The sequence below is a fragment of the uncultured Sulfuricurvum sp. genome, assembly GCF_937936435.1.
GTDB lineage: Bacteria > Campylobacterota > Campylobacteria > Campylobacterales > Sulfurimonadaceae > Sulfuricurvum.
This window is the reverse complement of record NZ_CALDDG010000037.1, coordinates 57,672-115,342: the sequence shown is the minus strand read 5'-3', so window position 1 is coordinate 115,342 and position 57,671 is coordinate 57,672. Positions and strand designations below refer to the sequence as shown.

Below are 57,671 nucleotides of genomic sequence, written 5' to 3'. Positions count from 1 at the left end.
ACGTTTTAACGAGATCGCTGTTTTTTACGGAACGGCGCTGTTTTTGGTTTTGGGTATTTTTGCCGTGACGGTATTCGGCGGTGTCCGGCGATGGATTATCAGACCTTTGGAAACGGTGACCTTGGGTGCGCAGAGTAGGGAGATAGAAAAAAATCCGTACGTTATTGATGAAATCGCGATTTTGAACGAGACCATATCCGATTCGTTTCACTCGATGCGGGTCCAACAAGACGAGTTGAGCGATGCATTGGAAAAACTCCGATATTTAGACAGTATTCTTCGTACCGTTGCCGATATCAATCAGTTTTTGATCACGGCAGAGACGGGACGGGACCTTTTGAACCATTCGTGCAAACGGCTGGCGGAACACCCCGGATATGAGTTATGCTGGATGGCGCTAAAAGAGGATGAAAATCTTGTTATTCAGGCCTATTCCTATGACATAACAGGCTATCTGCACCCCGAAATCAAGATATCGTTAAACGATGCGTTTTCCGATCCCTCCGTCAAAGCGGTACGGGAAAATACGACGGTAGTTATCGAACATCTCGAACATGAAAAATCGTTCGGAGCATGGCATTTTATCGCCGAAAAAGGGCAATTCGGATCGATGATTTCGATCCCTATGGTCAGCGGTATCAATAAACCTCCTATTGGAGTGGTGACCCTTTATTCAAAACATTCCGAAGGTTTTGAGACCAAAGAGGTGGCAATGCTCGAAGAGCTGGCGGCCGATATCGGATTTGCCGTTGAATCGTTTCGACAGCGTGAACAGCTCAAATATCATCTAACGACGGATGCGATCAGTAATCTGCCAAACCGTTTTTCTCTAGTCGAAGCGTTGAGCGAAGAGAAAGTATGCGCTTTAGCCATTATCAATATCGACCGTTTCAGTGATATCAACGAAGTATACGGGATAGCGATCGGAGATGCTATTCTGGCAGGATACGGGCATTGGCTGAGCCAAAAAATAGTATCGAAGCCGGAAATTGCTCTGTATAAAATGGGAAGCGACGAATATGGATTGATTCATAAAAATTGTATCGATTTGGATTTTTTTATCACCTTTTTAAAAGAGATTATCGTTTTGACACAAAAAGAGTCTTTTGTGATTGAGGGGATAGAGATCGTTCTCACCGTCACCGTCGGTGTTGCACCGATCAGCGATCGCGTTATGGAACATGCGACTGCAGCGTTAAAACTGGCAAAACGCCAGCGGCATGAGCTGGAGATTTTTTCGGTCTCTTCGAAACATGAACAGGAGATTAATATCGCATGGTATAAGCGGATCAAAGATGCTATCGAAGAGACCCGCATTATCCCTTATTTTCAGCCGATTGTCGATAACGCTACAGGGGAGATCATTAAGTACGAGGCATTGATCCGACTGATCGAGCATGACGGAACGGTCGTCTCTCCGTATGCCTTTTTAGAAATTGCCAAAAAAACGAAACTTTATCCGGAATTGACCAAAATGATGGTTGACAGGGTGATCGAGACGTTTAAAACATCTTCCGTTCCGGTGAGTCTTAATCTTTCGACACAAGATCTCATCAATCCGGAATTATCCGATTATCTGGAAGATGCTATCGTGGAGCATCGGATGGGAAAATTGATGATTTTTGAGATTTTAGAGAGTGAAGGGATCGAGAATTACTCGGATGTCAGTGCGTTTATCGATCGTTTTAAGGCGATCGGATGCCGTTTTGCGATTGATGATTTCGGTTCGGGGTATTCGAATTTCGATCATTTACTGAAGTTGAATATCGATACGCTGAAAATCGACGGGACATTGATCAAAAATCTTCCGCACGATCGCAATGCTCAAATTTTCGTCAAACATATTTGTGAATTTGCACATGAAATGGGGATGAGTGTCGTTGCCGAATTCGTTGCCAACGAGGCGATCTATCATCAGGTCAAAGAGATCGGTATCGATGCGTCGCAGGGGTATTATTTTTATGAACCTGCACCGTCATTAATCTGTTAGCGGGAGGAGCCATGGGAAGCAACTATATCGGACGTCAACCTATTGTCAATCAGCGTGGAGGACTGATCGCGTATGATCTGTTTCACTCTCCGAAACACGGGAACGAATTTGCGACGGAGCTTTTGGTCAACAGTCTGCACGGCACTTTCGGCCTTGACCGTATACTCGGCAAACGGATCGGATTCGTCCGTGCCGATCATCGATTCATCCGCGATGAACTTGTTAATCTGCTTCCGAAAGAGAAGGTGGTATATGTTCTGTTGGAAGAGACTGACGTTAACGAAACTCTAAATGAAAAAATTCAAAAGTTTTCAGCACTCGGATATGAATTCGGTTTGAACGATTTTGCGTTTACCCCTGAGAATATGGAGAAGTTTGCTCCTGTTTTTCCTCATATAAAATATGTCAAAGTCGATATTTCCCGTAGTGGACGGATCAAACGCAGCGATGTAGAGGCGTTTCAGCGGCAAGGCATAAAAGTAGTCGGTTCGAAAATCGAATCGCATGATATCCATGCCGAATGCGTCGCCAAAGGGTTCGATTATTTTCAGGGTTTTTTCATCTCCAAACCCAAAATTTTAGAGAACGCCTCGTTTGCTTTGAATCACGAAGCCGTCATATCTTTGTGGAATATGCTTCAGCGCGACGTCTCTATCGATGAATTGGTGAAAGCCTTTGAACTTAACCACACCGTCAGTCTCAAGCTGCTGCGGTTTATGAACTCGGCGGTATTTTCTCTGCGTAATCCTGTCTCTTCTATCCGCCACGTTTTGACTCTTTTGGGACGTGAACCTCTTGCAAACTGGGTTATGCTGCTGATGTACTCCGAAGCACAGGAGTCGGATCAGAATACGGCTCCGCTTCTCTTAATGGTGGTGAACCGAACGGAGTTGATGGTAAAACTGCTCGAGCTTGTAGTTCCGAAGGCGACGAAGTCTCAGCATGCGACCGCGTATTTCGTCGGAATGCTCTCTTTGATCCATCTTTTGTTCAATATTCCCCATCGCGAAGCGCTGCGGCGGTTGAACGTCGCTCCTGAAATCGAGAGAGCCTGTTTCGAAGGGGACGGTTTTTACGGAGAGCTTTTGACAATGGTACGTTCGATCGAAATACTTGACAGCGACGCGATCGAAGCATTTTTATCCCGTCATGATCTCGTGTATGCTCAGTTGGAGCCGATCATCGCCGCGGCAATGGAAAAGGTTAATCAATTCGATGCCGCAATGGGCTGATAATTAGTATTTTGTCTTGAGATAGCGCCATAAGGGGTTCATTTTTCGGTGAATCCACAGAGCGCTCAAACCCCCGATCAAGCTTCCGATCAGAACATCGCTAAGATAATGGGCACTGAGTACAACTCTGCTCGATACGACTAGGGCAGCCAATGCGAAAAAGAGGTAGCGGTACTTCGGATACAGAAGGCTCAGTGCAACGAAAAATGAAAAAGCGGTGGCACTGTGACCTGAGGGAAACGAGTTGAACGACGAGCCTGTTTTGAACCAGACGAACTCGTATTGATCGTATAAAAAAAGCATTTTCGGACGCATTCGCGCGACAATCACTTTGATGATATCGACAAGGATGCCGCTGAATGCGACGACGCTGAAAAGATAGAGCAGTTTGCGTGCTATCAGTGTATTAAATTTTCGGTAGATGAGGTAAAAAATCGCCAACGGTATCAGCGTGTATTTTGAATCTCCTATCTGGGTTAGGAGGAAAAAGAGTTTTTTGACCCATAAAGAGTGTATCTGATGGCAGTACAACGCCAAGCTTTTATCCAGATACAGATACGACAAGAAGGCGCTGAAGCATAAAAACAAAGAGAGTGAAATTACCAGTTCTCTTTCGATAATCAGGGTCGTTTTCATCGTTCTCCCCGATAATTGCGGCATAGGGTGTAGGTGAACGTATCGACGATCCCCCCTTCCAGGGTTATGACGGAGTTTCCTAATGGGACATATTCCGTACACACTACCGCAGATGCGGCATCAGCGGTAAAGTGCGATGTAATGATAAGCAGATCGTATCCAACGGGGCTTTCTGCTTCCCAAAGGGAAAACTGGCGGTTTTTCGTATCCAGCGTAAAGACCTTTTCCCCATAAGGACGCGTGTAATAAAGGATACGGCTTCCGTACGTCCAGTTGGTAACGGCGAGCGCTTTTTTGGTGCTCGGAATCCCACGAAATAAAGCATCCGCTTCTCCGGCAATGCGATCGTAGCCGTAGATATCGCGAAACGGCGATTTGTAATCGGGAAAGTGTCCCCATTTAAAAACGAGTTCGGCATGAATCAGAAGTGAAAGCAGAGCTGAAAAAAGGATAACCCCTTTTACCGTTTTATCCCATCCGCGCCGTAACAGCATAACGGTTCCAAGCGGAATAAAGAGAAGATAAAAAAGGGCAGGCCAATGAGGAAGAACCGGCTTCAAAAAGGAAGAGACGAGGAAAAAGAGAGCGATCGTCGTTCCGATCCACAATGCAAGACGGACGGTATCGTCCGAGGAACGAAATGCGCCTATCCATCCGAACAATGCGATGACATATAACAGCGGGTTATAGGCTCCGATCTGCCCCGCAAGGGATTTAAAAAACGGTTTTAGAGCGATTGCCGTCCCTCCGGCGACGTGTTCGGATTGGTAGAGAAAGCTGATCCAGTCATGCTGCTGATTCCAGAGGATAACAGGGGAAATCATGATGAGGGCAAGCGACACGCTGAGTAAAGTACGCGGATTGGCAAAAAGATCGAATCGGCGTTTAGCTAAAAAATATCCCAATATTGCCGGGATGAAAAGGATCGCCGTATATTTGCTCAACCCGAGTGCCCCTAATAGGATACCGAGAAGGACAAAGTCCCGGGCTTTTCCCGTACGCTCAATTCGTAATACACTCTCCATCAGCGGGAACAGGAGTGCCATCAGAAGATTCTCCGGCAACAGCATCAATCCCAACGCACCGAACATAAATGAGGCGTTCAGGGCGGTGATTCCCCATAGGGCTTGGTGATGATCGGCACCCGCACTTAGGAGGAAACGGTACGCTCCTACGGAAGTGACAATCATCAGTGCGATTGCGGGAATACGGGAAAAAAACTCTCCCCCTTTCGTGCAAAAGAGGATAAATGCATGTATCCATCCGACCAGCGGAGGGTGATCGACATACGACCAGTCGAGATGGTAGCCGTAGAGGAGGTAGTGTGCTTCATCCACCCCGAAGCCGAAAAACGGCGCGACGGCAAGGCGGACGAGTGTAAACGCTCCCAATACCCAGAACAGTTGTCGGTATTGGCTATGAATAAGTTTCATCTGCAAAACCTGCTGTTCTCTAACGAGGGTTTTAGAATCTTATATACGTGCTCAACCGAGATGGCCTGCATGCAGAGATTATCATCACAGGGAGTTTTTCGATGATTGGTCGCGGCAACGCAGGGCGAACAGGCCAGTCCGGCATAGATCGGAGTAGTGATACCTAACGAACCGTAGAGTTTCGGGGTTTCCGGACCGAAAAGAACAAAAGATGGCATCGACGTAACGGCGGAGAAGTGTCCGGGCCCTGAATCGTTCGTGACCATAAACTCGCTGATTTCATAGAGTGCCGTCAGCTCGGAAAAAGCGGTTTGTCCCGCCAGATTGACGATTCGCTCATGCTTAAGAGCATCCGGAATCGCCTGAAGTCCCTCTTTTTCAGCGGGTGCTCCGGTCAGGGCGATAACGGTATCGGGATAATCGGTAAGTATCCGGCGGGAGAGTTCGATATAGTTGGCTTTGTCCCATCGGCGCAGCGGCATTAGATCGCTTGCATTGGCATTGAGCAGTACCAACCGCTTTGTCTCAGGGGCGTATGCGGGGCACAATGCGGCAATTTTAGACGCGATAGTGCTCTTTTGCGACTCGGTGACGTCGACACGGCGCAGGAGGATCTCCTCATCGCTAATGATACTTTTGGAAAAAGGGAGTTCTTTTGTATCGCTGAGCACGGCATTGGCGAGAGCGATAAAATTTTTGGCGATATGGAGATGGGGATTATAGGCAACTTTATGGGTTAGCATCGTACCGCGATAAAGCCCCTCGTTGTAAAAAGGGTGAAAGCCGATACGGTTTACCGCACCGCAAAGTCCGCTAAGCAGAGCCGTAAAGCGGGAGAAAAGCTCTAAATCGATAACGGTATCGATCTTTTTGCGTCGGCTCCAGAGTAAAAAGGAGAGGGTATCGCCCGCCAAAGCAAAAAGAGAATGTTCGCGAATGGTAAAGATGTTCTCTTCGGGTACTGTACGGAGAAGATCGAGGCTCGGTTTGTTTTTTGCAAAAATGACGAAATGAAGATTGGCATTCAATTCCCGTTTGAGTTTTTGCATCGCGGGGTCGACTAGAATAGTACTCCCCATTTCGGAGAGTTCGATCAGGAGAATGTTTTTAGGCTTGGTCGGATACGTGAAGAAATTCAGTGTTTTTGAAATAAACGAACCGATAAAACAGAGCGGTATCCCTGCCCAATAGTCGATATTGCGCATCGTATCAACGTGCATCGTAAACCTCGGAAGATAAAGTGTTTAATAAAAGTTTCATACCAGTTTTTTCCCCGAAAGCCAGATAAATAACCCCGGAAGACTGGCGATGATCAGCATGAGCCCGTAGAGGATGGAAACGGAGAGGATCGTCTCTTTGGAAGCGCCGATCAGCATAAATATCCCGATCATCGCACTTTCTCTAACCCCCCATCCCGCCAGCGAGATCGGCACGATAGTGAGTAAAAAGACAGGCGGAACGGCGACGAAAAAAAGTTCGATGCTTAAATCCATTCCTACGGAACGGGCAATTTCATACAATGCGACGATAGAGAGAAAATGGATGATTACAGAGAGTGTCAGCTGGGTTAAGATCGCTTTTTTACCTCGATATACCTGCCGAAAGCGAGAGGATAGCTCGGAGAGAAGATTGGTGATACGGTAAGCGGATAAAAAAGAGAATTTATGCAGTACGATGAGCAAGGCGAATCCGGCGATCCCTCCGAGCGCTATCATATTGATGAGTCCGAACAGCCATGAGGGAAGCAATGCACCGCTGTAGAGGTTTGCTCCGAGATTAAGTAAGAGGAGTCCGACGAGTCCGACGATCCGATCGATAAAAATACCGTAGAACGCCTCTTTTTTTCGGTAGCCCATAGAACCGAATTCTAAAACCCGTACCGCATCCCCGCCGATACTTCCGGGAAGTGCCTGATTGAAAAAAGCCCCCTTGTAATAGCTCGCGAGATAGACACGGTAACTCTCATGGAACTGTAGCGAGTCCATAATCAGCGACCAACGGTACGCGGCTAAAAAAGTACTTAGGGTTTGAATCGCTATGGCCGTCACTATCGCACCCGCACTTGCACTCAGGAGAGTTTGCATGACCGTTTCGAGATGGACCATCTGAGACGTGATCGCCAAAAGGCCGATTGTTATGATCCATTTTAAAAGGGTGGTGTTCATTCTTTCCCTTGCGGTGCGACATACTTTGGTGGTGCGAAGAATAGCGATGCAAGATTACAGAGTTACTACAAAACGGATACAGGAGCGTTATCAAAAAGAGATAATTTTTTATAATATCTATAAGGGCGTCGGATGAAAAAATGGCATTTTTGTAGTCAAACCGTAATCCTATAGCAGTACAACTTCGGAGAAAAATTGATTTTGAGGAGTTCGTCGTGCCTTCCATCACACCGACATCGGTACAGAAACATCTTTCACCTTCGGATTTTATCGTCTCAAAAACAGATGCGCTCGGCAACATTATTTACGGGAATCAGATATTTATCGATATCTCCGGATATGACGAACATGAACTGATGGGGGCCTCTCATTCGATTTTACGTCATCCGGATATGCCTTCGGTCGTTTTCAAGCTGCTCTGGGAGCGGATCGCTAAAAAAGAGGAGATATTCGCGTATGTTAAGAACCTTTGTAAAGACGGTTCGTCGTACTGGGTCTTTGCGAATGTTACCGCGACGATGAATCCTAACGGTTCGGTACGGGACTATCACTCCGTTCGACGTAAACCGAGCACAAAAGCCATGGAAGTGATTCCAACATTGTACGGAACTCTGTTAAAAGCTGAAAGAAGCGGCGGCATCGAAGCATCCCGAAAAATTTTAGATACGCATTTGAAAGAGAAGGGAACCGATTATGACCGTTTTGTCCTCTCGCTTCAACAATAATCGTGCGATTCTCAGCAGCATATCGTTGTTCGGTATCGCCGTATATTTAGGTACGACGGCAGAATACGCAGTCGCGGCGATTTGTGCATTATTGGGTATAGCCGATTTGGTTTTTACACTGAAGAGACCGATGCAAAAGCAAAGCCGGATCATCGAACAGCTCAACGATGTTTTAGAAAAAGCGGGCAAGGGGATTCTATCCGAGCGGATTACCCACATACCGAATGACGATATTCTCTCTAAAATAGCATGGGGAACCAACGATTTGCTCGACCAGATCGAGCAGTTGATGCGTGATGTCCGTTCGTCATTGGATATGGCGGCGCAGGGGCATTCGGACCGCATCGTTTTTAATTCAGGGTATAAAGGGGATTTTGAATCGCTTAGCAATGCCCTGAACCGCGCGATTGAAATTAATGCAGACTCGTATCTCGGAGGAAAACGTGCGGAACTCTCCTTGGAGTTTGATCGGATAAGCGGGGGGATTGCGAAAGTCCTCTCCTCGATTCAAACGGATATCGAACAAAACAGCCGCTATGCCCTCAAAATCAAAGAAAATATTACCGAAACGGCATTTGAAGTAGGACAGAGCCAAGAGAGCATCCATCGCATGGTCGAACAGCTTGAACACCTGATGGCGCTGATTGGACATTCCAATGAAGCGATCGTTTCGTTGAGTTCACGGATGAGAGAGATCAACACGATTGCCAATTTGATCAAAGATATTGCCGATCAAACCAACCTTCTGGCACTCAATGCAGCTATCGAAGCGGCGCGTGCAGGTGAACACGGGCGCGGATTTGCCGTTGTCGCGGATGAGGTTCGTAAACTGGCCGAACGGACACAAAAAGCGACGCAGGAGATTACCATTACGCTTTCGACACTCCAGCAAGAGGCTACGGAGATCGAGACCAATTCGGAAACCACGTCACATATTGCCAAAGAGTCCCAGGCCGAGGTATACCGGTTCGAAGCATTGCTGCACGATTTCATCGGGCAAACGAGCCATTCGGCTAATTTGGCGAAGTTTATCAGTGACTCGCTCTATACATCCTTGGTCAAAGTCGATCATATCATTTTCAAACATACGACATACGGTGCGATTATCCATCAACAAAACGATGCATCGTCCCATTTACTTTCCCATAAAGAGTGTCGTTTCGGACAATGGTATTATGATAGTTCCACGCATGGAGGATTGGATCGGACTGAAGCGTTTAAAGCGATTGAAAAATACCATCAGGCAATACACGAGCGTATTTTGGATGTGGCACGCTGTATCCCCGATCAATCCTGTACAACTACCTCAAAACGCGAAAATATTATCGGGCAAATGGCTGAGATGGAACGAAACAGCGATGAAATGTTCGAATTACTGGAAAAAATGGTCGCCCAGGCTAATCCTTCGGTTAAGTTGCTCTGAGCGGAATAAATCGTCGATATCTGCTTTATTGCGATATCTTGACGAGAACTTTGCGCTCGCATTTGCAATCGTCAAAATAGATCCAACGCTCTTCGTATACGTCTGATGAAGTTGCCGGCTGTACGACAACCTGTGACGGATTTTGGATAACCATGGTTCGCGGCGGTGTCTGAATAATCACCGGCGATGGTGTTTCGTATATAATCGTTTGGCGCGGTGCCAGCGTGTATCCGATGACCCCTCCGAGAAAGAAAGGAGAGATCCATCCTCCGTATCTCCAGTCGTAGGCATCGTGAGGCCCTCTCTCCCGACCGTGCGCTTCTAAAGAGCTTGAAGCGATTAATAAGGTTAAAAGAATCAATACTGTTTTTTTCACTTGGGTTCTCCCGATTGGACTATTTATAATCGTATATCCGATTAGGTAAATAATTAGTAATGATTGTAGTAGAGTTGATTTTTGAATGGGTATTACAGTTAGTCGTTATGGAAAAGTTGCTTGAAGAAGTGCCTGAAATAGGCATTTGAAAGTTGATGGTGCGGATGAAAGGACTTGAACCTTCACACCTTGCGGCACCAGATCCTAAGTCTGTTTTTTTGTACTTTTCATACTTTCTTAAATTGTTTCAAATCCTTTCAAAACACCTATATTTAGGGATTAATAAGCATTTTTTGTTTTTCATTTCTGTGCAGTTATTTTCATTGTTTTTCAAACTTTGTAGTAAAAATTGTAGTAAAAAATTGGCATTCTTATTACGAATTTTTTGTTATACTTTTTCAATAAAAAAACGACGAATTTTATATAAAAAGTAATTTTGTCGTTAAATTGGAGAGTTATAAAATGGGACTGAAGCCAGTTGGTGGAAAATATGAAGGTGTTTGGATCAACGAGCTAAAGAATGGCGATGTCTCTTTTTACATAAATTACCGAGATGATTCTGGTAAACCAGTCAAAGTACTTGTAGGTAAAAAAACAAAAATTTCTGATTTTACTGTGAAAGATGCTTATGCCAAATTGATCGAAATGAAGTATAAACTTCAGCATGATGAAGAGCCAACAATTAAAGCTGGGAGAACTTCGAAACTAAAATTTGATGCCATATGGGAAGAATTCTATAGCTATGCCAAGGCGAATAAAAAATCATATCTCATGGATGAGCAAAATTATAAGAAACACATCAAACCAAAATTTGGGCATAAAAATGTAAAAGATCTGACCTCATTGGACTTTGAGAACTTCAAGCAAGAACTGACAGCAACAGGTTTGGAACCCCAAACAGTCAAACATCAGTTAACGCTTATTCGAACCATCATTAACTATGCGATCAAGCATAATATTCTTAAAAACTTTACTAATCCTATGGGAGATGGGAAAGTTAAAATGCCCGATATCGACAATAACCGTCAGGGATATTTGATGAAAGATCAAGCCAAAAAAATTTTAGAAATTTTGAAATCAACACATCAACTAACATACCATCTTACAGTGTTATTACTATTTACTGGTGCACGATTTAGTGAAATTACTGGGGCAGCATCACGAAAGAATAAGACAGGCATGGATACACAGTTAAAATGGTCTGATGTCAATTTTAATAACAACACAATTTATTTCAAAAAGACAAAAAAAGGTAATGATAGACATATCGCTATGAACAGAATCCTTCGTGAAACGATCGATTACCTCTATGAAAACAAGGTAAATGAAAATGTTATCAACAACAGTGATGGGGGAATTATTTTGAGAATGCCGGATTATTTTGCAGATGCTGTAGAAAGTGTTATTCCTGGAAACAGTGTACAAGATACTAAATATAAAATTACCGCTCATTCACTCCGACATACACATGCGAGCTGGCTTGCAAAAGCTAAGCTTGATATCTTACAGATCAAAGAACAGCTTGGACATCAGCGTATTGAAATGACGATGCGATATGCTCATTTGATTCCAAATGTTAGGCATAAAGTGACGAGGAATATATTCCTTTAGAAAATAATCATCCGATTTACATCACACTATACAATATGATTTTTTTGAAGTGTATATCAATAAATATAAGCTTTTTCCTTTATTTTTCACAATATTATCCCCTTGATTTTCTTAAAAAATATGTTCTAAAAAATCCTTCTCTTTCTCCCTATTTTCCGAAGTTTTTTAGCCTAAAAAAACTATTGATTTATCGAAAAATCTAAGTTACAATTTTCCCAGTCGCGACCGAGAACGTTCTTAATCTTTGTGGAAAAAAGCCGTTACGATCAAACGGTTTTTTCTCACTTTTTCGGATAGAAATCCTGATCTGATTTTTACCTATTGTCCAATTGTAAAAAAAGGCCCAATCGGAGGAGAGTCTTCTGATGTCTGATTTCGACTAAAAACGAAGTCATATTGTGAAGAGCGATCATGTATCGCTCTTCTACTCAAACAAGGAAACAGCAATGGAATTTCTAAAATGTCTTTTTAAATCAAACAGAGTATGTCTTACTCATCAAGAACTATGTGATGTCATCGATGAGCGTATCGCATTTCACACCCGAGGCGACGCTATGGAGCAGATCATCTTCTGTGATCAGAACAGTGTTTGGAACGCACCGCAGTACTCTAAGCTCAAAAATGAAGTGCGTGAGCATGTTCGTCAAGCCGAACTGGACAGCGTGATCGTACTGATCGAACATCAGCGCCTAAAATCTCTTCAGATCGAAGAGCTCAAACTCAAATTAGAGCTTCTTGAGAGGGGGGAACACGTATGAGTTTAGAGAATCTTTTTATTCTGCTGATACAGGGGAGTATGATGATGCTAGGGGGAGTGATGTTATGGAGCCATACGAAAAACCGATGGCTATTTGCACTCTTTATGACGCTTAGTGTTGTAACCGCTACAGTGGGGTGGATGAGCAACTATCCTCCTCAAAAAATAATTCCACCGATGATGCTTTATACGGTCATTGCGGTGGAGTATTCGATGACAATTATGGATCGTAGAATCGATGCATTATTGGGTAACGAAACCATTGGTTCAAAAAGAACCCCTTATGCTCTGATTCTCTTAATCACGGTGATGCTGTGCGGCGCTCTAACAGGATTATTCATGTCACCGCTATCGGCCGTTCAATCGAATATCGAGCTGATTGTTGCGATTGTCCTGATAGCCCTAGCGCTGGTACATAGAATTACCCGCATCTTATTACGGGGTCATCAGTTCTCCGCAAAAGAGAACCCATAAAACGGCTCATCATCTGGGGAGGATTTTACCTCCCCGCATTTGTATTAGCATGGAGAGCCCAAACATTCACCGATTATCTGCAAAGTATTATCGGTGTGCTGCTAGGAGCGCTGATATGTTATATTCTAACTCATAGAGAGACTCCGTGGGTGAAAAATCTGTTGGAGCGTTTCTAAGCGCTCCGGCATTACAATGAAAGATTCACACAACAATGAAACAACAAAGGAAAAAAGATGCTAAAACTATTCGTATTGATCGCACTGGTCTATCTGTTTATTCGCATGCTCCTAAATTACAAAGCGTCATTATCTACTACGAAGACGTGGAAGCAGAACAACCACAGTTTTATGAACGACAGCTTTATCAACCACAGCGATCTCTTCACACAGAACGACAGTTCGTTTGGAGATCACCAAGGCTACCAATGGATGGAGATGAACCCGGCTACCGGCTTGCCGATGATGGGGAATATTGACGTCTGCGGTAACCCTTATGGAGTTGATATGCACTGCTGTAGCAGCAGTCATCGTATAAGCACTTGCGGCGGGTTCGGTCATGATGATTAAAATCAAACGTATCACCGGAGTATTGGTCATGATCGATGTGATCGTGTTTGGAAGCGGAGCACTTTACAGTGTCGTAATGGCCATTAATTAGGTTTAAAAAAATCGGTGATGTCGCATTCGAGGATATGGGCGATCTGATAGAGGTGCTTGATATTAAAGTGCTGTTTATCCAGATAGAGTTCACTTTGAGAGATAAGACCGGGGGATTTGAGATTCATCGCAAATGAGAGATCTAGCTGAGTCAAACCGTTGAGTTCACGAAGCGCTTTGACGTTTCTTCCGATACGTCGGTAGAGTTCATCAACATCCTCTTGGGTAAGATCTTCCAGTGTTCTCAATGCGGCTCCAAATAATTAGTAATTACTATTTAGAGTGTACTTATGTTATACTCCTTCACACAAATAGTAATAGCTATGTAAGCAGAAAAAGAAAGGAAAAAACTGCACTATGAATTCAAGAAATATACTCATAACCTTAGCCCTAAGTACCGCGTTATACGCTGATCTACAACCCATTTCTAATGCCTTTATTGCCGGAATGAAAGAGATGAAGATCGAAGTAAAAACGACCGATGCTTCCAATACTATCGAAGTAGTGACACCGATTGAAGAACTTCCCCTTATAGGAGGAGGAGTAACGTATAAAACCCGAAGTGAGGATGCTAAAGATATGCTGGAGCGTCAGTGCTTCGCATACGGAGGAGATGTCTATTTTACAATCAAAGATAGTTTTGGCGATACGGTAGAGGCACACAGCCTTGATCATGCTAAAGTCAAAGTACTCTCACAAGAACAGCGAAACGAATATACCAAACTAAATCCTGAAGATAAAATCTTTTTCTTTGTCAAATCACGCAGTGACTTTCGAGAGTACTTTAGTGATCAGCGTCTCAAACGAGGTTTCATCGCCGATACTGATGCTCTAAGACCGCATAACTTTTATTACGATACGACATGTAAATCAATCGATACCGGTAAAACCATCTATACGGCAAAAACCAAACGCTATCCCGACACTATGGTTGTCACGTTTAGTGAAGCGGTAGCGACAGAGAACTTTGCGAAGCCAAAGATCTCTAAAACGATTGAATCATTATTTGCCGAGTATGTAACAGAGCAAAAAGGGAATAAATACCTAATTAAGTACGCGCCATGCAGAAGTCAAACGGAAATGGCAAGAGCATTCTGTGAAGAGGCATCCGGTAAACTCGTTGTTGATGGCGGTGAAACGAATATCTATAGCAAACCGGTAATGATGAAAAGAGAGATGGGATGTGCTGATATCGAGCATCCGTTTATCCTAAGAAGCCCTGAACCGTTTAAGTTCATACTGCTTACAGATACCGCTCCAGCGTATGCAAAAAACAACCTCGTCATTGATCAAAGTGACGTATTGGATATACAGATGCAAGGACTTGCTCTCTCAACCTCAATGCTCCCACTTGGAGCTCAAAGTGAAAACAATATTGGCAACCGAAAGTTGCTCTCCACCGTCTACAGTGACACAGGAACAATGAAGCTGGTGAACATACAAGAGATAGGTGGAAACAAGACCTATAAAAACTATAAAGTGCAAAACAATGAAGCCCGAGATATTACCGATGAACGGTTCGTCTACTCCAACCTAAAACTCCCTCAATCGATCCAAAACGCTAAAGGCACATTAGTTCAGCAATGCAGCCAATACGGTGCGGGGAAAGTGTCGATCGATGGGTATACAGCAACATGTTCAAGACAAGCGTATGGGAATCAATGCAGTGTCAATCTGATTTATATGCGTAATGATCAGTTCGCCGGGCGCGAAGCAATCAACTGCAAGTAGCATCGGATAAAGATTATGCGCGGAACGGTTAAATTTTACAATGCTGAAAAAGGATTCGGATTCATATTCTCCGAAGGGCTGAAAGAGGATATCTTCTTTCGGATCGGTGAGTGGAAACACCCATCGGTTCCGAATGGAAATGATGATGTCGAATTCGAACTGGGCGAAGATCAAAAAGGGTTTCGTGCCAGAAATATTCAGCTCATTTTTTCTGCACAGGAGAAACAAAACAAGTCATACGAATCCAAACAAAAAGACGATCGGATCACCTGCACATCCTGCGGCAGAAAAGTAGTACCTCGCATGGTGACGTACCGGGGAGAACCGGACAAAACGCTCTGCCCCTATTGCGGCACCGTTATCAAAACGTTCGAGACAAACAATTGCTTCTTGACCCATATGTACGGGGATCGTCACCATCAACATTTGGAGCTCTTACGTGAATTTCGAGATACACAATTGATGAGTAATTTGATAGGAAAACAAATCGTGAAATTCTACTACTTGATTTCGCCATTTTTAATCAAAGCGGTTCCAATAAATCGCAAGGTTCAACATACGCTTTAAAGCAAAATCGATATAAAGAAATTGAAAATATGAGTTTAAATGGTAGAAAAAATTTGTTGCCATAATAGCTTGTATTACCATACTGGCAATCATTAAGAAAGCTGCGTATCTTTATTTGTAAGACCGTTCGAAGTTTTGTGTAAATAGCCAGTAGTCCGTAAAATTATAGCTATAGTTCATTTTGTTGGCATGCTTGATTCCAAAACTTACTGGTTGTTGAACAAGTGTATAACTAAGCCCAAAATCGGGAGTTAGCCACTCACTTTGTTCCAATAAGTCCTCTTTCTGTACTTGGCGAATATGCTGATTCCAACAAATTTACTCGCTCAATGATCAACTATAGGCTTATCATGGTAGAATGTAATCAAATAAATACTTTTTAATATAGTTTCACGTGTTCAGATGGCTTGTAGTTTAAGCCTTAGCCACATAATATGTGTACTAAAAAAGAGTTATATGCATAGGAGAATGACATGAGTGAAGCACAAGGTTATAAACAAGTAAAAGACTTTCTCAGTTTTAATAAAAAGAATTTTAGCAAAGGCTATGTTTTTAATGAAGAATTTTATATCCAGTATTACGTAGGTGAAAATTTAAATTTCCAAGGAAATGAAATTGTTAATTTCCACGTACAGCACCCTGAATTTAGGCAAGATGTTCAAATTCCAAATTTAGATGAATCAATATATCACACAGCTTTTTCGCCAAAATTTCAAGATTATTATTTTGATCAAGATCGCAATGTTTTAATTATTACACAAAACAACACTAAGAACAAATTCGCAAAACCCTATAAAGTATTTATCTATGGTTGAGCAATACAAAGATAACAATTTATTGGAGACCAATCAAAAACTCGCAAGCGGCTTTTTGACTGCTTATTTTAAATGTTAATCTTTCAAACATTGATAAAGGAGATACTATGCCAAAAAGATTGAAAATGTCATTTCCTACAAAAGAATGCAAGATATGTTAAAGCCTCCAGATTTTTTAAATATAGTTTTCCATAGTGTGGACACTAAAGGTAATGACGTAGGATTATGTGTGGGCTTTGAACGTGGAGAATGGCGAAAAAATGCTTTAGTCGAGCATGTTATGGAATGGTTGCCAGAGTTTGCATTGCCTTACGATGAACTACAAAGCATTGGTTATCACAATGCACAACGTATGGTACGTAGAGCGGCAAATGCAGTATATAAAACTGAAAAATATGGTAATCGTGGTGAATTCGGTGAAATACTACTTCATATTGCTATAAGACAAATTTTTTCTACTATTCCAGCAGTGAGTAAAATTTATTACAAAAGTGGGGTAAACGAAACTGTTAAGGGCTTTGATGCTGTTCACGTAGTGGATACAGGCGATGAACTTGAACTATGGATAGGAGAAACAAAATTTTACAGTGAAGTAGGCAGAGCGATAAGAGATGTTTGTGATGAAATAATTGATCACCTCAAAACTGATTATTTAAGAAATGAATTTCTTTTAATCGCTAACAAGATCGACTCTTCCTGGCCACATGCAATAAGCCTCAAAAAACTCATTGATGAAAACACATCATTGGATGAGATTTTTTCAAGGGCCGCGATACCTATTCTTCTCACATATGATAGTAGTGTTGTTAAAGGCTCAAGTATTGCAGATCACGACTATCTAGAAAACATTAAAACAGAGCTTACATCTGCCTATACTAAATTGAGAAAACGTTTAGATGACGAACACGTCAAAACTTTTGGGACACCCTTGGACATTACTGTACATATCATATTGCTGCCATTGAAGGATAAAGCGGAACTTACAACGGCATTGAATCAGCGTCTTAAGGAACTCCAAGGATGATTTCAACAACTGATTTTAGAAAAGTATTACGGGGATCATGGTGGGAGAACGACCAGTTTGAAATATTACGACTCTTATCTTCATTGTGTACAAAAAATTCCAATGAAGCAAGAGAATTAGTAATCCGAGCTTTAGATTCCAAGTATAAACTCAATATACATTCACAAGAAATTCTAGATGAAATAGCAATGCAAGTTGGACTATACCCATACGTTGACAATCTCAAGCAACTTTCTTTACGAAGTGCTTTCAATCATGCTGCTCATAGAGCAGTTGGTGAAATGTCTGATTATATTCTTCATAGCTCACAAAATAAAATTTTTGAAGCTTTGCTCGATGGAAATTCAGTCATCCTCAGCGCTCCAACCTCATATGGTAAAAGCTTGATTATTGATGCAACTATTGCAGCAAAAAAATTCGATAATGTCATATTGATAGTTCCAACAATCGCTCTCATTGAAGAAACTAGGCGAAGAATGATGAGATTCTCATCTGACTATCAAGTTATTACCAATGTCAGTCAACCTTTGGGAGATAAAAATATTTTTGTCTTTACACAGGAACGCTATCTGGCGATGAAAGACAATATTCCTGATCCAGATTTTTTTGTGATTGACGAGTTCTACAAGCTGTCAATAGGTAGTGATGGTAGCCGAGCCGCATTACTGAATCATGCATTTTTGCTTTTGTTCAATACTGGTGCTCAATTTTATCTTTTAGGTCCGTCAATACAAGAAATTCCAGACATTGTGCATAAGAGGCTGAATTGCAAATTTTTTGTTGAAGATTACCATACTGTAGCATTGGAGCTACATCATCTAGATAAAAAACCGTCAAAAGAAAAAGTTCTTGCTGAAACTCTAAAACAAATGCCAGATCAAACCCTTATATATTGCCAATCACCTAATAGTACTCGTAAGCTAGCAGAAAAATTAATTGATTTAAACGTTTTTAAAATTACCGAGGATGAAGAGTTATTACAGGCTGCAGAATGGACTGCCATCAATTATCATGATCAATGGTTAGTTACTCTTGCATTGAAACATGGAGTTGGAATTCATCATGGTAGATTACCAAGAGCACTTGGCAGATTTATTATTCGTGCTTTTGAAGAGAAAAAAATCAATGTATTACTGTGTACATCCACATTAATTGAAGGGGTAAACACAAGTGCAAAAAATGTCGTAGTTTTTGACAATACATTAGATCGACGAAAATTAGACTTTTTTACATTCAATAATATTAGAGGAAGGTCTGGTCGCATGTTCAAACATTTTATTGGGCATGTATATGTATTTGACAAGCCTCCTGTTGCCGAATTGCCTTTTGTTGACATTCCAGCGTTTAATCCAACTGAAACAACTCCAAATAGTTTGTTGCTCCAAATGGATAAGCAAAGCCTGCCATACAATTTAAGTAAACGATTGGATGAACTTCTGGTTGACAATATTCTCCCTCTTGAACTTTTACAACTTCACAATGGAATAGAACCTGAATTCCTCATCGCTACCACGAACAAATTGCTCAAATTGGATATAAGAAAGTTATTAACATTCGCATGGAGTGGCAACCCAGAATATGCTGACTTGGAAGCTACCTCTCAAATGATTTGGAATGAGCTAAATGGAGCATCTGCGGCTAAAAGAGCGGGTCTTCGAAGTGCGGATATGATGGCCTTTTGGATAAATGATTTATATCGGAAACGAAGTGTGTCTAAGTTTCAAAAAATCACCATCAAGAATATGATTGATCGTGGGACAAAACCCGACGATGCTGTCGAAGATGTTTTAGCTTTTTTAAGAAATTGGGCATCTTTTAGCTATCCGAAATACCTAGTTGCTCTAAATGATATTGTAAATGTTGTTTTAGTGAAGAGAGGTATGAAGCCATGTAATTACATCCCTTTTGCAGGTGCTATCGAACATCTTTTCCAACCACAATCTTTTTTGGCACTTGAGGAGTATGGGCTACCTTTGGAACTCTCAGAAAAATTAGTTAAAGCAAAAATAATACATCGAGATGATGATTTAGGTATAGTATTAAAAACACTACGTCGAGTGTCTTTAAAAGAATATGGTGAAAATATTTTTGAAAGTCGTATGCTTGAAGATTTTCAAGAAGGTTTAGGAAAAAAAGTTAACAAACCAAAAGAGACCAATTAAAAACCCACGTACGGTTTTTTGATTGCTCATTATAAACGTTATGTCTACTAAATCCAGAAGGAGCTTAAATGAAGTCTAGAGGGTTAAAAACTATTCACGATCTTATTGTTCGCGATTATAAAATTGAACCTATTGGCGATGGTAAATTTCTTCATAGTTTTAAACCTGCAACTACTGAAACAACTTATCAATTTGTAGCTAATCGTATCCCTGAAGTTGTTGAAGGTGAACGTTATAACATAGGATACTATGAAGATGATGTTGGCAATAAAATCATTGAACGATCGTGCTTATCTAAAAACACAGAAGTGAATCCAATGTTAAGTTATTTATATGCCACACAGTTATCGAGTGAAAAACATGATATAAATAAAGCTAAAAACGATGAGAGAGTTAGCCATACGGCACAAGATGGCTATTACTGGGGAAAAAAATATGCTTGGAGAGAATTTGGGTTAGTAATACCAAAAGATGCTTTTTATTCATATTTAGATGAAATAATTCATCCTCAGGTTGAATGTATTACACGTAATCCTGATAAACCATTTAACAATGAAAAATCTATTGCATATAAAGAAGATGGTATTGCAGATGCCATCAATGCTCTCATTGCTTCAGCAGAAAAAAAGACGAAGGTAAAATATAAATCACCGCTGTATTCACGACAATTTACAATTAGAGGAATTGAAGCAATTACGGATAAAAAATAAACATAGTAATTCAAAGGAGACAAATCAAAAACCGGCGGGCATTTTTTGATTGGTCATATTAAACGTTAGATACGAAAGGAAAACTAATGCCACTATCACCGAGGTATCCACAGAGAGTAAACAATCACCAATTAGAAGAACTTTCAGAACGCTTTTTTCAGAGTTCTCTCCCAAGAAATTGGATATGTGACAAACCTGAAAATGACTATGGTGTTGATCAGAGAGTAGAACTTTTTCAAGATAACAATGCAGTCGGTTTAGAGTTACTCGTTCAACTAAAATCCTCTCAAAGCGGAACAGAATATGAGTATGAAACGATTCGTCTGAAAACTACCACATACAATTATTTATGGGATAAACTGCAAGTCGTTTTGCTAGTTAAATATGTTCAAAGTGAAAATAAAGCCTATTGGCTCTTATTGAGTGATGTTCCAGAGCCTAATCAAGGACAAGAGACTTTTACAATTCGTATCCCTAAAGAAAATGATTTAGAAAGTATAGATTGGCAAATGATCTATAATTATGTTCAAACAATTACAAATGAAAAACTTGAAGTCAGACGTAGAGGTCGACGAAATTCCTAGCAAACCTAAGGGGAATTAAAAACCCATAGGCAGCTTATGATTAATCATTTTAAACATCAAGTTCAAAATACTTTAGTTTTAGGTGCGAATCCAAATCAATTTCTCTAACATCCAATACAAAGTCTTTACTGGCTATTACTTTTATTTTACAAAGTATTCAACAATTTTAAAATGTAGATTTTCTTAAAGCTTTACGAATTTTGGGTCACATAGTTAGTAATCGGTCAGTGACAAATTGGATTGTCATAATGTATTGGAATATACAATACGGAAAATATTTGTTTTTCGTACATTCTTTCAAAACTGCTAAATTGCACCTGCTTGAGAATAAAAACTATACGAAAAACACTGTCGGAATGATATAATATACGAATACTTAATTTAGAGGTTTTCCGACATGTTAATTGGATATATGCGTGTTTCAACTGATGGTGATCGACAAAGTACCGATCTTCAACGCGATGCATTGATGAGTGCCGGTGTAGATGAAAGAAATATTTTTGAAGACAAAGCTTCCGGTTCCAAAGATGATCGAGTCGGTTTGGCTCAAGCAATAGAGTATGTCAAATTAGGTGATACGCTCGTAGTTTGGAAACTTGACCGTCTTGGACGCTCACTTCCTCATTTGATCGAGATTGTCAATCAGCTAAAATCAAAAGGTGTAGGATTCAAATCTTTGACAGAAGGTATGGATACCTCCAGTCCATCAGGTGAACTTCTTTTTCATGTTTTTGGAGCTCTGGCTCAATTTGAACGTTCATTGATTCAAGAACGGGTTAATGCTGGACTTGCTTCCGCAAAAAAGCGAGGACGAATCGGTGGACGACCAAGAGCAATACCGCAAGAGAAGATGGATGCTATTTTAGAAGCTTTGAATAACGGAATGTCAAAAGCGGCAATTTGTCGAACGTTTGAAGTTAAGCGGTCGACGTTGATTGACACATTAAATCGTAAAGTATAAGTCTATCTGCTCATCCACCAAGATAGTGTTCTGTGATATTCGCTCGATTATGTTTCATCTCCCAACTGACAGCTTGAAGACTTTGCTCATAGCTATAACCGGCACGAGCGTATTCCATCATACGACGCTTCGAAAAATTCCATCTAAATGCATGGGATCCTTCTGCTGGAATACCTAATTTTTTGCAGGTTTCACGAATGTCAGCAGAGTATTTCTGGCGATCAATTTTAAATAGTTTGTTCGCAGTAATATAGTCTACGAGTTGGTTGTAAATATCAATTGATATCAATACATCGCCTTCCTTCCCGCCCTTTTCTTTGGTAAAAAGTACCCCTTTGTCTATTCCTGTAATTGCATCAAAACGAATTCCGTGTAATTGGTCATTTTTAATAGCACTGACCCCCTCAAGACGACAGCCTCCAGAGAGCTGTATCTTAGCGCTGAGACGAAATAAATCGTTTGAAAGTGATGCGATAATCAGATCGGGATTTTCATAAGCCCTGTTATGATAATTATCAGCTACCAAGTCCAAATTTCTAGCTTCGTTAAGTATAAATTGTCGAATCGAAAAATCGTAATATTTTGCTTCGCCATACTTATTTTTTGTGTAATGTTTGAGTGCTATTTCTAATTTACCTAGTGCCGAACTGATCTTCTCTAAATACTGTTTGCTAACATGATATTCGCTCTTGTAATCCATATAAGCCGCGATCATTTCACCGGTAATTTTTTCAGCATCTTTGATGTTCCAATGCTCACGCAAGTAGTGAAAAAAATTTTCCCACACGGCACGAAAAGTCGAGGCAGTCCCGTATGATGATATTTTGTTCCAGTATGGATGTGTTGGATCAATTCGTTCGGTTTTTTTTGCTCCAGCTACAAACAAAATTTTTATCAATTCTGCTGATTGGTAGTAAACGCTTCCACGCATGGTAAGTTATCCTTTTAAAATTATATTGATCGGTTTAAGCCGCCGTTCGGCAATTTGTTAAGTCAATCTGCGTTTTTAAGCGAGTTGCGCTGAACCTCGGCTCTTTTGGTTACGATGGTGCGATTTCCCCGTAGGTAGATCTGAGCTCCACCGATTTTTCACATGTATTATGTTTAAAAACAAAAGATTATCAATCATTTTGAACTTGTGACCCGAATCTTTTTTGAGGGACGATGTACAATGTTTTCTACGGTTTCTATTTTTGCCAAGAATGGGTTGGAAATCCCCGTAAATACGGGGATGTGAGATAGTGATAAATTGTATTTGGAAAACGACCAAGAAAACAAAATGAAAACACACAAAAATATGCTTTCAAAACATTCTTAAGGTTGTTTTTTTCCAATAATTTGATATTTTTGTAGCAATTTTTGAGCATTTTCTGTAGAAAATATATACCTTTCATACAGCTTTTTTGAATCACTATCGGCGTAAACTCTACAAATATAATCGTGTAATTGTCCAAACATTTGAATCTCAGAATCTTTTATTTTGGACATATCAGTATTGCTATTTCTAACAATTGAGAAAATATTATCCGTATCGGATAGGCATGAAGTATCTCTAGCTTTAAGGGCTTGGTTCCAATCCATAATCATCCCTACGACATCCAATTCTTGCCAATAAATTGGCTTCAATGTATTAGGAAAAGTACATTTCAATCCTCTGAATGTTTTATCGTTTTCGGTCTTTTCAACTGCCTGATAGTAATCAGTTGGATACTCTTTTTTCATCCTTCCTTGAGCATAATAATCCAGCCCAGATTTTATTTTATGTACCTGTGCTAAATTTACAGACATGAAAATATCAGTGATTTCTATCATCTCATTAATGATGAAACTATTGCCACGCATATCGTCAAGAGAAGCGATATGTAGTATCGTTTTTCCACTCTCGCCAAGAGGGTAAGAGTGCCATTTAAAAAGTGGTTTGTGAAGTCGCCAAAGTATTTTTAATGCATCCATTTATTTCTCCTGTGTTGTTTCATTTTTAGATTCAAGTTCATTCCACAACTTTTGAATTGTGGAGGGTGCAAGTTTTTCTAATTGCAACTCTTTTTTTACAATCAATGCCAGCTTTTTGTATGACAATGGTTTATTTCCTTTTTTAGTTGGTGCCATACGAAGTGACACCACTAATGACCACTTTTGAATGAGTTTTGATCGTATAGATTCTTGATCTGTATGGTTGTCAAAAAACTGTCGAACTTTCATTTCGGATAACTTTTCAATTTCCTCCAATGACATCTCTCCAAAGTTCTTTCGACGTATTGAATCGCGATCATTCATGAGTGATCTGATTGCTTTTGTCTGAGCGATGAAGGATAGTTCTGCCAAGCTCAATTCATCGACATTATTGGAGCGAAGTTGATGAAATAATTTTGCATGTCTACCCATAATTTCGATTCGATCTACAACAGAACATCGTGCATAAAAAAGATACGTCTGCTTTAACTCAACATCTGATAGTTTGAGATGTTTTGCAATGTCCAATTTCATTGTTTTATTCCTTTCATCGGCTCAGTATTAACCAGCCATGTAGCAATATCCGTGATTTTCCACATGCGTCTACCTCCATATTGAATCCATGGAGGGATTATCTGTTTTTCCAGAATCATCTTTTCCGAGAAGGGGCTATTTTTGGTAAATAATTTACTCACGAATGAATAACTGCTCCCCCATTCAGTTGCAGCTTCTTGCATAGATAAAACCCATTTCTGATGTTTGTTATACATGTTTTCTACTAACTCTTTTTCAGACACCTTTTCCCTTTTTTCAAAAAAGCTTTTTTGTTCATTTTTTATCAATTGATTGCACAAGTTTACAGATGAATTCAGGGCAAAAAACCACTAAAAAGTTGCCAATCCAGTTGATTAAATCCCTACGGTATGAGCTTTTGAGGCAGTTTTGAAAAAGTGTAAATTTTCATGGTATATGTTTGAATAAAAACGTCTTATCATATTGTCTAACGTTGTCTAAGTGATAATCAGCTATAATCGAATCCACTATGATCGCTGAATGAGGGCAAAGGTTGGGCATGGCTTCAAAAAAAGATTTATCTGAACGCGATATCTGCACCAAATACATCACTCCGGCATTGACGGGATCAGGTTGGAATATTCATTCACAAATTCGTGAAGAGGTTGGATTTACCGCCGGGCGTATTTACGTCCGGGGGAAAATGGTCCATCGAGGCGAGCAAAAACGCGCTGATTATATCCTCTACTACAAACCCAATATCCCCATCGCTATTATCGAAGCCAAAGACAACAATCACAGCATCGGTTCAGGTATGCAGCAGGGACGTGGATACGCCGAAATTCTCGATATCCCTTTTGTGTTTAGCAGTAACGGGGATGGATTTTTAGAATACGATCCAACCGAGTCCAATGGGGCATTGGAACGCGAGATCTCTTTGGAGTCTTTTCCATCCCCTGAGGAACTGTGGAGACGGTATAAAATTCACAAAGGAATTATCGAAGCCGATTCCGAAAAAATTGCTCTTGCCCCGTACTATATCGACGATCCCCGTCGTGAACCACGTTACTATCAGAAAAATGCCGTCAACCGTACCGTCGAAGCAGTGGCACGTGGGCAAAAGCGGGTTCTTCTCGTCATGGCAACGGGGACGGGGAAAACCTATACCGCGTTTCAGATTATTTATCGTCTCTACAAAGCGGGACAAGCTAAACGGGTTCTCTTCCTCGCCGATCGCAATATCCTCGTTGATCAAACAAAAATCGGGGATTTCAAACACTTCGGCGACAAAATGACCAAGATCACCAACCGCACCATCGATAAATCGTTCGAGATCTATCTTTCGCTTTATCAGGCGATTACCGGAGTTGGCGAAGAGAAAAAAGTGTTCAAGGAATTTAGCAAAGATTTCTTTGATCTTATCGTGATCGATGAGGCTCATCGCGGAAGTGCATCCGAAGATAGCCAATGGCGCGAAATTTTGGAGTATTTTGACAGTGCGGTACAGGTAGGTCTCACTGCAACGCCGAAAGAAACCAAATACGTCAGTAATATCTCTTATTTCGGTGAGCCAGTTTATACCTATTCACTTAAACAGGGGATCGATGATGGATTCCTAGCTCCGTATAAAGTAATCCGTTTTTCACTCGACCGTGACGTCGAGGGGTGGCGTCCCTATGAAGGACAGCGTGATGATGTCGGAAACGAGATCGAAGACCGCGAATACAACACCAAAGACTTTGATAAAAACGTAGTTCTCAACCAACGTACCGAACTTATAGCCCGTAAAGTGACCGAATTTTTACGTGAAAACGATCCCTATATGAAAACTATCGTTTTTTGCGTCGATATCGACCATGCCGAGCGAATGCGTCAGGCATTGGTCAATGCTGCCCCTGAAATGGCAAAAGAGAGCCGTAAATACGTCATGCGCATTACCGGAGATAATGAAGAAGGGAAAAAAGAACTCGATAATTTTATCGATCCCGAATCGACCTATCCCGTCATAGCTACAACGTCCAAACTGATGACGACAGGGGTTGATGCACAAACAACTGGATTGATCGTACTGGATTCGAACATCGGTTCTATGACGGAGTTTAAGCAGATCATCGGACGCGGTACACGGATCAACGAAGCGTATGGGAAATTCTACTTTACGATCATGGATTTTCGAAATGTCACCCGTCTCTTTGCCGACCCCGATTATGACGGTGATCCGGTACAGATTTACGAACCAAATAACGATGACCCCGTTACCCCTCCCGAAGAGGAAGAACCTGAAATACCGGCAGAAGAAGAAACCACTCTCGTGTATGAAACACCGGACGTTACGTTTGAGGAGGATGGAGACGATACCAGCGGTCCACATGTCCCACCGAGTCGTTACGTAATCAGCGGCGTAGAGGTCAAAGTGCTCAACAAACGGGTACAATACATCGGCCATGACGGGAAGCTGATTACCGAATCACTGATCGATTACAGCCGTAAAAATATACAGAACCGTTTTTCGAATCTCGATGAGTTTTTGCAGGCATGGCATAAAGCCGATCAAAAAGAGGCCATTATCAACGAACTCCAGTCAATGGGGATTTTCTTCGATGAACTCGAACGCGAAGTGGGTAAAGAGGGGCTTGATCCGTTTGATCTTGTCTGTCACGTAGCGTATGAGCGTCCTGCACTCACCCGCGCCGAACGTGCCGGTAAACTCAAATCGGGCAACTATTTCGCCGCCTATGGCGACAAAGCCAAAGCGGTCATCAACGCTTTGATCGACAAATACGCCGAATCGGGAATCGAGAGTATCGAAGACATCGCGGTTCTCAGAGTCCCTCCGTTTAACGAACTCGGCACCATGAGTGAACTCGCCCGTCTTTTCGGCGGTGGACGTGCCGGATACGAATCGCTCATCCAATCCATTGAAAAACATCTATACGCATCCTAAGGACTTCAATACATTATGGCAGACATTTCAAATATCGTAAAATCGATTCAAAACATCATGCGCACCGATACGGGTGTGGACGGAGACGCACAGCGGATTAGCCAGCTCGTGTGGATGCTCTTTCTCAAAGTATTCGACGCCAAAGAAGAGGAATTCGAACTCGAAGACGCTCAATACGCTTCTCCGATTCCGGAGCGTTTGCGTTGGAGAACATGGGCAGCCAATACCGAGGGAATCACCGGTGAAAAGCTGATCGAGTTTGTCAATAACGACCTTTTTCCATCGCTCAAAGATCTCGATATCACGACAGGAAGCCCTTACGCTCCTCTGATCAAAGGGATGTTCGAAGACGCCTATAACTACATGAAATCAGGGACGCTTCTGCGTCAGGTAGTGAACAAACTCTCTGAGATTCATTTCGATAGCCTTGCCGAACGCCACCTCTTCAACGACATGTATGAACAAATTCTCCGCGATCTCCAGAGTGCCGGAAATGCGGGTGAGTACTACACCCCTCGCGCCGTGACCGAGTTCATTGTGCGGATGGTTGACCCGAAACTGGGGGAAAAAGTTTTCGATCCCGCGTGCGGTACCGGTGGATTCTTGATCAGTTCGATTAATCATATCATGCGACACGGTGTCAAAACCGCCGAGGACAAAAAGACACTGGAACAGACGATTCACGGCATCGAGAAAAAACAGCTCCCTTATATGCTCTCCATGACGAACCTGATCTTGCATGATATCGAACGTCCCGATATTCGTCATGATAACTCTCTGACCCGTCCGCTCAAAGACATCACCCCATCCGAACGAGTCGATTGTATTGTCGCCAACCCACCGTTTGGCGGTACCGAAGAGCCGGGGGTGGAAAACAACTTCCCCGCCACATTCCGCACCCGTGAAACGGCAGACTTATTTTTGCTTCTCTTCATCCAAATGCTCAAACCGCGTGGACGTGCAGGAATCGTCTTGCCGGATGGAACGTTGTTCGGGGATGGCGTTACAGCACGGATCAAAGAAAAGCTCCTCGAAGAATGCAATCTCCACACGATCATCCGTCTTCCGAACGGTATCTTCGCCCCATATACTGACATCAATACTAATCTCCTCTTTTTTACGAAGGGCGAACCGACCCGAGAGATTTGGTATTACGAACAGCCGCTTCCGGAAGGGTACAAAAAATACACCAAAACCAAGCCAGTGCGAGTGCAGGATTTCGATGAGCTGAGTGGATGGTGGAATGAGCGCGTCGAAAATGAGCGAGCATGGAAAGTGAGTATAGAGACGATCAAGGCGAATGGATTCAATCTTGATGTCAAAAACCCGCACAAAGGTGAAGAAGAGCAAGTGTATACAACTGTGGAGTTGCTTGAAAAGCTTTCTTTGTCATTGGCTAAAAGCAACGACTTGCTTGAAACTCTGAAAAGGGAATTGGTATGATTGTTCGAAGTGTAGACTATCTGAATTCTTTGGTTCTTGAACTGGTAAAACTGCCTGACGAAACAGAATGGTTGGAGTTCAAGCACAATAATGACGACCCTCAAATGATTGGTGAATACATTAGTGCCCTCTCTAATTCCGCTGCCCTGAATGGTAAAACAAATGCCTACATGCTTTGGGGAGTAGAAGACAAAACGCATAAAATCGTTGGTACGAATTTCAATCCTTTTAGCGCCAAAAAAGGGGGAGAAGCACTTGAAAATTGGTTATTAAGACTGCTTGAACCCAAAATTGACTTTATGTTTTATACGCTTCAAATAGAGGGGGAACAGGTTGTTTTACTTGAAGTAGCCCCAGCATATAGACATCCGGTGACGTTCTCAGGTACAGAATATATTCGACTTGGTTCCCATAAAAAGAAGCTCAAAGAGCTAGCTGAAAAAGAGCGGGAATTGTGGAGAGTATTCGACAAGGTACCGTTTGAAAAACAAATCGCTGTAGATAATATAGAAGCCGGTGAGGTACTGGATTATCTGGAATACACCAAATATTTTGAGCGTTTAAAGCTCCCTCTACCTGAGAATAGATCTGCCATTCTCGAAGCATTGATAGCCGATGATATGGTCAACAGATTAGAAAATGGCAAATATGCCATTACAAATTTGGGTGCAATTCTTTTTGCAAAAGAACTCTCAAAGTTCAATAGCTTGCAGCGAAAAGCCATCCGAGTAATCCAGTACAAGGATAATACAAAATTTCAGACGATGAAAGAAATCGTCGGGAACAAAGGGTATGCGGTTGGGTTCGAAGGATTGATCGAATACATCAATAATCTGCTCCCCTCCAATGAGGTTATCAAACAAGCGTTTAGAGAAACGAAACCGATGTATCCGGAACTTTCGGTCAGAGAGCTTGTTGCTAATGCCATTATTCATCAGGATTTTTCTCAAAGTGGCAATTCGGTAATGATAGAGATTTATGCCAACAGATTAGAAGTGACAAATCCTGGAGAGCCTATCGTAGACACCGATAGATTTTTGGACAGCCCTCCCAAATCACGAAATGAAATACTTGCTTCGTTTATGAGAAGAATTAATATTTGTGAAGAAAGAGGAAGCGGTATCGATAAGATCGTCTTTGAAACAGAGCTATATCAACTCCCTGCGCCTCTTTTTGAATCGACGAACGGATATACAAGATCTACTCTTTTCGCCCACAAAGAACTCAAAGATATGCACAAAGGAGATAAGATACGGGCGTGCTATCTTCACTGCTGTTTACGATATATCCAAAATGACTACATGACGAATACATCGCTGAGAGAACGATTCGATATCGATGTCAAAAACCGTTCGATGGTCTCTAAAATCATTAATGAAACACTTGAAGCTGGAAAAATTCTCATTTATGATGAAAGTGTCGGATCAAAAGCGAGAATGTATATACCGAGTTGGGCACGATAATGCGAATTTGCTTCACCGTTGCTTCACTGAAAGCCATGCAAAGACTAAAATCATTTGATAAAACCCCTATATTGTGGGATCCAAACTCTCAGAATTTGCTTCACCGTTGCTTGAATCATCAAGAACAAAGAGGACATGGAGCGAAGAATGCGTAAACTAAGGGTTGGAGATGTCCTCGTTAAATCTCGCGATTCAATGACGGTTGACGATGAAATAGAATACCGACAAGTGACAGTTCGGTTAAAACATCAGGGTGTATATTTGCGAGGTTATAAATTTGGTAAAGAAATCGGGACGAAACAGCAATCATATGCACGAGTAGGGCAATTTATTTTGTCCAAAATCGATGCCAGAAACGGTGCGTTTGGGATTATTCCGGATGAGTTGGATGGTGCGATCATCACGAATGATTTTTTGACCTATGATGTCAACGAAAAAGAGCTGAATATCGAGCTTTTCAGGCTTTTGACCTCTCAACCCGCATTTGATGATATCTGTAATAAAGCAAGCACTGGTACGACGAATCGAAAACGTCTTAGTGAACGAGAATTCCTTGCGCAGGAAATTATTGTGCCTCCGATCGAAGAACAGGACGCTTTTATTACCCATTTCAAAAAACTGCAATATGCGCAGGAACAAACGCTTACCGAACTCCAAACCCAATCCGATTTGATTGACAAACTCCGCGCTTCGATTCTCAGCGATGCGGTTAGCGGTCGCCTTGTGCCACAAGATCCCACTGACGAACCAGCAAGTATCCTCCTCGAAAAAATCCGAGCCGAAAAAGAGCATTTGATAAAAGCGGGAAAAATCAAGCGGGAAAAACCGATTCCAGTTATTGCAGATGATGAAATGCCGTATGAACTGCCGAACGGCTGGGTATGGTGTCGATTGGGCAGCGTATGCAACAATATTCATTACGGATATACGGCTTCAGCAGAATTATCTTATGATGAGCCCAAGATGCTTCGAATTACAGACATTCAGAATAATGCAGTTAATTGGCAAACAGTCCCTCATTGCAAAATATCAGATGATGAATTAGTAAAATATCGACTTCAAAATAGAGATATTTTGGTGGCACGAACAGGTGGAACTGTAGGAAAATCTTTTTTGATGACAAATGTACCTGTACAATCCGTATTTGCTTCATATCTTATTCGATTGATTCCAAGCAATGAAATAGATGAACGATATTTAAAAATTGTTCTCGAAAGCCCGTTATATTGGAAACAACTTATTGAAAAATCAATGGGAACTGGTCAACCAAATGTCAATGGGACATCTTTGTCAGAACTCATTATTACTCTTCCCCCCTATATTCAACAACAGCATATTGTTGCCAAAGTTGAACAGCTCATGGTTACCTGCGATTCACTGGAAGCCGAAGTAATCAAAAGCCGTACCGAAACCGATCGATTGATGCAGACGATTCTAAAAGAGGCGTTTAACGCTTCTTAGAAAAGGATAGTGGTGACAAATAATAATCCTCTCTATAAAGTTCAACGAGAAAAAGCAGGATCTCAGACTTTTAGTAAGTATATGTATCAATACCATTGGGCTTTGTACCGTTTACTGCAAGAGCATGAGCAAGAACATGAGTATGCTGTATTTATGGAATTGCATGAAGATGTTGTTCTGTCTGATTCCCTTGAAGCTGATAAGGCTGAGTTTGAATTCTATCAAGTCAAAACAGATAAATCTCCTTTCTCGGAAACAAAATTACTCAAATTAAAAAACGGTAGCTCAGTTTTAGGAAAATTGATTAGCAGTAGTAATGGTGAACTAGGTAGAGAAAAAATCAAAACGATGAATTTAGTGGCTACTAATGGATTTAGCCTAAATCTTAAACATCCGAAAATGTCATTAGAAAATATAGCTATAAATGATATTGAGAATGGTACGCTTCAAAAATTAGCTGATGCCATACAGGTAGAATTGAAAGCAGACAGTTTTCCGCTAAATTTGCATTTTATTATGCCTGCTTTGCCAGAAAAATCTACACAAGAGGCTGTAATAGGGTATATTGCATCTGTAGTTGCAAAGTTATATCCTCGTTCATCTACACAGGCTGAAGACATATACAGATTGTTAATCAATGAGTTGACCCGAAAAGGTGAAGTATCATTTGATTATTCATTATGGAATGATTTGCTTGAAAAAAAAGGATTAACATCAATTACGGTTACAAGTGTGATTAATCAATTTACTGAAAGAAAAAATGATGCGGATGTGTATAGAAAATTTGATGAATATTTAGAAGAATTAGGGTTAAAAGTTTTGCTAAAACGTAGTTGGCAAAAATCATTTGAGAGATACTATCTTCAGCGTATTGGAAATAGAAGTATTGCTCAATTGGATAAGGTAAAGCAATTGTCAGTATCACTTGATAATCAACTTCCCAATTGTAATAATGACATAGAGCAATTGCTTATACTAGTTATTGATGAGTTGCCTGAACAATTAAAAAAAAGTTTTAGTGAAGAACTCGACATAAAAACAGCAATTTTATGTGAGCTCATTTTAAAGGAATAACTCTATGCAAAATGTGGAGAATTATAAACTTCTGATCAGAAATCTAAGGAAAAAATATAATGAAAAACTTACGATTCAAACAACTGCTACTACTGTCAGATTCCCAAAAGTCCGGAAATCAGTTCAAATTCGACAAGAGATACAACCTAATAACGGCGAATGACAATAGTGTTGGAAAGTCAACACTGGCTAAGTTACTCTTTTGGGCGTTTGGATGTGAACCAGAATTTGATAGTACATGGAAAAGTACGGATTGCAAAACATTACTTCAATTTTCTGTGGGCGACGATGAATTTTCAGTTATGCGCTATGGAAATATCATTCACTTAAAAGAAAATGATTCTCCAGTTGTTAAATTTACAAGCATCAGTGGCGACTACTCAAAGAAGTTTGCTGAGATAGTTGATTTTAAAGTTCTTCTTCCAGGGAGACCTGACGAAACTGAACTTTCTACTCCTCCACCAGCATATTATTTTTTACCTTTTTATATCGATCAAAAAAGAGGTTGGGCAAAAGCTTGGGATAGCTTTGATAGGTTAGAACAGTATGCGAACTGGAGATCTACTGTTATTAAATACCATATTGGCTATTTAAATCCAAAGCACTTTGAGATTGAACAGGAAATAGTTGAGAAAAAAAAGAATATCAATCGTTTAAATGAAGAGATACAGAAGATAGGATATGCGCTTGATGTTGTTAATGAGCATACTCCAAGTTCTGAAATAACGCTCAAAGAGCAAGAATTTCAAACTATGACGCAAGAACTCCAAAATGAATTATCACAATTGTCACAGATGCAAGAAAAATTCTTAGATGAATTATCCATGTTGACTTCTGACAAAATCTATCTTGAACATCAAAAAATGATAGCAGAGCATTTAATGAAAGAGCTGGAAGAGGATTATATTTTTAGTACTGAAAATATACAAGATGATCATCTGGAATGCCCATTGTGTGGAACAGTTCATGAAAATTCGATCGTAAACCGTGCATCAATTCTTGTTGACAAACAACATGCAGAAAGTCAATTGGAAACTATTAATCAAAACCTTTTAGCTATCAAAACAAAAATTTCAAAGATTGAAGATGAATCAAGCGCTATAAGAAATAAAATCAATTTAATAAATCAAAAATATTCTTTAACAGATGAAAGCAATGTAATTCCACTTCAAGATGTCATTGAAAGCTTTGCATATAAATCTATTCAAAATAACATTAACAGTACTAAAAAAGATAAACTAGCCAAGGTTGATGATTTCAAAAGTGAGCAAAAAGAACTTAAAAAAGAACAATCTAGTTTGTCAACAAAAGAAGACAGAGAAAAGATTGACAATAGTTTCATGGATTTACTTACGGCGTATATTAAAATTCTAGATGCAGAAGGGATAAATTTAGCTAATATCAAAACGGCTTTGGACTATAGTAAAATCATAAAAGAAGGTGGTGCTGCTGAAGGTTCACGAGGTGTTTTGGCATATTATTTAGCTATTTTTTCTTTAATTAATATTCATGGAAACGAGGTACAAGCACCACTCGTGATAGATACTCCTAATCAGCAAGAACAGTCAAATAAAAATTATGAAAATATTGTGACGTTAATCACTAAAAAAATTCCAGATCAAGAACAAGTAATTATATGTGCTATGGAAAATGATAAGCTAGAAGCATTTAGAAAACAAGCGAATGTGATTGTTCTTGATAAAAGTAAACTCATGAAGACATCGGAATATGAAGGTATAAAGAGTCTATTTAATGCTATGGATGCATAAAGCAAAATAAATCCATGCTCATACCTTTTGGCTACAGGAAAGAAACCGATGAATATGTCGATGTGGATGACGTTGAAAATGGTTTAGCCTGTAATTGTATCTGTCCCTCGTGTGATATGCGTCTTGAAGCCAGGCATGGAGATGAGCGGGAACATCACTTTAAACATCATGTAAAAGCCGAAAAAGAGTGTGATTTTTCGTATTGGGTTGCCGTGCGATCTATGGCAAAACAGATTCTCGAACAAAGCACATTTTTGAATGTTGATGTAGAACGGCTTTTTACAGATATTCCGTGGAAAAATCAAATTATTAAAATGGATATCCTTGCGATCAATCCGCGACGAAAACCTCATGGATTCGATTTTGAACTATTGACATCTATAGGGTATGTCTATATTTATTTTGTTACCCCGGAAAATGAAAGTGCTGGACGATATCGATCCCATATAAAAAACCAACCGTGGTATTTTACGGCGGATCTTATCCTCGAAATCGATTTGACTACACTATCGTCAGTCAAAAAAAATGCAAAAAGTCGTTTAGAAAAACTGATTAAAGAAGAGCTTGATTCCAAAACATGGGTTACTCCAAAATATCCTTTTAAACCGAAACCAATTAAACCGGCAAAGCAAGAACATACTGTTCGACCCGCTCGAATTATCAATGAAATTGTGTCTAAAAACATCATTGTCAAAGAAGATACTCCAAACTACAAAAAATCGTATGTAGTCCACAAAGAATTACTCGATGCCTTTGGATTAGTCGAAGGCCAACTGATTAGAGAATATATCAGGACTTTGAATGTGGCAATAGAGTTTTATAAGGCACAAATTGCGGTCAAATATATCGAAGCAGTCCGTAGTAAAAATTTTTCAATCGTTTATACGGGCATGAATTTGTATTTCATTAGCTATGAAAACGAATTTTATGGAGTTGCTCAATTAGGGCGTCATTATGTTTATCAAATTGTTGATGAGATGGTCGTATTTATTGGGAAATGTTTAAAATTAGAAGATGTTACTAAAGAAATTGATATGCATATATGTGAACGAGATCATGTCTTTTAATGGCTATAATTGATATTCATGGATAAGGAAGTCTTTTTGCAGTCAGTTATCTTAGATTGGTTGAAAACAAAACAAAATTATTGCTATTATCAAGCAAATACCGATAATTTAGCAATTTTTCAAAACAGGCTAGTGGAATTGCTATTAAGCGGAAGAATTCATATTAGTGATCTAAAGCCATCTGATTGCTATATCGTTAAAAATATCGGTAATGTTATTAAGTGGAGTTTAAAGCATACTGTTCATGCCAAACATACTTTTGAAAATTTCAATGTTCAATTACATGAGCACGTTTATAACAACGTAAAAATTAAAGAAGCATCGAAAATCTTCGAAGGTAATAATTGTGAACAGCAACGAAAAACACTTATTGAATTACTAGTTGAGTTTAAAAAATCCAAAAGCAAAAAAAATACACAATCAAAACGATTTGATGATCCATATGAATTTATTTTTTCTAAATCAGATCGAAATCCAGATGATTATATTGAGCATATAAAAAGCTCATTAATAGTTGATGGAGTATTTTCTAGCAATGAAATGCCAGGAGATATGCGGCAAATCATAAATCGTTACAAAGACTTGCAGGAAATAGGTATATTTTACCCTTTTAAATTTGATCACGATATTTTTGCTGAAGATCATTACTTGGTTGAAATCAACCATGTGAAATTCCGCAGAAAAGACAATAATTTTCTCAATTTGATTACCAATTTTTATCAAGCAAATCAGCTCAATAATTGTTTTGGAGAAGTTTTTACACTGAAGCGTTTTTTCGCTTATCCAGGTAATCAATACATCCCTCATTTTGCCTATTTTGATCCTTTTAAACATTATGAAAAATATCTCGAAGTGTATAAAAAAATCAAAACCGATTTCAAAGAAAGAAAATTGGAGTTCAACTCTTTTATTTTCGAGTTATTTGAAATTTTCAATCAAGCCCAAATAGGCATTGTAAAATTTCAACATGCTAATCTGATAGATTCTATTTATACAAATCGTTCACTAGATCGCCAATATACTGCGAGGGAACTAGCAGACGAGATGATGAAGCGGATGGATCCAAACTGTGATCTTATCTACATGACACGAGAGTACGCAATGCTGCATTTTCTCAAGAGTTTGCCATCAGATAAGCTGATTGGTAAGAATATAAAAATCAAAGATTTGGAAGAAACAAAAAACTGGTCAGAAGAATACATGCAAATGGTGCAAAGTCTTTTGGATGAATTGCTGAACGTCTTAAATAAAGATTCTTCCTCAAGACTCCAATATATCATGGACCATTACAACTCAAAAGTTGTGAAATTAATGAAAAAATATCGTCTTAAACAATACAAAGATGCGTTCTATGATATGTTACTCGATTTAGTCTATTTCTATAGCGACAGAACTCAAGAAAAATTACTATATACCTTTAACTCAACCATCAAAGAAATATACCAAAAGAATCAACATAGATCTATCGATGATATTGTTGACTTCGATTTTGAGGAAAAATTTGTACAGTTTTATCGTGGAGAATTTGAAAAACATCAACCCTTGAATGTTGATCAATCTAAATTTGCTTTAATGAACTAGTCAAATTCCAGAGTTGGAAGTGCAGTTATGACGCAGTTTGGGGCTTCAAAGTTCCCAGAATTTTGGGCATACTTCTCCGCTTATGAAATTCTACTAACTAGATTTACGTTATTATTCCGGCGTTAGGATAGATTGTCGAATAGCCTCTTTGCCTTTTTCACGCTCGGCAAGAGCATACCAGCAACTGTCGGTTGTGCTGTACAGTTTGTTCCGTGTCCATTATGTGAGAGTCTTGGATTTAGGTCGGTATGAGAAGGTGCAGAGTGCATAGTATCTACCACAGCGCCACTTTTCGCGTGTGATCGATCCCCCTTTTGGTTTCCCTGTGAGAGCCAGCCGCAGCTGCATCAATTTCTACTCTTTTTTCTATATTTCGGGTACTGCATTATGGGCAGAGACTATGATAGCCACAAACAAAATATATACTTCACCAGACGCTTGATGATACGCCATTCATATATGGAACAATGAGAATGAGGATTTTGAGTAAGGAACAGGTACCAAGTGCTCCAATTGAATTACTCAACGGGAAGCCGAGGGGCTTCCATCACTTGGGAGTGATAAAACACTTGGTACCCCGTTGAATAATCGCAACGGAGGAATCATAGAAGAAAAGCTGGATTATGTTAATAAATTATCATAGGCTATCAAATCGTATCAAAACGTTTCATATTACGATGAATTTTTTCATGCATGGAGGTGGAAGGGAAGGTTTGTTGAAAATATAAAATTATCACGAATTGAAAAGCTTGCACTCAGATTGACACTTGTAGTAAAAATGTAGTAAAAAAATATTTTTTTGAATTCTTAAAAAAGGAAGAAAAAGCTTTGAAAGTGCCTATTTAAGGCATGGTGCGGATGAAAGGACTTGAACCTTCACACCGTGAGGCACCAGATCCTAAGTCTGGCGTGTCTACCAATTTCACCACATCCGCGTAAAAAAATCTAAGGTGGTACGCCCTAGAGGATTCGAACCTCTGACCGATGCCTTAGAAGGGCATTGCTCTATCCAGCTGAGCTAAGGACGCGAGAGTTATTATGGTGCGCCCGATAGGGTTCGAACCTATAACCTACGGATCCGAAGTCCGTTGCTCTATCCAGTTGAGCTACGAACGCACATCCTTCTAAAACATCGCGTATCAAAAGGTATCAAAATAGAAACATGGGGTGGGTGATGGGTCTCGAACCCACGACCCTCAGAACCACAATCTGATGCTCTAACCGACTGAGCTACACCCACCATGATATGAAAATCTATTTGTCTTGAAATGATACTAAAAAAAGAAAAAACACGTGGTCGGGGCGAGAGGACTCGAACCTCCGGCCCCTTGGTCCCAAACCAAGTACTCTAACCATACTGAGCTACGCCCCGACACATTTCCCTAAATCGAACCCGATAAATGAGCTGAATTAGTGAGGCGAAATTATAATTGAAAAATATCCTAATGTCAATACCATTTGGCGATTTTTCATTTTAGCTATAATAAGGCCAAGTGAGTGGGGGAAAAATACGATGAAAATAGCGCAGTTTAGCAGAATCGGGTTTATGATGGCGGCGGTCGGTTCTGCCGTCGGTTTGGGAAACATCTGGAAGTTTCCGTATATTACGGGTGAATACGGAGGCGGTGCGTTCGTACTGGTCTATTTGATGACGGTTATGTTGGTCGGATTTACGGTGATGATAGCGGAAATGCTGATCGGCTATCTCGGACGTAGAGATTGTGTCGCCAATTTTGAGACATTGGCACCCAGACATAAGCAGTGGTGGAAACATGCGGGATGGATGGGCGTTACCAGCTCTTTGGTCATGATCTATTATTCGGTGGTAATCGGATGGATTTTAAATTATATTACGGTGGCGATGATACAGCTTCCTTCTTCGGTATCGGAGGCTGAAACGGCTTTTAATACTATGTTGAAACAAGGGCTCGGGACGCAAATCTTTTTTCATACGATCGCTTTTTTCATTACTACGGCAGTTGTCGCCAAAGGGATAAAAGGGGGGATTGAGAGATTTAATATGGTTTTGATGCCTGCTCTGATGCTGATTTTGGGGGTCATGTTCGTGTATGCGTTTAATATGGACGGATTTTCTCAGGCATTTTCATATATGTTTACACCCGATTGGAGCAAATTAACTTCCGAAGCGTTTGCCGTAGCGGTGGGGCATGCTTTTTTTACTCTATCACTGGGATATGGATCGATTATGATTTATTCGGCCTCTCTGCCCAAAGAGGGAAATATGGTGCATAGTTCTCTTTTCGTCATCGCCGGCGATACGATCATCGCATTGGTGGCCGGATTGGTACTTTTTACTTTCTTGTTTCAATATGGAGCCGAACCGGCTAAAGGGCCGGGATTGGTTTTTATCTCTTTGCCTGCCGTCTTTTTTCAGATGGGAGTCATCGGAAATGTTTTTTCCGTCCTCTTTTTTCTTGCTCTGGCGTTTGCAGGCCTTACGTCTGCCGTCTCGTTGGTAGAGCCGATGGTGCAGTATCTGATCGACAAATACGATTTTAGCCGTATTAAAGCGGCTGTTGTGATGGGGCTGTTCTTTTATTTATTCGGTATTGTCGCGATTTTATCGCAGATCGAATGGAGCGCTCCGGCATTGACGTGGGGAGGGAAAAACTTCTTTGACTGGATGGACTATATCACCTCTTCGGTATTATTGCCGACTGCAGGATTGGCGATGGCAATTTTTGTCGGATACGTGATCGAAAAGGAGCGGGTAGTATCGGCGTTAAAGCCGCAGATGGGGTGGTTTTTCCCTATCTGGTATTTCAGCCTTCGTTATATCGCGCCGATTGCGCTGGTGGTTGTCTTATTGAATTTAACCGGAATTATCAAAATATAGAAAAGCACTTTTCTGTTCAAGCCGAAAAGGCTCATAAGGGATTAAAACTGGATCATCCCGTCCACCGGCGAGCTGGCGGTAGCATACGGACGTTTCGGTATCCGTCCGGCCAAATAACTGAGTCTCCCCGCAATTACGGCATTTTTCATCGCTTCTGCCATCAGCATCGGATTCTGAGCCTGTGCGATCGCGGTGTTCGTCAAAACGCCGTCCGCTCCCAGCTCCATCGCTAATGCCGCATCACTTGCACATCCGATTCCCGCATCGACGATAATCGGTACTTTGACCGCTTCGCGGACAAACACGATGTTATATTTGTTTTGTACTCCGAGACCCGAACCGATCGGTGCGGCAAGCGGCATGATCGCATGGGCTCCCGCATCTTCGAGACGGCGTGCCATAATCGGATCATCTGAGGTGTAGGCCATGATCGTAAAGCCGTCTTTAGCTAACACTTCACACGCTTTGATGGTCTCCAATACGTCGGGATAGAGTGTTTTTTGGGTATCCCCGATCACTTCGAGTTTGATCAGATCGATGCCGGTTGCTTCACGGGTGAGACGAAACAGGGTGATCGCCTCTTCCGCTGTGGTACATCCCGCAGAGTTCGGCAGAAACTTCACGTTGGTTCCGGCAAAGGTATCGCGCAGATTCGGCTCGTTGGGGTTGGTGATATTCAGACGGCGAACGGCTACCGTGATGAGTTCGGAACCCGATGCCAGTGTAGCGGCTTTGGTCGTTTCAAAGTCGGCGTATTTTCCGCTCCCGACGATGAGCCGGCTGCCGAGAGTATATTTTCCGATGTGTAAAGTATGCATAAAATAGGCTCCTTAGGAGATGAATGGGGGTTTATAACATAAGAAATCTTAGGGTTTCTACGATTCTTTGACAATAGCAATAACGCTTAAGGGGAGAATCTCGTGTTCGATTGCCCGGATTTTGGCGGTAAAGCTCTCCAGTGTTTCATCTTCGGATCGGTTGAACGAACGTTGGGCAATAATTTCTCCTCCGTCGAGTTCGTCACTGACCCAGTGAACACTGACCCCGCAGGTCTGGTCACCGCTCTCGAAGCTTCGCTCGATCGCTTTGGCCCCTTTGTAGGCCGGAAGGAGGGAAGGATGGAGATTGATGGAGCGGATTTGGGAGGTAAAGACCGGCGTCAAAATCCGCATAAAACCGCATAAGACGACCAGATCGGGATCGTATTCCCGGATCATCTCGACCAATGCCGCATCATAGGCTTCACGGGTATCAAATTGGGTGTGATCGCATATTTCGACCGGAATTCCGGCTGCTCTGGCTTTGGCGATACCGCCGGCCTCAGGATTGTTGGTGATAGCACAGGTGATAAGTGCATGTTTATGGTGGATTTTTTCAATCAGGTTGGCGAGGTTGGTCCCCTCGCCGCTAAAAAGGGCGATAATTCGTTTCATAAAGTAGTTATTCTTTCTATAATATCCAGTGGAGTAAGGGCGTAATTGTTGATGAGAGCATTTCGTGCAGCCAGCGTATGGGCAAGCGATGCATTGAGAGCTGCTTCAAACGGATCATATCCCTGTGCAAGCAGAGCACCGATCAGTCCTCCCAAAACATCCCCGCTTCCCCCTTTTGCCAAGGCAACGGTGCCGTGCGGGTTGATGACGAACGTGTCGTGTCGGGCAACGATGACATTGGAACCTTTGAGCACTAAAACGGCATGAGGATAGGCCGCACAGAAACGCTCGGCATAGCTGAATCGGTCATTTTGGAGGGTCGCTACATCGATGTCGGCTATGCCGCAGACTTTTAGAATATGGGCGAATTCTTTCGGATGGGGTGTCAATACGATATTTTGGCGCTTTAGAAGGGAGAGGAAAAGCGGATGATAAAAAATATCGGCATCCAAAATCATCGGATGGGCGTTGTCCAGAAGCCGGGAGAGTTCGTCATCGCAAAACTCTTCTCCCAGCCCCATCCCCAAAGCGATTGCCGTAGCGGTTGCGGGGAGGGAATGGCTTTGCATCAATTCATAGGGGATGGCAACGTTTTCGTTGCTGATGAGGCTCACGAGACCGGTTCCGAACCGTAATGCGGCTGAACCGGCAAGAACCGAGGCCCCGATCTTCTCGCCGCATATCACTGCCAAATGGCCGTAACTTCCTTTGTGCGTCGAGGTGCGGGTACGTGTCGGAAGCGATAAATCGCTCTCATCGGCGAGCTGCCATGATGAGGGAGTCTCATAGGACGAGCGGGCAACTCCCAGATTGGCTACGGTGACGGTACCGATCACCTCTTTGGCTGCGTCGCTGTAGAGAGAGCGTTTGAGCGCACCCATCGTTACGGTCAGATCGGCTTTGAAGGTATATTGTTCCAAAGTTCCCGAAGCGTAGAGCCCGCTTGGGATATCACAGGCGATTTTGTATCCGTTCAGGGCATTGAGCTGTTCGAGCACGTCGATGGCAGTCGGTCCCAAAGGACGGTTCAACCCGCTTCCGAACATCGCATCAACGATCGTATCGTAACCTTCGTCAATCGCGGAAAACTTGACACCGAGTTTTTCGAGACGTTCGCGCTGAAGCTGGCATAACGCGGAAGACGCTCCGAAGGGGAGATGCACGCTCAAAACGTAATCGGGATAGAGCAATCTGGCCAGTGCCAGCCCGTCGGCTCCGTTGTTGCCGCTTCCGCAGACAATGAGAACCCGACCTCCCGTCGTCGTATGAGAGCGGACGGCATGTTCCAGAGCTGTTGCGGCATGTTCCATCATGAGCTCTTCGCTAAGGGCATAGTTGGTGACACAGCGTCGGTCGAGCGTGGTGACTTCGGTATAGAGGTTTTGCATTCTGCACCTGTTTTAAAGGGTTATTCGGATATAATTACTTTTATGAAGAACGATTATATCGCAATAGCCAAAAACACACTTGAAATTGAAGCGCAGACTCTGCATGAAGCAGGCGAAAAGCTGGGCGAAGAGATTGCACGCTCGGTAGAGATGATCCTCGCATGCCGCGGAAAATTGATCATTACCGGGGTCGGTAAATCAGGATTAATCGGTGCCAAGATCGCCGCGACGTTCGCATCGACCGGGACACCGAGCTTTTTCCTCCACCCGACCGAAGCGTTGCACGGAGATCTCGGGATGATCGGTAAAGAGGATGCGGTCCTGGCGATCAGTTACAGCGGAGAGAGCCCGGAACTAAGCTCGATTTTGCCTCATATCAAACGCTTTGAGATTCCTCTGATCGGGATGACGCGCAACCCTGCCTCTACACTCGGACGTTACAGTGATGAGGTGATCGACATCAGCGTAACGAAAGAGGCGTGTCCTCTCGATATCGCGCCGACGAGTTCGACGACATTGACGTTGGCGATGGGGGACGCGTTGGCCGTATGTCTGATGAAGGCGCGCAATTTTCAAAAAGAGGATTTCGCTTCGTTTCATCCCGGCGGAGCATTGGGCAAGCGCCTTTTTGTCAAAGTCAGCGATTTGATGCGGACGGAGAACCTTCCGGTCGTAAATGAAAATACGTCGTTGAAAGAGGCGATTTTGACCCTCAGCGAAGGGCGTTTAGGGACGGTGATGCTGACCGACGACGCGGGGAAACTCTCCGGATTGCTCAGTGACGGCGATATCCGCCGTGCACTGATGAACGATACCTTTTCACTCGATGCGCCGTGTATCGGATATGCGACGAAGAATCCGATGACGATCGACGACTCTTCGATGCTCGCCAGCGATGCGTTGGTGTTGATTGAGAACAAAAAGATCCAGATGCTGGTCGTGACGGATAAAAACAAGATGATCCTGGGAGCACTCCATCTCCATACGTTGGTCGAAGCGGGTATCTCATGATGCGTCTGAACAAATTTATTGCCCACTATTCGACCTATTCGCGTCGCGAAGCCGATCAGGCGATTTTGGACGGTTATGTTCGTATTGACGGAGAGGTCGAGACCAATCCTGCCGTACAAGTCGATGAACGTGCCGCAAACGTGACGATCAGCGGTAAAAAAATTGTTCCGCAGGATCAGTTTACGGTGATCGTGTATAACAAACCTCGCGGGGAACTTGTTACGAAAAAAGACCCGCAGGGGCGTAAAACGATTTACGATTCCCTCTCTAAAAACTATCGCCATTTCATCCCGGTCGGGCGGCTCGATTTCGCATCGGAAGGACTGTTGCTGCTTACCGATGCTTCGCGCGTCGCTACGGCATTGATGACCTCTAAAATGGAACGGGTGTACAAAATCAAAATCAAAGGCCCTGTCACCGATGCGATGAAAGTGGCGATGGGCGAGGGGTTGGAGCTTACGGACGCAACGGCGGGAGCCCACGAACATTCGACAGTCGAATCGATGAGCTTTGCCCCGTTTTACGCCTATCAGATCCAAAAGAATCAGGGCGATTTTTCAGTCCTTAAAGTTGCGATCGGCGAAGGACAGAATCGGGAACTACGCCGCTTTTTCGCCCATTTCGGCGCGGAGGTCGTCGATCTGAAACGGTTAAGCTTCGGAGGGATCGATCTGAATAATCTTCCGACGGGGAAAGTCCGCTTTTTAGAGCGGAACGAATACAGCTCTTTACGGGAATTTTTGGATACGGTTGAAAAAGAGCAGACGAAAAAAAGCAAGCCGAAACCTGCGGCAGAAGAGAGAGCGGTGAAAAAAACACCTCATAGCACTCATTCAAAAAGTGAGAAAAAAAATACTACACGGGAGAAAAATAGATGAAAATACTGAAGTTTCCAACCAGCCACAAAACACAATTGATGGATATCAGTGCCGAAGTCAAAGAAGCGGTGATTATGTCGGGAGTCAAAGAGGGGATTTGCGTCGTGTTTACCCCTCATACGACCGGAAGCGTCTTTTTGTTTGAAAATGCGGATCCGAATCTCCGCCGCGATTTGTTGAGCGCACTGAGCAAAGTGATTCCAAGCGATGAAAAATATACCCATGTCGGAAGCAATGCCGCTGCTCATTTGAAGTCGTCGCGCATGGGCTCATCGGTGAGCATCCCGGTTCACGAAGGGCGTCCGATGTTCGGAAAATGGCAGGGAATTTTCTTCGGTGAATTCGACGGTCCCCGCCAAGCACGCGAAGTCGTTGTCAAAGTGATTGCTGGATAAACGTTGGCCGATTTTACCTATCTTCTGCGTCCCAAGACGTTTGATGACGTCGTCGGACAGCCCCATTTATGCGCTCAGGGCGCTCCGCTGAGGACGTTATGCGAAACGGCGGCTCTTACCCACTCTTTTTTTTACGGACCTCCCGGCTGCGGTAAAACGACTCTGGCCCGTATTATTGCAGAAGTCATGGAATATCCATTTTACGAGTTCAATGCAACGTCTCTCAAGATAGAACAGCTGCGGAAAATTTTCGACCAATACGAAGGTTCGCTGAGCAAGCCTCTCATCTTCATCGATGAGGTGCACCGTTTGGCAAAAAACCAGCAAGAGGTGTTATTGCCGGTTATGGAAAAAAACAGCGTGTTAGTGATCGGTGCATCGACGGAAAATCCCTATTTTAGCTTGACTGCAGCGATGAGATCGCGTTCGCTTTTATTTGAGCTGCATTCCATCGGTTATGATGCGTTAGCCGATTTGTTAGAACGAACCGGGGTCGAGACGGAAACAGAAGCCCGTGATTATCTGATCGCAAGTTCCGGTGGAGATGCCCGTGCCATGCTTAAATTGCTCGAAGTCTCTACAGCGTTAAATCAGCCGATTACGATCGAGCTACTTAAATCGCTCCGTCCCGCAGCCCAGTCCCTGGGAAGTTCCGAAGCAGGGGTCCATTACGATCTCGCTTCTGCTCTCATCAAAAGTATTCGGGGTTCCGATCCCGATGCCGCGATCTATTATCTCGCCCGTCTGATAGAGGGGGGAGAACCGCCGGAATTTATCGCCCGCCGTTTGGTAATCCTCTCCTCCGAAGATGTGGGCAATGCCAATCCTCAGGCGTTGACGCTGACGACGTCGGCGATGATGAGCGTCAAACAGATCGGATATCCCGAAGCTCGTATCATATTGGCGCAAGCGGTCATTTATCTCTGTGCATCGCCAAAATCAAACACTGCCTATAATGCGATCAACGCGGCACAGAGTGCGGTAAAAAACGGGATCATCCTCGATATTCCCGAGGCAATCCGTCAGCAGCATAAAGGGTATTTGTATCCGCACGATTTCGGCGGATGGGTGGAGCAGAAATACCTCTCCAAACCATTGAAATTCGTCGAATTTAAAAACAGCGGATATGAGGCTAAAATGGGCGAATGGATCGAAAAAGTGTGGGGAAATAAAGGGTAGTCAGAGATGGCTTTTACTCGGTAAAATGTTCTACGTACCTGTCTCTACCGTGTTCTTTCGCATCATAGAGGGCATCATCTGCCATTTTGATCAGGGCCTCTTTGTCGATCATACAATCGTGATCTTTGAACGCGATTCCGACACTGATGGTAACATAGGGTTGAAGCGATGAGTATTCGTGCGTGATATTGAGCGAATGGACTGATTCGATCAGATTTGCGGCTACTTTTTTAGCTCCCTCTCTATCGATGTTTTGAAGTAGGACGACAAACTCTTCGCCTCCGTAACGAAACGCCATATCGTTTGGTCGTTGGAGTGTATTTTGAAGGGAAGAGGCTATATGGGTTAAACATTCGTCCCCTTTACCGTGTCCGTAATGGTCATTGTATGATTTGAAGTAATCGACGTCGATCATCAGTACCGCGAATGTTTTTTTATCTCTTAGCGTCTCTTTGTATTTTTTTTCGTATGTCTCATCGAAATAGCGCCGATTCGGGATATGGGTTAAACCGTCGATCATCGAGAGCTCTTCGAGCCAATCGCTTTTGAGTTTTAGAGCTATATGATTTTTGACCCGGATGTTGACGATCGTCGGATGGAAAGGCTTCGAGATATAATCGACCGCCCCGAGATTGAGTCCGTACTCTTCGTCTTTGACATCGTTGCGGGCTGTCACGAAAATGATGGGTATGTTATTGGTCTGAGAGCTGCTTTTGAGTTTTTTGCACACTTCGTATCCGTCCATCCCCGGCATTTCGACATCGAGTAAAATAAGATCGGGCTTCTCTTGAGAGCGTGCGATTTCCAGAGCTTTCGGGCCGTTTTTGGCCACTTTGATTTTATAGGTATCCTGCAGCAGGTTGGAGAGGAGGGCGATATTGGTCGCGGCATCGTCGACTATCAGTATCGTGGCTTTTGAGTCGGGTATTTTCATAGGTTCCATTCACTCATGATTGTTAAAGCTTTTTCGTAATCAAAGTCTTCAATCGCCTCACTCCAATGCGCAAGTGACTGAGAATCGACCAATCCGCGGATGCTCTCAACGAAACTCTGCTCCGTCTCTAATTGTACTATATTCCCGTTTTTAAGATCGTGTCGCAGCGTTTGAATTTTTGTTTGAAGTTCATCCGAATCCATTTTTTTCGCCGGGGAAGAGAGGTCGGATGGAGATGAAAGCAAATCGCGAAGGACGATCTTGACCTCTTCCATAGCACTTTTTAGGCGATGGATATCCTTTGCATCAGCCGATTTTCCTTCTTTGAGCTGTGAATTTAGAAAGCTGCATTGTTCGAACAGATTTTTGGCTCCCAGATTTCCGCTGACCCCTTTTAGGGTGTGAATTAAAGGCGATGCGGCGGGATCATTTTCGGATAGTAGAAGGGTCAGGGTCGAAAATTCGTTTTCCAATTGAGAAAGAAATTTACTCAAGAGTTTATGAAGCAGCTCTTCTTTGCCATTGACAAGATCGAGGATGTATTGTTTGTCTAAAACGGAGGTCGAGAACGTCGAATGTGCAGGTGGCGTTTCTTCGGACGGGAAATTTTCCCTCTCTGTCCATTTGATAATGATGGCGTAGAGTTCGTCCATATCGATCGGTTTGCTCAAATGATCGTCCATTCCGGCGGTAAGCGCTTTTTCTTTGTCTTCGATCATGGCGGCTGCGGTGAGGGCGATTATCGGTATATGGGCATTATATTCACGAATCGATGCCGTCGCCTCGTATCCGCTCATAATCGGCATTTGCAAATCCATCAAAATGAGATCGAAATAGTCGGGATCGGAGAGGAAAATACGTACCGCTTCTCTTCCGTCTTGAGCGACTTTGACATCGATTCCGGCTTTTTGGAGCATTATGGTCGCCACTTCCTGATTGAGTTCGTTATCCTCCACCAAGAGTACGTTGATTCCGCTTAGATCGGGAATGGTGTTTTGTTCTTTGTGCTTAACCATTTGATGAATACCGTTTTTAGCTATGGAGAGGGCATCGAAAAGGGTGGAACTGGTCACCGGTTTGGTCAAGAAAGCCTCGATCTCGATATCATCCAACTGTATCTCTTCGATAGAGTGGGCGCTTACCATCAAAATCGACGGGAATTTAGTACGGATGAGTCCTTCTTCTTCCATCTTTTTGATCTGCTTGATCGCCTCTTTTCCGTCCATTTCCGGCATATTCCAATCCATTATGACGACATCGTAACTGATCTCTTCGCTATCGGCTTTGAGAATCATGCTAAGCGCTTCATCGGCGCTTGATGCGACATCGGTCGTACATCCGAAACTATCAAGAATGTCTTTAAGGATGATTTGAGAGATCTCTTGATCGTCGACTATCAATATCCGATACGCCTGTTGCCGGATGACCGGATGTTCCGGTTCCCATGAGATGACCTCCACCTCAAGTTCGAAACGAAATGTCGAACCTTCTCCTTTGGTACTGTCGATTTGCAGCTCTCCCCCCATCGCCTGAAGCAGTTTTTGTGAAATAACGAGCCCGAGACCCGTTCCGCCGTATTTACGGGTTGTCGATGTGTCCGCTTGACTGAAAGGTTTGAAAATTTTTCCCTTTTCTTCAGCGCTTAATCCGATACCGGTATCCTTGAGGCTGAATTCGATGAGTGCATATTTCTGGCGTCTCTCTTTCAGAGAAATATCTAGAGTGACGGTTCCTTCATGAGTGAATTTGAGTGCATTGCTTAAAAGATTTGATAGAACCTGATCGAGCCTCAATTCATCTCCGATAATAATACGCGGAACATCGTTGTGGAGGTAAAAATAGAGCTCAACTCCCTGTGCTACGGCACTTTGGTTAAAAAGGATCCGAAGCTGGGAGAGAATGTCTTCGAGGTTGACGTGTTTGAGCTCCAATTCCAGTTTATTGGCCTCGATTTTCGAATAATCGAGGATATCGTTGATGATACCGAGGAGCATTTTGGATGAACTGGTGATTTTATTGAGGTAATCTTGTTCTTTAGGAGTTAGATCGCTGTTGAGCATCAACTGGGATAATCCTAAAATAGCGTTCATCGGTGTCCGGATTTCATGGCTCATATTGGCCAAAAAACGGCTTTTGGCGATGTTGGCTTCTTCGGCTTGCTCTTTAGCGACAATCATCGCTTTTTCCGCTGTTTTACGATCGGTGATATCTTGGAGCGTCCAGATGATCCCTTTGGCCAGATCGGCATCGTCGAGAGGCGTGCCGGATACGGAACACCAAAAAAGGGTTTTGTCTTTTTTCAGAAACGGATATTCGATGTTGGTGATGCTGCTTCGTGAAAGGGCTTTGTACTCTTCTTTAAAAGCGTTAAACGATTCGTCTGAGATATGGATCAAACGGAAACTTTTACCGATCAGCTCTTCGGGGGCATAGCCGAACATCTCGCAGGCTCTTTTGCTGGTTTCGATGATGATGCGTTCCGGTGATGCCAAAAATATTCCGACGGCGCTGTTATCTAGCAACGCTTTGTTCAGTGCGGAAGCAGTGAGCAGTTTTTGTTCGGATTTTTCCCGTTCGGTGATGTCGAAGATAATAGAGAAAAGAACCTTTCTACCGTTGAGCATAAAGGGGGAAGAGTGGGCTTCCACCGTTTTTATCTCCCCGCTTTTAAGTTTATGTTTGAAGATAAAAAAATTCTGTTTCTCGGTTACTGCGGCTTTGGTCTCCTGATCGATCTCTTCCGTGTCGAGGATATTGATTTTACCGATATGCATCCCTTGCATCTCTGCCATAGAATACCCGTAAAACCGTCCTGCCGAATAATTGCTGTCTAAAATCATATTGGTTTCGGGATCGATAAGGAGCATCGGTGCATCTTGTTTCATGAACATAGTGCGAAATTTTTCTTCGCTCTTGAGAAGTTCCTGTTCTGCTGTTTTACGATCGGTGATATCCAAAACACTCCAGATTACACCCGTGTCTCCCTGGTCGAGTTCGATTTGGGTTCCCAGAAATTCACAGATCACTTCATCCCCGTTTTTGGCTTTGAACGGGTATTCGATTTTTGCCCTTTCCCCGTCCTTTGCTTTTGAGAAATAGGAAGCAAAATCGCGGTACTTTTTCTCATTCAAATGGACGAACGATGCATTTTGCCCTATCAGCTCTTCTTTGGTATAGCCTAAAATGTCGCAAAAACGCTGATTGCTCATAATAATGTCTCGATTTTGGTCTACAACGAAAATACCGGCGGCATTGTTTTCGAAAATATTGTCCAAACGCTGTTTTTGCAGTGAAAGTTTTTCCGTAATTTTCACTGCCATAGCGTGCGCCTTTTCTTCGGTCCGAAAGATCGAGAGCATGATCGCAAAAACAGAGAGGGAAAAAAGAATTCCTATGAGTAAAATTATCCACGGTTCGTAAGTTCGGGTTTGATCGAATAAATCGAGATAGGGGCGATAATAAAGATTCCATACATTTCCGGCACTCAAGTACCAAAAAGCGGCAATACTCAAAAGAATTCCGATGGTTAAAACAGCATAGGCTAGTATTCGTTTCATATGGAGACCTAAAGTTCATAATTAATCTATTATACTTTAATTAGACAAAAAGAGCGATGATTTTCGTTTTATGAAGATACGGGTGTAGAAAAACGTTTTAGGTATGGGATAACCGATATCCCATTCCGTATATACTTGTCAGCGCTTTTTCCGGAAGTTTTTTTCGCAGCCGCATCATCATACTGCGGATATTATCGGAGCTGACGTCGATCGTGTTGAGATAAAAATGGTACAGAATATCGTCGGTACTGCAGACTTGTTCAAATTTTTGGGTCAATATCTCCATCAGCAGGATCTCGTATTTTGTCAGAGGGATAGCACTTTCACGGTCAAACAGGAGCTTTTTTTCCAAATCCCAAAAAATATCCTGATTGAGGGCGATGATGTTCTGCGGATGCTCGGCAGGTAAATGGGCTTGATTGATCTTGCTGCACACTTTGTATAAAGTTTCAAACATTTGGGGATATTGAATCGGCTTGGTGATGAACTGGGCGACACCGATATTAATCAAGGAGAGAAGATAGTCGGCTTCCGCATGAGCGGAAAGGATAATAATAGGTTGTTCTTCCCGGAGTGAACGCAGTTCGGCTGTGAGTTCCACACCGTCCATGCGGGGCATCCGGATATCGGAGATGACGAGATCGTAATGTTTTTGTTTTGTATCGTAATATGCACGGTATTTTTCGAGAGCATCGTATCCGTCGACGGCGCAGTCGACACGGTAAAAATACTCTTCGAAAACAGCACTCATCCGTGTGCGTAAAGGGGCGCTGTCTTCGGCAAAAAGGAGCGAAAGACGTTTGGTCTGCTCTAGTATCTGTTGTTGGTTCTCAATCAAATCTTTTTGTCCCGTATCGTCAAAATAATCAGATTATAACACAATACCTGCTGAGCGATATTCCAGGCTCTTTAGATATTGAAGTAGGTCGCCTCTTTATGATGGACGATGAGTGCCGTCGTACTCTGCTCCGGATGAATTTGAAACGTCTCAGAGAGGGTAATCCCGAACTCTTCAGGGCGCAAAAGATCGAATATAATTCGGCTCGGTTCCAAATCAGGACACGCCGGATATCCGAAACTGTATCGTGCCCCGGCATATCGGTTGAGGCGGACATCGCGCAGGCTGAATCCTTCATCATCGCTTGCGATATTCAGATCGAGCCGGATTTGTTTATGCGCCACTTCGGCTAACGCTTCGGCCAGCTCCACCCCGAATCCGTGCACGAGATTGTATTCGAGATATTCATTGGCGGCATAGAGCTCTTTTTCATATTCGCTGAACTTATCTCCGACACTGACACACGTTAGTGGCAATACGTCATCACGCGTATGGTTGAAAAAATCGCTGAGTGCCCGATGCGGGGCTTTGCGCTGACGCGGAAATTCAAATACGTATTTGGCATTCCCGATTACCTCGTCGAGAGGCTGACGATTGGCATTTTTATCGATATTCCATCCGCAGCTCTCATCAAAAATCAATAACTCATGATCACTGCTTCGCACAGGATAGTAGCCGTAGATCACGGTCGGGTCGAACAGTCCCCGCTTCACAATCTCGCCCTTGATCCGCTCATAGGCTGGGTAGACTTTAGTTTCCAAAAGTTTTTTGTACTCATCTACGCTCATCCCGGCACGTTTGTATCCCCAATGCAATTTAAAGAGGCTGCGTTTATTGATCCATTCGCATACCATGTCAAAATCAAGCTGCTCGCGACGCAATACACGTCGTCCCCAAAACGGCGGGGTTGGAATTTTAACCTCACTCGGCATTTTGAGCTCGTGGTACGGCGGTATGATTACATCAACTACTTCTTTAGGAGCTTTTTCGACCATGTCGCCGCCGAGACGGGTATCGAGACCCACGCTCGGATCGGCGTTGTATTTTTCGATACGGCTCATCGCGATAACTCCGTCAAAGGCGTCACGGCAATAAAAAATCGGCCCTTGATAGATCGGTCGGCAAAAATCGTCTACGAAACTGCGGGTTAGTGCCGCACCTCCTAATAGTACCGGAGTCGTAATTCCCTTCTCCGCCATCATTTCCAGATTATCCCGCATTACCTGGGTCGATTTAACAAGCAGTCCAGACATCCCGATGGCGTGAATCTCTTTGGATTTCATGACCTCAAGATACTCTTCGAGTTCCGTTTTGATCCCGATATTGATCACCTTGAATCCGTTGTTCGAGAGGATAATATCGACGAGGTTTTTACCGACGTCATGCACATCTCCTTTGACGGTTCCGATCACGAGGGTAGTATCGGTCTCTTTTTCCTGTTTGGAGAGATACGGATTGAGATAATCGACCGTCGTTTTCATTGTTTCGGCACTTTGCAGTACGAACGGAAGCTGCATTTTTCCTGATCCGAAAAGTTCGCCGACCACTTTCATCGCATCGATAAGGATTTCATTGACGATACGGTCCGGATTGATCGAATGGCGAACCTTCTCTACAAGAGGGATCATCCGTTCTTTGTCCCCGTCGAGAAGGAGCTTGGCAATCTTTTCTTCATCGCTGAGCGCTTCATAGGCTTCATCGTTTTTAGAGTTATCGATGGTTTTATCGCTAAAGTGTCCGATAAACTTAAACAGGGACTGATCATCGGGATGGAATAAAAGCTCTTCACAGATAGCACGGTCTTCTTCGGACATTTTAGAGAGTGGGATGATGTGTTTGACATTGATGATGACGCTCGTCATCCCCGCTTCGATACAGTGGTGTAAAAAAACGCTGTTCAAAAAGACACGGGCATTCATGCTAAGACCGAACGAGATATTGGAAAGACCCAGTGTTGAACCTACATTCGGATATTTGGCGTGGAGCTGTCGGATCGCTTCAAGGGTTTGGATGGCGGCATCACGGTACTCCAGATCTCCGCTTCCCACCGTAAAGGTGAGCATATCAAACATCAGATTGCGCGGATCGATGCCGTGGCGGTTGACGCACAGATCATAAATACGATCCGCAATCCGCATTTTATCTTCTGTCGTTTTTGCCATACCTTTTTCATCGATAACGAGACAGACCAATGCCGTTCCGAACTTTTTAGCGAGAGAACAGATAGCATCCAGACGCTCTTCACCGTCTTCGAGATTGACCGAATTGATGATAGGTTTACCGCCAATGCATTTGAGCGCTTCTTCCATCGTGTTGACCCGTGTCGCATCGGGCATGAGGGGGAGTGGAATTTTTTGGTTGTAGAGCCTCATAACGTGCGCCATATCGACCGCACCGTCACGTCCGGCAAACTCGACGTTGACGTCCAGACAATGAGCGCCGTCGCGTACCTGTGCCTGGCCGACACTGAGTGTCCCCTCGTAATCGCTCGCGATGATCAGTTCCCGAAACGCTTTAGACCCCGTAGAGTTGGAGCGTTCACCGATCAAAAGAGGAGCGGGGGTTTGGATCAGTTCGACCGTATTAAACAGCGATGCGATGGACGGTTTCGTCTCTCCGCTCGGTTTTTTAGGCTCAATCGTGGAGACTTTATCGACCAATGCGCGTATATGTTGAGGAGTCGTACCGCAGCATCCCCCTAGGAAGCTGACACCGTCATAGTTTAAAAAATCGCATTGAAGCTTTGCAAATTCATCGGGTCCCATCGGATAGTACGAATAGCCGCCGCGGTTTTGCGGCAATCCGGCATTAGCGTGCACCGAGATCGGTTTGCCCCATACTTCAGAGAGGGTTCTAACATGTTTGGCGTATTGCTCCGGTCCCGTACCGCAGTTGAATCCCAGACTGATGATGTCAAAAGGTTCCAAAATTGTGGCAATCGTTGCCGCATCGGTTCCGATGAGCATACTTCCCGCCAGCTCGATAGTGACGGAGACCATAATCGGCAGAGCCGTAGAGCGTTCTTTATTCGCCGCTTCGCAGGCGTGAAGTGCCGCTTTGATCTGCAAGGGGTCTTGACAGGTTTCAAGAAGAAAAATGTCACATCCGCCGTCGATCAAACCGAGACAACACTCTAAATATCCCGCATACATCTCATCATAATGGATATGTCCCAAAGAGGGGAGTTTCGTTCCCGGTCCGATAGAGCCGAGTACAAAGCGGGGCTGCTCAGGGGATGAGAATTTTTCACACTCGGCCTTACAAACGGCAGCTCCCGCTCGGGAAAGCTCATAAGCTCGGTGTCCGATCCCGTATTCATCGAGTACCCAGCTAAAGGCACCGAAGGTGTTGGTGGTGATGAGGTCGGCTCCCGCAGTGAGGTAAGCGTGGAAAATATCGCTCATTACTTCCGGGCAGGTAACGTTGAGAAGTTCGTTACACCCCTCCAGCCCTTCCCATGCACTTTCGGGGATCTTGTCGGCACGCTCTTGAAGTTGTGTACCCATAGCACCGTCGATGATAAGGGGACGGCGGGAAATGGTTTCAAGAAGCGTGTTTTTGACCGACATAACATAGACCTTGCAATAAAGTAAAATGCGATTTTATCGAAGAGAACCCAAAAGAGGTATAAGTAGCAAAATATAATTCTTTGGATACACTCTTAGAATGAGAAAATTACTTCTTTTAGCACTTTTTTTTGTCTCATTAGCGTGCTCGAAAGAACACGTCACGCTACAGCTTCCGTGGCTTAACCAATTCCAATTTGCCGGTTATTACATCGCCAAAGAGAGAGGGTATTATGCGAACGCCGGGCTGGATGTAACGATCCTTGATGCCCAGAAAAAAGAAGCGTCTATCAAGAGCGTGTTGGAAGGGAAGGCACAGTACGGTGTCGGACACTCTTCATTGATCGTCAATTATGTCAACGGCGATCCTTTGATCTTGATGGCGGCGATTTACCAATCGTCTCCAATGGTATTGCTAACCCGTAAAGATGCCCATATTACCGATGCGAAAGAGCTAAAAGACAAGCGAGTGATGCTCACACGCGATATGGTGCAGTGGGCCGAGATACAGACCATGCTGCGCAGTGTCGGTCTAACGGTCGACGATTTACAGGTACAGCCTCATTCGTTTGATCCGATGTCTTTGGCACGCGGAGAAACCGATGCGATGGTGGCATATATCTCAAATGAGCCGTATATCCTGAAAAAGGCAGGGGTTGAAACGTATGCGATTAATCCCAAAGAGTACGGATTCGATTATTACAGCGATATCCTTTTCACCACCAAACAGGAGATAACGGAGCATCCCGAACGGGCGGAAGCGTTTTATGAAGCGTCGATGAAAGGGTGGCTTTGGGCATTTGATCATATCGATGAAGCGGCGGAAGTGATCTACCGTAAATACAATCCTCAGCATAAATCGCTTGAAGCGTTGATATATGAAGGTAGAACACTCAAAGAGCTTGCTTTCCGTCCTAATACCGCATTCGGATCGATCGATCCCGTCCGTTTGGAGATGATTGCGCAGGGGTACCGTCTCGTCGGTATTTTACAGTCGATCCCTTCCTTTGAACCGCTTTTGTATAATCACAGCGTTATGCACCTGAATGAGAAAGAAAAAGCATGGCTGAAAGCGCATCCGGTGGTTCGTGTGGGGATTGATCACAACTGGGCTCCGGTCGAATCGATAGATGAAAAAGGGCGACATTCGGGTATCAGCGCATCGTATCTGGAATTGCTCGAAAAAAGACTAGGAATCCATTTTGAAGTCGATTACAGTCGACAGTTGTGGAGCGATTCGATACGGGCGGTTCAGAAAAAAGAGCTGGATATGCTCTCGTGTGCCGCAATAACCGATAAACGTAAAGAGAGTCTACTTTTTAGCCGACCGTATTTAAAACAGTCGATTGTAATCGTAGCTGATTCGGATGTCGGGTATATCAACGACCTGAACGATTTGGGGGGCAAAAAAGTAGCGGTTGTCCGCTCGTATGCGACCGAGGAGTATTTGCGCAAAAATCACCCTAATATTACTCCCGTTCTTGCAGATAATGCTCTCGAAGCACTCCAAAAAGTTGAATCGGGAGATGCGTATGCCTGTATCGAAGGGTTAGGCGTCGTCAGTTATCTGATCGAGCGTAACGGTCTTAAGCACTTAAAGGTGGTCGGAGAGACTCCGTATCGATATGAGCTCAGTTTTGCATTTCGTAACGATTGGGGGATGCTGGCTTCCATCTCGGATAAAGTTTTGGCTTCGATGACCCCGTCGGAATACCAGGAGATTCACGGACGCTGGATGGTGATGGAGCGGGAAAAACCGGTCAACTATATCATTATCTGGAGCGTTGCGGGCTTTTTAGCGATTTTGTTTTTGTTGATCGTCTATAAAAATCGCCGTCTTGACGTTTTGGTTCGTCAACGGACGGACGAACTGGAGATATTCAACCAAAGGCTTCAAGAAGAGATTGAAAAAGCGGTTGCAAAAAACCGAAAACAAGAGAAGCTCCTGATGCAGCAGGCCAAAATGGCGGAGATCGGATCGATGCTCGAATCGATTGCCCATCAATGGCGACAGCCTTTGAATATTTTAGGTCTTTCGATGACCCGGTTAAGTCTCAGTTGTTCGTTAGGCGGATCGAAAGAAGCGAGCAATGTCATTGATATCGCCGAAGCTCAGATCGAGTATATGTCGCAAACGATTGACGATTTCCGTAACTTTTTTAAACAAGACCGAAGTCAGATATCGGTCAATATTAACGATTTGGTTAATGATGTTCAGGCGCTTCTCGGACCGTTACTGGTACGTAAAAAAATCAGTGTCAAACGCGAAATCGATCCTTCTATGAACGTGTTGGTTTATCCTAATGAGTTAAAGCAGGTGTTGATCAATCTGATC

The 57,671-nt window shown here is 42.8% G+C and carries 47 protein-coding genes and 5 tRNA genes (2 of these 52 cut by a window edge); 30 read left to right on the top strand and 22 right to left on the bottom strand.

The window, feature by feature from the left end; translation table 11 throughout:
* Both Q0389_RS04945 and Q0389_RS04940 read left to right on the top strand, forming a co-directional pair.
* Positions 1-1,990 carry the 3' portion of an EAL domain-containing protein gene (locus Q0389_RS04945; RefSeq protein ID WP_298692211.1) on the top strand. The gene continues 458 nt to the left of window position 1, outside the view, so only the last 1,990 of its 2,448 coding nucleotides appear in the window; the start codon falls outside the window, past its left edge; its stop codon occupies positions 1,988-1,990.
* 11 nt (positions 1,991-2,001) lie between these two features.
* Positions 2,002-3,222, top strand: a complete 1,221-nt coding sequence (locus tag Q0389_RS04940) for an EAL and HDOD domain-containing protein (protein ID WP_298692209.1) — start codon at positions 2,002-2,004, stop codon at positions 3,220-3,222.
* Between the two features lie 3 nt (positions 3,223-3,225).
* On the opposite strand, the gene Q0389_RS04935 is transcribed toward Q0389_RS04940, so the two are convergent.
* From Q0389_RS04935 to Q0389_RS04920, 4 genes are read right to left on the bottom strand one after another with little or no spacing between them, the layout of a single operon-like run.
* Positions 3,226-3,858 carry a phosphatase PAP2 family protein gene (locus tag Q0389_RS04935; protein ID WP_298692207.1) on the bottom strand — a complete coding sequence of 211 codons (633 nt, stop codon included), beginning with the start codon at positions 3,856-3,858 and terminating at the stop codon, positions 3,226-3,228.
* Positions 3,855-5,291 carry a glycosyltransferase family 39 protein gene (locus tag Q0389_RS04930; RefSeq protein ID WP_298692205.1) on the bottom strand — a complete coding sequence of 479 codons (1,437 nt, stop codon included), beginning with the start codon at positions 5,289-5,291 and terminating at the stop codon, positions 3,855-3,857. Before Q0389_RS04930 ends, Q0389_RS04935 begins: the two co-directional genes overlap by 4 nt.
* Positions 5,288-6,511, bottom strand: a complete 1,224-nt coding sequence (locus Q0389_RS04925; protein WP_298692202.1) for a glycosyltransferase family 9 protein — start codon at positions 6,509-6,511, stop codon at positions 5,288-5,290. The genes Q0389_RS04930 and Q0389_RS04925 overlap by 4 nt, the downstream gene beginning before the upstream one ends.
* A gap of 36 nt (positions 6,512-6,547) precedes the next feature.
* Entirely contained in the window at positions 6,548-7,456 is a 909-nt protein-coding gene (locus Q0389_RS04920; protein ID WP_298692199.1) for a lysylphosphatidylglycerol synthase transmembrane domain-containing protein, read from the bottom strand.
* Positions 7,457-7,680: 224 nt separating this feature from the next.
* On the opposite strand from Q0389_RS04920, the gene Q0389_RS04915 reads away from it, so the two are divergent.
* Both Q0389_RS04915 and Q0389_RS04910 read left to right on the top strand, forming a co-directional pair.
* Positions 7,681-8,181 (top strand): PAS domain-containing protein, encoded by a 501-nt coding sequence (locus tag Q0389_RS04915; RefSeq protein ID WP_298692226.1) that lies wholly within the window; start codon positions 7,681-7,683, stop codon positions 8,179-8,181.
* Positions 8,150-9,604: a methyl-accepting chemotaxis protein gene (locus Q0389_RS04910; protein ID WP_298692197.1), complete on the top strand. Its 1,455-nt coding sequence runs from the start codon at positions 8,150-8,152 to the stop codon at positions 9,602-9,604. Before Q0389_RS04915 ends, Q0389_RS04910 begins: the two co-directional genes overlap by 32 nt.
* 25 nt (positions 9,605-9,629) lie before the next feature.
* Here Q0389_RS04910 and Q0389_RS04905 read toward each other — a convergent pair whose 3' ends face one another.
* Positions 9,630-9,980, bottom strand: coding sequence for a hypothetical protein (locus Q0389_RS04905; RefSeq protein WP_298692195.1), 351 nt, complete (start codon positions 9,978-9,980; stop codon positions 9,630-9,632).
* Positions 9,981-10,442: 462 nt separating this feature from the next.
* On the opposite strand from Q0389_RS04905, the gene Q0389_RS04900 reads away from it, so the two are divergent.
* From Q0389_RS04900 to Q0389_RS04885, 4 genes are all read left to right on the top strand, one after another.
* On the top strand, positions 10,443-11,591 hold the full coding sequence (locus Q0389_RS04900; RefSeq protein ID WP_298692192.1) for a site-specific integrase: 1,149 nt from the start codon (positions 10,443-10,445) through the stop codon (positions 11,589-11,591).
* Positions 11,592-12,037: 446 nt separating this feature from the next.
* Positions 12,038-12,349 carry a hypothetical protein gene (locus Q0389_RS04895; RefSeq protein ID WP_298692190.1) on the top strand — a complete coding sequence of 104 codons (312 nt, stop codon included), beginning with the start codon at positions 12,038-12,040 and terminating at the stop codon, positions 12,347-12,349.
* A complete protein-coding gene (locus Q0389_RS04890) occupies positions 12,346-12,822 on the top strand; it encodes a hypothetical protein (RefSeq protein ID WP_298692188.1) in 477 nt (158 codons plus the stop codon). Before Q0389_RS04895 ends, Q0389_RS04890 begins: the two co-directional genes overlap by 4 nt.
* Positions 12,823-13,055: 233 nt before the next feature.
* Positions 13,056-13,388 carry a hypothetical protein gene (locus tag Q0389_RS04885; RefSeq protein WP_298692187.1) on the top strand — a complete coding sequence of 111 codons (333 nt, stop codon included), beginning with the start codon at positions 13,056-13,058 and terminating at the stop codon, positions 13,386-13,388.
* 83 nt (positions 13,389-13,471) lie between these two features.
* Here Q0389_RS04885 and Q0389_RS04880 read toward each other — a convergent pair whose 3' ends face one another.
* The gene (locus tag Q0389_RS04880) at positions 13,472-13,726 is read right to left on the bottom strand and encodes a helix-turn-helix transcriptional regulator (RefSeq protein ID WP_298692186.1); all 255 of its coding nucleotides are present in this window, start codon (positions 13,724-13,726) and stop codon (positions 13,472-13,474) included.
* A gap of 208 nt (positions 13,727-13,934) precedes the next feature.
* On the opposite strand from Q0389_RS04880, the gene Q0389_RS04875 reads away from it, so the two are divergent.
* The 8 genes from Q0389_RS04875 (at position 13,935) to Q0389_RS04840 (ending at position 22,032) form a co-directional block, all read left to right on the top strand.
* Complete coding sequence (locus Q0389_RS04875; RefSeq protein ID WP_298692184.1) at positions 13,935-15,209, top strand: hypothetical protein; 1,275 nt, start codon at positions 13,935-13,937, stop codon at positions 15,207-15,209.
* Between the two features lie 15 nt (positions 15,210-15,224).
* On the top strand, positions 15,225-15,776 hold the full coding sequence (locus tag Q0389_RS04870) for a cold shock domain-containing protein (RefSeq protein WP_298692182.1): 552 nt from the start codon (positions 15,225-15,227) through the stop codon (positions 15,774-15,776).
* 473 nt (positions 15,777-16,249) lie between these two features.
* Entirely contained in the window at positions 16,250-16,591 is a 342-nt protein-coding gene (locus Q0389_RS04865; RefSeq protein ID WP_298692178.1) for a hypothetical protein, read from the top strand.
* 145 nt (positions 16,592-16,736) lie between these two features.
* A complete protein-coding gene (locus tag Q0389_RS04860; protein WP_298692175.1) occupies positions 16,737-17,615 on the top strand; it encodes a DUF1837 domain-containing protein in 879 nt (292 codons plus the stop codon).
* Positions 17,612-19,777, top strand: a complete 2,166-nt coding sequence (locus Q0389_RS04855) for a DEAD/DEAH box helicase (RefSeq protein ID WP_298692173.1) — start codon at positions 17,612-17,614, stop codon at positions 19,775-19,777. Before Q0389_RS04860 ends, Q0389_RS04855 begins: the two co-directional genes overlap by 4 nt.
* A 68-nt stretch (positions 19,778-19,845) precedes the next feature.
* On the top strand, positions 19,846-20,487 hold the full coding sequence (locus tag Q0389_RS04850) for a hypothetical protein (protein WP_298692171.1): 642 nt from the start codon (positions 19,846-19,848) through the stop codon (positions 20,485-20,487).
* A gap of 86 nt (positions 20,488-20,573) precedes the next feature.
* Positions 20,574-21,071 (top strand): DUF4365 domain-containing protein, encoded by a 498-nt coding sequence (locus Q0389_RS04845; protein WP_298692169.1) that lies wholly within the window; start codon positions 20,574-20,576, stop codon positions 21,069-21,071.
* Positions 21,072-21,468: 397 nt separating this feature from the next.
* A complete protein-coding gene (locus tag Q0389_RS04840; RefSeq protein WP_298692167.1) occupies positions 21,469-22,032 on the top strand; it encodes a recombinase family protein in 564 nt (187 codons plus the stop codon).
* Positions 22,033-22,042: 10 nt separating this feature from the next.
* Here the strand turns inward: Q0389_RS04840 and Q0389_RS04835 are convergent, their stop codons facing one another.
* From Q0389_RS04835 to Q0389_RS04820, 4 genes are all read right to left on the bottom strand, one after another.
* On the bottom strand, positions 22,043-22,963 hold the full coding sequence (locus Q0389_RS04835) for a hypothetical protein (protein ID WP_298692165.1): 921 nt from the start codon (positions 22,961-22,963) through the stop codon (positions 22,043-22,045).
* Positions 22,964-23,346: 383 nt separating this feature from the next.
* Entirely contained in the window at positions 23,347-23,985 is a 639-nt protein-coding gene (locus tag Q0389_RS04830; protein ID WP_298692163.1) for a hypothetical protein, read from the bottom strand.
* On the bottom strand, positions 23,986-24,519 hold the full coding sequence (locus tag Q0389_RS04825; protein ID WP_298692161.1) for a hypothetical protein: 534 nt from the start codon (positions 24,517-24,519) through the stop codon (positions 23,986-23,988).
* Positions 24,516-24,782, bottom strand: a complete 267-nt coding sequence (locus tag Q0389_RS04820) for a hypothetical protein (RefSeq protein WP_298692159.1) — start codon at positions 24,780-24,782, stop codon at positions 24,516-24,518. Before Q0389_RS04820 ends, Q0389_RS04825 begins: the two co-directional genes overlap by 4 nt.
* A 275-nt stretch (positions 24,783-25,057) precedes the next feature.
* Here Q0389_RS04820 and hsdR point away from each other — a divergent pair, with 275 nt between their 5' ends.
* From hsdR to Q0389_RS04780, 8 genes are all read left to right on the top strand, one after another.
* Positions 25,058-27,442: an EcoAI/FtnUII family type I restriction enzme subunit R gene (hsdR, locus tag Q0389_RS04815; protein WP_298692157.1), complete on the top strand. Its 2,385-nt coding sequence runs from the start codon at positions 25,058-25,060 to the stop codon at positions 27,440-27,442.
* A gap of 15 nt (positions 27,443-27,457) precedes the next feature.
* Positions 27,458-28,885, top strand: a complete 1,428-nt coding sequence (locus tag Q0389_RS04810) for a type I restriction-modification system subunit M (protein WP_298692155.1) — start codon at positions 27,458-27,460, stop codon at positions 28,883-28,885.
* Entirely contained in the window at positions 28,882-30,348 is a 1,467-nt protein-coding gene (locus Q0389_RS04805) for an ATP-binding protein (protein ID WP_298692153.1), read from the top strand. Before Q0389_RS04810 ends, Q0389_RS04805 begins: the two co-directional genes overlap by 4 nt.
* A gap of 135 nt (positions 30,349-30,483) precedes the next feature.
* Positions 30,484-31,809, top strand: coding sequence for a restriction endonuclease subunit S (locus tag Q0389_RS04800; protein WP_298692151.1), 1,326 nt, complete (start codon positions 30,484-30,486; stop codon positions 31,807-31,809).
* A gap of 12 nt (positions 31,810-31,821) precedes the next feature.
* Positions 31,822-32,883 (top strand): DUF4297 domain-containing protein, encoded by a 1,062-nt coding sequence (locus Q0389_RS04795; RefSeq protein ID WP_298692149.1) that lies wholly within the window; start codon positions 31,822-31,824, stop codon positions 32,881-32,883.
* Between the two features lie 59 nt (positions 32,884-32,942).
* Complete coding sequence (locus Q0389_RS04790; RefSeq protein WP_298692147.1) at positions 32,943-34,652, top strand: hypothetical protein; 1,710 nt, start codon at positions 32,943-32,945, stop codon at positions 34,650-34,652.
* Between the two features lie 14 nt (positions 34,653-34,666).
* Positions 34,667-35,719, top strand: coding sequence for a hypothetical protein (locus Q0389_RS04785; protein ID WP_298692146.1), 1,053 nt, complete (start codon positions 34,667-34,669; stop codon positions 35,717-35,719).
* A gap of 18 nt (positions 35,720-35,737) precedes the next feature.
* A complete protein-coding gene (locus tag Q0389_RS04780) occupies positions 35,738-37,300 on the top strand; it encodes a hypothetical protein (protein ID WP_298692145.1) in 1,563 nt (520 codons plus the stop codon).
* Positions 37,301-38,150: 850 nt separating this feature from the next.
* On the opposite strand, the gene Q0389_RS04775 is transcribed toward Q0389_RS04780, so the two are convergent.
* From Q0389_RS04775 to Q0389_RS04755, 5 genes are all read right to left on the bottom strand, one after another.
* A tRNA-Leu gene (locus tag Q0389_RS04775) sits at positions 38,151-38,235 on the bottom strand.
* A gap of 16 nt (positions 38,236-38,251) precedes the next feature.
* Positions 38,252-38,328 (bottom strand) — tRNA-Arg (locus tag Q0389_RS04770).
* An 11-nt stretch (positions 38,329-38,339) separates the two neighbouring features.
* Positions 38,340-38,416: transfer RNA gene (locus tag Q0389_RS04765), tRNA-Arg, on the bottom strand.
* Between the two features lie 47 nt (positions 38,417-38,463).
* Positions 38,464-38,540: transfer RNA gene (locus Q0389_RS04760), tRNA-His, on the bottom strand.
* A gap of 54 nt (positions 38,541-38,594) precedes the next feature.
* A tRNA-Pro gene (locus Q0389_RS04755) sits at positions 38,595-38,672 on the bottom strand.
* 141 nt (positions 38,673-38,813) lie between these two features.
* Here Q0389_RS04755 and Q0389_RS04750 point away from each other — a divergent pair.
* Positions 38,814-40,157: a sodium-dependent transporter gene (locus Q0389_RS04750; protein ID WP_298692143.1), complete on the top strand. Its 1,344-nt coding sequence runs from the start codon at positions 38,814-38,816 to the stop codon at positions 40,155-40,157.
* A gap of 41 nt (positions 40,158-40,198) precedes the next feature.
* Here Q0389_RS04750 and Q0389_RS04745 read toward each other — a convergent pair whose 3' ends face one another.
* Genes Q0389_RS04745 through Q0389_RS04735 form a run of 3 tightly spaced genes read right to left on the bottom strand, consistent with a single transcriptional unit; the run spans position 40,199 to position 42,978 of the window.
* The gene (locus Q0389_RS04745) at positions 40,199-40,975 is read right to left on the bottom strand and encodes a thiazole synthase (RefSeq protein WP_298692141.1); all 777 of its coding nucleotides are present in this window, start codon (positions 40,973-40,975) and stop codon (positions 40,199-40,201) included.
* 57 nt (positions 40,976-41,032) lie between these two features.
* Positions 41,033-41,590, bottom strand: coding sequence for a phosphoribosylglycinamide formyltransferase (purN, locus tag Q0389_RS04740; protein WP_298692138.1), 558 nt, complete (start codon positions 41,588-41,590; stop codon positions 41,033-41,035).
* Positions 41,587-42,978 (bottom strand): NAD(P)H-hydrate dehydratase, encoded by a 1,392-nt coding sequence (locus Q0389_RS04735; RefSeq protein WP_298692135.1) that lies wholly within the window; start codon positions 42,976-42,978, stop codon positions 41,587-41,589. The genes purN and Q0389_RS04735 overlap by 4 nt, the downstream gene beginning before the upstream one ends.
* Positions 42,979-43,020: 42 nt before the next feature.
* Here Q0389_RS04735 and Q0389_RS04730 point away from each other — a divergent pair, with 42 nt between their 5' ends.
* The 4 genes from Q0389_RS04730 to Q0389_RS04715 are packed head-to-tail and all read left to right on the top strand — an operon-like array spanning position 43,021 to position 46,441.
* Entirely contained in the window at positions 43,021-43,989 is a 969-nt protein-coding gene (locus tag Q0389_RS04730) for a KpsF/GutQ family sugar-phosphate isomerase (protein ID WP_298692133.1), read from the top strand.
* Positions 43,986-44,867: a pseudouridine synthase gene (locus Q0389_RS04725; protein ID WP_298692130.1), complete on the top strand. Its 882-nt coding sequence runs from the start codon at positions 43,986-43,988 to the stop codon at positions 44,865-44,867. The genes Q0389_RS04730 and Q0389_RS04725 overlap by 4 nt, the downstream gene beginning before the upstream one ends.
* Positions 44,864-45,262 (top strand): secondary thiamine-phosphate synthase enzyme YjbQ, encoded by a 399-nt coding sequence (locus Q0389_RS04720; RefSeq protein WP_298692127.1) that lies wholly within the window; start codon positions 44,864-44,866, stop codon positions 45,260-45,262. Before Q0389_RS04725 ends, Q0389_RS04720 begins: the two co-directional genes overlap by 4 nt.
* Positions 45,263-45,265: 3 nt before the next feature.
* Positions 45,266-46,441 (top strand): replication-associated recombination protein A, encoded by a 1,176-nt coding sequence (locus Q0389_RS04715; protein WP_298692125.1) that lies wholly within the window; start codon positions 45,266-45,268, stop codon positions 46,439-46,441.
* Between the two features lie 13 nt (positions 46,442-46,454).
* Here the strand turns inward: Q0389_RS04715 and Q0389_RS04710 are convergent, their stop codons facing one another.
* From Q0389_RS04710 to metH, 4 genes are all read right to left on the bottom strand, one after another.
* A complete protein-coding gene (locus tag Q0389_RS04710) occupies positions 46,455-47,384 on the bottom strand; it encodes a diguanylate cyclase (RefSeq protein WP_298692122.1) in 930 nt (309 codons plus the stop codon).
* Positions 47,372-50,932 carry a PAS domain S-box protein gene (locus Q0389_RS04705; RefSeq protein WP_298692119.1) on the bottom strand — a complete coding sequence of 1,187 codons (3,561 nt, stop codon included), beginning with the start codon at positions 50,930-50,932 and terminating at the stop codon, positions 47,372-47,374. The genes Q0389_RS04710 and Q0389_RS04705 overlap by 13 nt, the downstream gene beginning before the upstream one ends.
* Before the next feature lie 97 nt (positions 50,933-51,029).
* Complete coding sequence (locus Q0389_RS04700; RefSeq protein ID WP_298692117.1) at positions 51,030-51,770, bottom strand: response regulator transcription factor; 741 nt, start codon at positions 51,768-51,770, stop codon at positions 51,030-51,032.
* Between the two features lie 71 nt (positions 51,771-51,841).
* A complete protein-coding gene (gene metH / locus Q0389_RS04695; protein ID WP_298692115.1) occupies positions 51,842-55,339 on the bottom strand; it encodes a methionine synthase in 3,498 nt (1,165 codons plus the stop codon).
* A gap of 97 nt (positions 55,340-55,436) precedes the next feature.
* On the opposite strand from metH, the gene Q0389_RS04690 reads away from it, so the two are divergent.
* A protein-coding gene (locus Q0389_RS04690) for an ABC transporter substrate-binding protein (RefSeq protein WP_298692113.1) crosses the window boundary here: on the top strand, positions 55,437-57,671 show its 5' portion. Its footprint extends 324 nt past the window's final position; only the first 2,235 of its 2,559 coding nucleotides appear in the window; it begins with the start codon at positions 55,437-55,439; its stop codon lies off the right edge, out of view.

Bases quoted from the DNA above. Each gene is read 5' to 3' on its own strand.
- Q0389_RS04940 (WP_298692209.1), top strand. From the start codon at position 2,002: ATGGGAAGCAACTATATCGGACGTCAACCTATTGTCAATCAGCGTGGA.
- Q0389_RS04935 (WP_298692207.1), bottom strand. From the start codon at position 3,858: ATGAAAACGACCCTGATTATCGAAAGAGAACTGGTAATTTCACTCTCT.
- Q0389_RS04930 (WP_298692205.1), bottom strand. From the start codon at position 5,291: ATGAAACTTATTCATAGCCAATACCGACAACTGTTCTGGGTATTGGGA.
- Q0389_RS04925 (WP_298692202.1), bottom strand. From the start codon at position 6,511: ATGCACGTTGATACGATGCGCAATATCGACTATTGGGCAGGGATACCG.
- Q0389_RS04920 (WP_298692199.1), bottom strand. From the start codon at position 7,456: ATGAACACCACCCTTTTAAAATGGATCATAACAATCGGCCTTTTGGCG.
- Q0389_RS04910 (WP_298692197.1), top strand. From the start codon at position 8,150: ATGACCGTTTTGTCCTCTCGCTTCAACAATAATCGTGCGATTCTCAGC.
- Q0389_RS04900 (WP_298692192.1), top strand. From the start codon at position 10,443: ATGGGACTGAAGCCAGTTGGTGGAAAATATGAAGGTGTTTGGATCAAC.
- Q0389_RS04895 (WP_298692190.1), top strand. From the start codon at position 12,038: ATGGAATTTCTAAAATGTCTTTTTAAATCAAACAGAGTATGTCTTACT.
- Q0389_RS04890 (WP_298692188.1), top strand. From the start codon at position 12,346: ATGAGTTTAGAGAATCTTTTTATTCTGCTGATACAGGGGAGTATGATG.
- Q0389_RS04885 (WP_298692187.1), top strand. From the start codon at position 13,056: ATGCTAAAACTATTCGTATTGATCGCACTGGTCTATCTGTTTATTCGC.
- Q0389_RS04875 (WP_298692184.1), top strand. From the start codon at position 13,935: ATGAAGATCGAAGTAAAAACGACCGATGCTTCCAATACTATCGAAGTA.
- Q0389_RS04870 (WP_298692182.1), top strand. From the start codon at position 15,225: ATGCGCGGAACGGTTAAATTTTACAATGCTGAAAAAGGATTCGGATTC.
- Q0389_RS04865 (WP_298692178.1), top strand. From the start codon at position 16,250: ATGAGTGAAGCACAAGGTTATAAACAAGTAAAAGACTTTCTCAGTTTT.
- Q0389_RS04860 (WP_298692175.1), top strand. From the start codon at position 16,737: ATGCAAGATATGTTAAAGCCTCCAGATTTTTTAAATATAGTTTTCCAT.
- Q0389_RS04855 (WP_298692173.1), top strand. From the start codon at position 17,612: ATGATTTCAACAACTGATTTTAGAAAAGTATTACGGGGATCATGGTGG.
- Q0389_RS04850 (WP_298692171.1), top strand. From the start codon at position 19,846: ATGAAGTCTAGAGGGTTAAAAACTATTCACGATCTTATTGTTCGCGAT.
- Q0389_RS04845 (WP_298692169.1), top strand. From the start codon at position 20,574: ATGCCACTATCACCGAGGTATCCACAGAGAGTAAACAATCACCAATTA.
- Q0389_RS04840 (WP_298692167.1), top strand. From the start codon at position 21,469: ATGTTAATTGGATATATGCGTGTTTCAACTGATGGTGATCGACAAAGT.
- Q0389_RS04835 (WP_298692165.1), bottom strand. From the start codon at position 22,963: ATGCGTGGAAGCGTTTACTACCAATCAGCAGAATTGATAAAAATTTTG.
- Q0389_RS04830 (WP_298692163.1), bottom strand. From the start codon at position 23,985: ATGGATGCATTAAAAATACTTTGGCGACTTCACAAACCACTTTTTAAA.
- Q0389_RS04825 (WP_298692161.1), bottom strand. From the start codon at position 24,519: ATGAAATTGGACATTGCAAAACATCTCAAACTATCAGATGTTGAGTTA.
- hsdR (WP_298692157.1), top strand. From the start codon at position 25,058: ATGGCTTCAAAAAAAGATTTATCTGAACGCGATATCTGCACCAAATAC.
- Q0389_RS04810 (WP_298692155.1), top strand. From the start codon at position 27,458: ATGGCAGACATTTCAAATATCGTAAAATCGATTCAAAACATCATGCGC.
- Q0389_RS04805 (WP_298692153.1), top strand. From the start codon at position 28,882: ATGATTGTTCGAAGTGTAGACTATCTGAATTCTTTGGTTCTTGAACTG.
- Q0389_RS04800 (WP_298692151.1), top strand. From the start codon at position 30,484: ATGGAGCGAAGAATGCGTAAACTAAGGGTTGGAGATGTCCTCGTTAAA.
- Q0389_RS04790 (WP_298692147.1), top strand. From the start codon at position 32,943: ATGAAAAACTTACGATTCAAACAACTGCTACTACTGTCAGATTCCCAA.
- Q0389_RS04785 (WP_298692146.1), top strand. From the start codon at position 34,667: ATGCTCATACCTTTTGGCTACAGGAAAGAAACCGATGAATATGTCGAT.
- Q0389_RS04780 (WP_298692145.1), top strand. From the start codon at position 35,738: ATGGATAAGGAAGTCTTTTTGCAGTCAGTTATCTTAGATTGGTTGAAA.
- Q0389_RS04750 (WP_298692143.1), top strand. From the start codon at position 38,814: ATGAAAATAGCGCAGTTTAGCAGAATCGGGTTTATGATGGCGGCGGTC.
- Q0389_RS04745 (WP_298692141.1), bottom strand. From the start codon at position 40,975: ATGCATACTTTACACATCGGAAAATATACTCTCGGCAGCCGGCTCATC.
- purN (WP_298692138.1), bottom strand. From the start codon at position 41,590: ATGAAACGAATTATCGCCCTTTTTAGCGGCGAGGGGACCAACCTCGCC.
- Q0389_RS04735 (WP_298692135.1), bottom strand. From the start codon at position 42,978: ATGCAAAACCTCTATACCGAAGTCACCACGCTCGACCGACGCTGTGTC.
- Q0389_RS04730 (WP_298692133.1), top strand. From the start codon at position 43,021: ATGAAGAACGATTATATCGCAATAGCCAAAAACACACTTGAAATTGAA.
- Q0389_RS04725 (WP_298692130.1), top strand. From the start codon at position 43,986: ATGATGCGTCTGAACAAATTTATTGCCCACTATTCGACCTATTCGCGT.
- Q0389_RS04720 (WP_298692127.1), top strand. From the start codon at position 44,864: ATGAAAATACTGAAGTTTCCAACCAGCCACAAAACACAATTGATGGAT.
- Q0389_RS04710 (WP_298692122.1), bottom strand. From the start codon at position 47,384: ATGGAACCTATGAAAATACCCGACTCAAAAGCCACGATACTGATAGTC.
- Q0389_RS04705 (WP_298692119.1), bottom strand. From the start codon at position 50,932: ATGAAACGAATACTAGCCTATGCTGTTTTAACCATCGGAATTCTTTTG.
- metH (WP_298692115.1), bottom strand. From the start codon at position 55,339: ATGTCGGTCAAAAACACGCTTCTTGAAACCATTTCCCGCCGTCCCCTT.